Origin of the sequence: Streptomyces chryseus, assembly GCF_014650755.1 — a bacterium.
GTDB lineage: Bacteria > Actinomycetota > Actinomycetes > Streptomycetales > Streptomycetaceae > Streptomyces > Streptomyces chryseus.
On the sequence record NZ_BMVO01000010.1, the window covers coordinates 170,172 to 220,401 of the forward strand.

The 50,230-nt window shown below is 71.5% G+C and carries 43 protein-coding genes and 2 pseudogenes (1 of these 45 running past the window's edge); 30 read left to right on the top strand and 15 right to left on the bottom strand.

Going from position 1 to position 50,230, the window contains the following annotated elements; all coding sequences use genetic code 11:
• Both IE185_RS17750 and IE185_RS17755 read left to right on the top strand, forming a co-directional pair.
• A protein-coding gene (locus IE185_RS17750; protein WP_138898934.1) for an acetyl-CoA C-acetyltransferase crosses the window boundary here: on the top strand, positions 1-540 show its 3' portion. 675 nt of this gene lie to the left of the window's left edge; only the last 540 of its 1,215 coding nucleotides appear in the window; the start codon falls outside the window, past its left edge; it ends in the stop codon at positions 538-540.
• A gap of 34 nt (positions 541-574) precedes the next feature.
• Complete coding sequence (locus IE185_RS17755; RefSeq protein ID WP_189715486.1) at positions 575-2,749, top strand: 3-hydroxyacyl-CoA dehydrogenase NAD-binding domain-containing protein; 2,175 nt, start codon at positions 575-577, stop codon at positions 2,747-2,749.
• Positions 2,750-2,836: 87 nt separating this feature from the next.
• Here IE185_RS17755 and IE185_RS17760 read toward each other — a convergent pair whose 3' ends face one another.
• Entirely contained in the window at positions 2,837-3,565 is a 729-nt protein-coding gene (locus tag IE185_RS17760) for a MerR family transcriptional regulator (protein WP_138896423.1), read from the bottom strand.
• 119 nt (positions 3,566-3,684) lie between these two features.
• On the opposite strand from IE185_RS17760, the pseudogene IE185_RS17765 reads away from it, so the two are divergent.
• Positions 3,685-3,789 (top strand): annotated as a pseudogene (locus IE185_RS17765) (Appr-1-p processing protein); the annotation flags it as partial.
• Between the two features lie 26 nt (positions 3,790-3,815).
• Here IE185_RS17765 and IE185_RS33710 read toward each other — a convergent pair.
• The 4 genes from IE185_RS33710 to sph form a co-directional block, all read right to left on the bottom strand.
• Positions 3,816-3,923 carry a BBE domain-containing protein gene (locus tag IE185_RS33710; protein ID WP_268246668.1) on the bottom strand — a complete coding sequence of 36 codons (108 nt, stop codon included), beginning with the start codon at positions 3,921-3,923 and terminating at the stop codon, positions 3,816-3,818.
• A gap of 6 nt (positions 3,924-3,929) precedes the next feature.
• Complete coding sequence (locus tag IE185_RS17770; RefSeq protein WP_229843569.1) at positions 3,930-4,403, bottom strand: hypothetical protein; 474 nt, start codon at positions 4,401-4,403, stop codon at positions 3,930-3,932.
• Positions 4,400-5,443, bottom strand: a complete 1,044-nt coding sequence (locus IE185_RS17775) for a cation diffusion facilitator family transporter (protein ID WP_138896424.1) — start codon at positions 5,441-5,443, stop codon at positions 4,400-4,402. Before IE185_RS17775 ends, IE185_RS17770 begins: the two co-directional genes overlap by 4 nt.
• A 202-nt stretch (positions 5,444-5,645) precedes the next feature.
• The gene (sph, locus tag IE185_RS17780) at positions 5,646-6,659 is read right to left on the bottom strand and encodes a sphingomyelin phosphodiesterase (RefSeq protein ID WP_138896425.1); all 1,014 of its coding nucleotides are present in this window, start codon (positions 6,657-6,659) and stop codon (positions 5,646-5,648) included.
• Between the two features lie 190 nt (positions 6,660-6,849).
• Here sph and IE185_RS17785 point away from each other — a divergent pair, with 190 nt between their 5' ends.
• From IE185_RS17785 to IE185_RS17795, 3 genes are all read left to right on the top strand, one after another.
• Positions 6,850-7,314, top strand: coding sequence for a F0F1 ATP synthase subunit B family protein (locus tag IE185_RS17785; RefSeq protein WP_138896426.1), 465 nt, complete (start codon positions 6,850-6,852; stop codon positions 7,312-7,314).
• Between the two features lie 51 nt (positions 7,315-7,365).
• A complete protein-coding gene (locus IE185_RS17790) occupies positions 7,366-8,250 on the top strand; it encodes an oxygenase MpaB family protein (RefSeq protein ID WP_138896427.1) in 885 nt (294 codons plus the stop codon).
• 181 nt (positions 8,251-8,431) lie between these two features.
• On the top strand, positions 8,432-11,209 hold the full coding sequence (locus IE185_RS17795; RefSeq protein ID WP_138896428.1) for a glycosyl hydrolase: 2,778 nt from the start codon (positions 8,432-8,434) through the stop codon (positions 11,207-11,209).
• Between the two features lie 36 nt (positions 11,210-11,245).
• Here the strand turns inward: IE185_RS17795 and IE185_RS17800 are convergent, their stop codons facing one another.
• Together IE185_RS17800 and IE185_RS17805 are read right to left on the bottom strand one after the other, a co-directional pair.
• Positions 11,246-12,277, bottom strand: coding sequence for a LacI family DNA-binding transcriptional regulator (locus IE185_RS17800; RefSeq protein ID WP_189715488.1), 1,032 nt, complete (start codon positions 12,275-12,277; stop codon positions 11,246-11,248).
• A gap of 168 nt (positions 12,278-12,445) precedes the next feature.
• Entirely contained in the window at positions 12,446-13,957 is a 1,512-nt protein-coding gene (locus tag IE185_RS17805) for a M1 family metallopeptidase (protein ID WP_138897643.1), read from the bottom strand.
• Positions 13,958-14,123: 166 nt separating this feature from the next.
• Here IE185_RS17805 and IE185_RS17810 point away from each other — a divergent pair, with 166 nt between their 5' ends.
• From IE185_RS17810 to IE185_RS17830, 5 genes are all read left to right on the top strand, one after another.
• The gene (locus IE185_RS17810; protein ID WP_138897642.1) at positions 14,124-16,133 is read left to right on the top strand and encodes a Xaa-Pro dipeptidyl-peptidase; all 2,010 of its coding nucleotides are present in this window, start codon (positions 14,124-14,126) and stop codon (positions 16,131-16,133) included.
• Positions 16,133-17,416, top strand: coding sequence for a M14 family metallopeptidase (locus IE185_RS17815; RefSeq protein ID WP_138897641.1), 1,284 nt, complete (start codon positions 16,133-16,135; stop codon positions 17,414-17,416). The genes IE185_RS17810 and IE185_RS17815 overlap by 1 nt, the downstream gene beginning before the upstream one ends.
• Before the next feature lie 77 nt (positions 17,417-17,493).
• A complete protein-coding gene (locus IE185_RS17820; RefSeq protein WP_138907552.1) occupies positions 17,494-19,230 on the top strand; it encodes a BCCT family transporter in 1,737 nt (578 codons plus the stop codon).
• Positions 19,231-19,413: 183 nt separating this feature from the next.
• Positions 19,414-20,442 (top strand): oxidoreductase, encoded by a 1,029-nt coding sequence (locus IE185_RS17825; RefSeq protein ID WP_138899643.1) that lies wholly within the window; start codon positions 19,414-19,416, stop codon positions 20,440-20,442.
• Between the two features lie 153 nt (positions 20,443-20,595).
• Entirely contained in the window at positions 20,596-22,233 is a 1,638-nt protein-coding gene (locus IE185_RS17830; protein WP_189715490.1) for an ABC-F family ATP-binding cassette domain-containing protein, read from the top strand.
• 197 nt (positions 22,234-22,430) lie between these two features.
• Here the strand turns inward: IE185_RS17830 and IE185_RS17835 are convergent, their stop codons facing one another.
• The 3 genes from IE185_RS17835 to IE185_RS17840 all read right to left on the bottom strand — a co-directional run bounded on the left by IE185_RS17835 (position 22,431) and on the right by IE185_RS17840 (position 26,071).
• A complete protein-coding gene (locus IE185_RS17835; protein WP_189715492.1) occupies positions 22,431-24,866 on the bottom strand; it encodes a Tex family protein in 2,436 nt (811 codons plus the stop codon).
• A 94-nt stretch (positions 24,867-24,960) separates the two neighbouring features.
• Positions 24,961-25,107, bottom strand: a complete 147-nt coding sequence (locus IE185_RS33715; RefSeq protein WP_167367988.1) for an LPFR motif small protein — start codon at positions 25,105-25,107, stop codon at positions 24,961-24,963.
• Between the two features lie 103 nt (positions 25,108-25,210).
• Positions 25,211-26,071 (bottom strand): SCO6745 family protein, encoded by an 861-nt coding sequence (locus IE185_RS17840; RefSeq protein WP_138894307.1) that lies wholly within the window; start codon positions 26,069-26,071, stop codon positions 25,211-25,213.
• Between the two features lie 112 nt (positions 26,072-26,183).
• On the opposite strand from IE185_RS17840, the gene IE185_RS17845 reads away from it, so the two are divergent.
• Together IE185_RS17845 and IE185_RS17850 are read left to right on the top strand one after the other, a co-directional pair.
• The gene (locus tag IE185_RS17845; protein WP_138894308.1) at positions 26,184-27,194 is read left to right on the top strand and encodes a GlxA family transcriptional regulator; all 1,011 of its coding nucleotides are present in this window, start codon (positions 26,184-26,186) and stop codon (positions 27,192-27,194) included.
• A gap of 73 nt (positions 27,195-27,267) precedes the next feature.
• On the top strand, positions 27,268-27,906 hold the full coding sequence (locus tag IE185_RS17850; protein WP_138894309.1) for a DJ-1/PfpI family protein: 639 nt from the start codon (positions 27,268-27,270) through the stop codon (positions 27,904-27,906).
• Here IE185_RS17850 and IE185_RS17855 read toward each other — a convergent pair.
• Positions 27,893-28,672 carry an enoyl-CoA hydratase/isomerase family protein gene (locus IE185_RS17855; protein ID WP_138894310.1) on the bottom strand — a complete coding sequence of 260 codons (780 nt, stop codon included), beginning with the start codon at positions 28,670-28,672 and terminating at the stop codon, positions 27,893-27,895. The two genes, IE185_RS17850 and IE185_RS17855, sit on opposite strands and share 14 nt — an antisense overlap.
• Positions 28,673-28,754: 82 nt before the next feature.
• Between IE185_RS17855 and IE185_RS17860 the strand changes: the two genes are divergently transcribed.
• Positions 28,755-29,354 (top strand): HdeD family acid-resistance protein, encoded by a 600-nt coding sequence (locus tag IE185_RS17860; RefSeq protein WP_138894311.1) that lies wholly within the window; start codon positions 28,755-28,757, stop codon positions 29,352-29,354.
• A 94-nt stretch (positions 29,355-29,448) separates the two neighbouring features.
• Positions 29,449-29,928 (top strand): ATP-binding protein, encoded by a 480-nt coding sequence (locus IE185_RS17865; RefSeq protein ID WP_138894312.1) that lies wholly within the window; start codon positions 29,449-29,451, stop codon positions 29,926-29,928.
• On the opposite strand, the gene idi is transcribed toward IE185_RS17865, so the two are convergent.
• The 4 genes and pseudogenes from idi to galE all read right to left on the bottom strand — a co-directional run bounded on the left by idi (position 29,894) and on the right by galE (position 33,652).
• Entirely contained in the window at positions 29,894-30,487 is a 594-nt protein-coding gene (idi, locus tag IE185_RS17870) for an isopentenyl-diphosphate Delta-isomerase (protein WP_138894313.1), read from the bottom strand. The two genes, IE185_RS17865 and idi, sit on opposite strands and share 35 nt — an antisense overlap.
• A 140-nt stretch (positions 30,488-30,627) precedes the next feature.
• Positions 30,628-31,347 (bottom strand): annotated as a pseudogene (locus tag IE185_RS17875) (class I SAM-dependent methyltransferase); the annotation flags it as partial.
• A gap of 236 nt (positions 31,348-31,583) precedes the next feature.
• Positions 31,584-32,525: a cation diffusion facilitator family transporter gene (locus tag IE185_RS17880; RefSeq protein ID WP_138894314.1), complete on the bottom strand. Its 942-nt coding sequence runs from the start codon at positions 32,523-32,525 to the stop codon at positions 31,584-31,586.
• Positions 32,526-32,668: 143 nt separating this feature from the next.
• Positions 32,669-33,652 carry a UDP-glucose 4-epimerase GalE gene (gene galE, locus IE185_RS17885; protein WP_138894315.1) on the bottom strand — a complete coding sequence of 328 codons (984 nt, stop codon included), beginning with the start codon at positions 33,650-33,652 and terminating at the stop codon, positions 32,669-32,671.
• Positions 33,653-33,903: 251 nt separating this feature from the next.
• Between galE and IE185_RS17890 the strand changes: the two genes are divergently transcribed.
• The 15 genes from IE185_RS17890 to IE185_RS17960 form a co-directional block, all read left to right on the top strand.
• The gene (locus tag IE185_RS17890) at positions 33,904-35,673 is read left to right on the top strand and encodes a DUF5941 domain-containing protein (RefSeq protein ID WP_138894316.1); all 1,770 of its coding nucleotides are present in this window, start codon (positions 33,904-33,906) and stop codon (positions 35,671-35,673) included.
• Positions 35,670-36,407, top strand: coding sequence for a phosphocholine cytidylyltransferase family protein (locus tag IE185_RS17895; protein WP_138894317.1), 738 nt, complete (start codon positions 35,670-35,672; stop codon positions 36,405-36,407). Before IE185_RS17890 ends, IE185_RS17895 begins: the two co-directional genes overlap by 4 nt.
• Complete coding sequence (locus tag IE185_RS17900; protein ID WP_138894318.1) at positions 36,395-37,456, top strand: iron-containing alcohol dehydrogenase family protein; 1,062 nt, start codon at positions 36,395-36,397, stop codon at positions 37,454-37,456. Before IE185_RS17895 ends, IE185_RS17900 begins: the two co-directional genes overlap by 13 nt.
• Positions 37,434-38,213: a CDP-alcohol phosphatidyltransferase family protein gene (locus IE185_RS17905; RefSeq protein WP_138894319.1), complete on the top strand. Its 780-nt coding sequence runs from the start codon at positions 37,434-37,436 to the stop codon at positions 38,211-38,213. The genes IE185_RS17900 and IE185_RS17905 overlap by 23 nt, the downstream gene beginning before the upstream one ends.
• Positions 38,214-38,275: 62 nt before the next feature.
• Entirely contained in the window at positions 38,276-39,121 is an 846-nt protein-coding gene (locus IE185_RS17910) for a glycosyltransferase family 2 protein (protein WP_138894330.1), read from the top strand.
• A 94-nt stretch (positions 39,122-39,215) separates the two neighbouring features.
• Positions 39,216-40,151: an ABC transporter permease gene (locus IE185_RS17915; protein ID WP_138894320.1), complete on the top strand. Its 936-nt coding sequence runs from the start codon at positions 39,216-39,218 to the stop codon at positions 40,149-40,151.
• Positions 40,144-40,929, top strand: a complete 786-nt coding sequence (locus IE185_RS17920) for an ABC transporter ATP-binding protein (RefSeq protein WP_138894321.1) — start codon at positions 40,144-40,146, stop codon at positions 40,927-40,929. Before IE185_RS17915 ends, IE185_RS17920 begins: the two co-directional genes overlap by 8 nt.
• A 330-nt stretch (positions 40,930-41,259) precedes the next feature.
• Positions 41,260-42,162 carry a squalene synthase HpnC gene (gene hpnC, locus IE185_RS17925; protein ID WP_138894322.1) on the top strand — a complete coding sequence of 301 codons (903 nt, stop codon included), beginning with the start codon at positions 41,260-41,262 and terminating at the stop codon, positions 42,160-42,162.
• 44 nt (positions 42,163-42,206) lie between these two features.
• Entirely contained in the window at positions 42,207-43,127 is a 921-nt protein-coding gene (hpnD, locus tag IE185_RS17930) for a presqualene diphosphate synthase HpnD (RefSeq protein WP_138894323.1), read from the top strand.
• A 127-nt stretch (positions 43,128-43,254) separates the two neighbouring features.
• Positions 43,255-44,679 (top strand): hydroxysqualene dehydroxylase HpnE, encoded by a 1,425-nt coding sequence (gene hpnE, locus IE185_RS17935; RefSeq protein WP_138894324.1) that lies wholly within the window; start codon positions 43,255-43,257, stop codon positions 44,677-44,679.
• Entirely contained in the window at positions 44,676-45,770 is a 1,095-nt protein-coding gene (locus tag IE185_RS17940) for a polyprenyl synthetase family protein (RefSeq protein WP_189715496.1), read from the top strand. The genes hpnE and IE185_RS17940 overlap by 4 nt, the downstream gene beginning before the upstream one ends.
• A 121-nt stretch (positions 45,771-45,891) precedes the next feature.
• The gene (gene shc, locus IE185_RS17945) at positions 45,892-47,982 is read left to right on the top strand and encodes a squalene--hopene cyclase (protein ID WP_138894326.1); all 2,091 of its coding nucleotides are present in this window, start codon (positions 45,892-45,894) and stop codon (positions 47,980-47,982) included.
• Positions 47,982-48,659 carry a phosphorylase family protein gene (locus IE185_RS17950; RefSeq protein WP_138894327.1) on the top strand — a complete coding sequence of 226 codons (678 nt, stop codon included), beginning with the start codon at positions 47,982-47,984 and terminating at the stop codon, positions 48,657-48,659. Before shc ends, IE185_RS17950 begins: the two co-directional genes overlap by 1 nt.
• Positions 48,660-48,664: 5 nt before the next feature.
• On the top strand, positions 48,665-49,687 hold the full coding sequence (gene hpnH / locus IE185_RS17955; protein ID WP_138894328.1) for an adenosyl-hopene transferase HpnH: 1,023 nt from the start codon (positions 48,665-48,667) through the stop codon (positions 49,685-49,687).
• Positions 49,688-49,691: 4 nt separating this feature from the next.
• The coding region (locus IE185_RS17960) for a flavodoxin-dependent (E)-4-hydroxy-3-methylbut-2-enyl-diphosphate synthase (protein ID WP_189715498.1) at positions 49,692-50,230 on the top strand (539 nt) is incomplete at its 3' end.

A 50,230-nucleotide genomic window follows, 5' to 3' on the forward strand; every position in this document is an offset into this window, starting at 1 on the left:
TTCGAGATGATCGGGGAGCACGGCGGCTTCGACGCCGTGGCGCTCCAGAAGTACCACTGGGTCGAGAAGATCGACCACGTCCACCACGCGGGCAACTCCTCCGGCATCGTCGACGGCGCCGCTCTCGTCGCCATCGGCTCGCAGGCGGTCGGCGAGCGTTACGGCCTCACCCCGCGCGCCCGGATCGTCTCGGTGGCGGTCTCCGGCTCCGAACCGACGATCATGCTGACCGGCCCCGCGCCCGCGACCCGCAAGGCACTCGCCAAGGCGAACCTGACCATCGACGACATCGACCTGGTCGAGATCAACGAGGCGTTCGCGGGCGTCGTACTGCGCTTCGTCAAGGACATGGGCATCTCCCTCGACAAGGTCAACGTCAACGGCGGCGCCATCGCCATGGGCCACCCCCTGGGCGCCACCGGCGCGATGATCCTCGGCACGCTCATCGACGAGCTGGAGCGCCGCGACCAGCGGTACGGCCTGGCCACGCTGTGCGTCGGCGGCGGCATGGGCATCGCCACCGTCATCGAGCGTCTCTGACCGTCCCGTCCCACCCTCACGGAGAAGAAAACTCATGAGCGAGAGCACCACCATCCGCTGGGAACAGGACGAGACCGGTGTCGTCACCCTCGTCCTCGACGACCCCGACCAGTCCGCCAACACCATGAACCAGGCGTTCAAGGACTCCATCGCGGCCATCGCCGACCGCGCGGAGGCCGAGAAGGACTCGATCCGCGGGATCGTCTTCACCTCCGCCAAGAAGACCTTCTTCGCCGGCGGCGACCTCAAGGACATGATCAAGGTCGGTCCGGAGAACGCCCAGCAGGCCTTCGACACCGGTACGGCGATCAAGCGCTCCCTGCGCCGCATCGAGACGCTCGGCAAGCCCGTCGTCGCCGCCATCAACGGCGCGGCCCTCGGCGGCGGCTACGAGATCGCGCTCGCCTGCCACCACCGCGTCGCCCTCGACGCGCCCGGCTCCAAGATCGGCCTGCCCGAGGTCACGCTCGGCCTGCTCCCGGCGGGCGGCGGCGTCACCCGCACGGTACGCCTCATGGGCATCGCCGACGCGCTCCTCAAGGTCCTGCTCCAGGGCACCCAGTACAGCCCGCAGCGGGCCCTGGACAACGGCCTGGTGCACGAAGTCGCCGCCACGCCCGAGGAGATGCTGGCCAAGGCCCGCGCGTTCATCGACACGAACCCCGAATCGCACCAGCCCTGGGACGTCAAGGGCTACAAGATCCCCGGCGGCACCCCCGCCAGCCCCCGCTTCGCCGCGAACCTGCCCGCCTTCCCGGCCAACCTCAAGAAGCAGACGGCAGGCGCCCCCTACCCGGCCCCGCGCAACATCCTCGCGGCGGCCGTCGAGGGCTCGCAGGTCGACTTCGAGACCGCGCTGACCATCGAGGCCCGGTACTTCACCGAGCTGGTCACCGGGCAGATCGCCAAGAACATGATCCAGGCGTTCTTCTTCGACCTCCAGGCCGTCAACTCCGGTGCGAACCGCCCCCAGGGCATCGACCCCCGGCCCGTCCGCAAGGTCGCCGTCCTCGGCGCCGGGATGATGGGCGCGGGCATCGCGTACTCCTGCGCCCGCGCCGGAATCGAGGTCGTCCTGAAGGACATGACGGCCGAAGCCGCGGCCCGGGGCAAGGCGTACTCCGAGAAGCTGCTGGCGAAGGCCCTGTCGCGCGGCCGTACGACCGAGGCGAAGCGGGACGCGCTGCTCGCCCTCATCACGCCGACCGCCGACCCCGCCGACCTGGCGGGCTGCGACGCGGTGATCGAGGCGGTGTTCGAGGACACCTCGCTCAAGCACAAGGTGTTCCAGGAGATCCAGGACATCGTCGCACCGGACGCGCTGCTGTGCTCCAACACCTCCACACTGCCCATCACCGGCCTGGCCGAGGGCGTCGCGCGCCCCGTCGACTTCATCGGCCTGCACTTCTTCTCGCCGGTCGACAAAATGCCGCTGGTCGAGATCATCAAGGGTGAGCGGACCGGCGACGAGGCGCTGGCACGCGCCTTCGACCTCGTACGCCAGATCAAGAAGACCCCGATCGTCGTCAACGACTCGCGCGGCTTCTTCACCTCGCGCGTCATCGGCCAGTTCATCAACGAGGGCGTCGCCATGGTCGGCGAGGGCATCGAGCCCGCGTCCATCGAACAGGCGGCGGCTCAGGCCGGCTACCCGGCGAAGGTCCTGTCCCTGATGGACGAGCTGACGCTCACCCTCCCGCGCAAGATTCGCAACGAGACGAAGCGGGCGGTCGAGGAAGCGGGCGGCACCTGGCCGGGCCACCCGTCGGACGCGGTCATCGACCGCATGGTCGACGAGTTCGGGCGTACGGGCCGCAGCGGCGGGGCCGGCTTCTACGAGTACGGCGAGGACGGGAAGCGCACGCGCCTGTGGCCGGGCCTGCGCGAGCACTTCGCGAAGCCCGGCGCGGAGATCCCCTTCGCCGACATGAAGGAGCGGATGCTCTTCTCCGAGGCGCTGGACACCGTGCGCTGCTTCGAGGAGGGCGTGCTGACGTCGGTCGCCGACGCCAACATCGGCTCCATCATGGGCATCGGCTTCCCGGCCTGGACGGGCGGCGCGATCCAGTACATCAACGGGTACGAGGGCGGCCTGCCCGGCTTCCTGGCCCGCGCGCGCGAACTGGCCGCGACGTACGGCGAGCGCTTCACGCCGCCCGCGCTGCTGGTGGAGAAGGCCGAGCGGGGCGAGAAGTTCAGCGACGCGTAACGCGCTCCCGCTGCCGGCGCCGGGGTCCCCGCCGGGGCCCCGTGTGCCGGGCGGCGGGCCATCCGGCCCAACGAGGCGGCCGGCCTCTCACTGCGCGGTGAACGCCGCGCGCAGTTCTTCCTTCAGCGACCGCTGGAACGCTGTCACCAGGGCCTGCACCACCATCGGCTGCATATGGGCCGACAGCGACTTCATCGCCTTCACGTGCTCGGGGTCCGACTCCCGCTCGCGATAGGGCCCCCACACCTCGTCCTTGAAGAGCGTGGTGAGCGCGTGCGCCGCCGACCGCGTGTGCTCCAGCAGGACCGTGCGGGCCGCGAGGATCGTCTCGTGGGCTATCGGAACGCCGAGCAGCTGTACGCCGAGGGCCAGCAGCCCGGGGTCGACCCGGAAGGCGTCGGGGGAGTCCGCCCGTTCCAGGACGTTCATCGCGGCGAGCCGGTCGATGTCCTCCTCCGACAGTGCCCGGCCCGCCCTGCGCTCCAGCTCCGCACGTGTCGCGTCCTCCGCCGAATCCGGCGCCCAACTCGCCACCAGCCCACGGTGTATCGCCAGATCGTGCGCACTCAGATCGGCCGGCAGCTGCTCCAGGTAGCGCTCGATCGCGGCGAGCGTCATGCCGTGGTGCTGGAGCTCCTCGATGAGGGCCAGCCGCGACAGGTGGGCGGGCCCGTAGTGGCCGACCCGGCGCGGGCCGATCACCGGCGGCGGGAGCAGACCGCGCGTGCTGTAGAAGCGAACCGTGCGCACCGTGACCCCGGCCCGTGCGGCCAGCTCGTCTACCGTGAGCGTCGGCTCCTCGGTGTCCGTCGTCATGTCCGCCCCTCGCTTCCCGCCGCCGTGCTTGTCCACAGTGCAACAGTATTGCTGTCTCACCATTGTTGTGAAAGTGCCCGGCTTCTCCCGCCGTCAGTGGTGGCCCGTACGGACGTGCCATGTCCGCGACCACGTACGTACGGGGAGACGACACCGCGCCGCAGGGCACGGGCGTCAAGATCATCGCGCATGTCTGCAACGACCTGGGCGGCCGGGGCAGGGGCTCGAAGGGAGTGATGGTCCCCGGACGCTAGGGCGCCGCCAGCACGGTCACGGACTGCGCGTGGCGGAAGATGTTGTGCGGGTCCCACAGCTTCTTGGCCCGCTGCAGACGCTTGTAGCTGCCCTTGTAGTACAGCTGGTATTACGACTGGCCCGACGTGTTCAGGCGCTGGACGTCGAGGAGGTCGACGTCCGGGTAGTTGATGTAGCAACCGTCGGTGTTCGCGTTCTTCGTCGCGGGGAACGCCGGATCGGCCACGGCCGGGACCCCGCCGGTCGGCCCGTACACGTCCTGGTAGAAGTTCCTGATCCAGCGCAGATGCGGTGCGGCGATCCCGGAGTCCTTCTCGGCGTCGCGGTAGTCGAGGACCCCGTTCCTGTCGGCGTCGGTGTCCCAGGTCCAGTACGCCTGGTACTGGAGCTTCAGGACCGAGGAGCGCTGCGGCACCGCGGTGTCCTCCGCTCCCACCGTGTTGATCGCCCCACCGTAGGAGTCGACCTGGACCAGGGCGTCGGGGTTGCTGTAGTCCGGATCGGTGAGGTGGCGGTGGATCGCGTCGATCCGGTGCTCGGTGAACCCTAGAGTTACGATCTCGTTCGGGTGAATGTGCGTCACTGGACGGCGTGGTGGGCCAGCGGCTCGTGGGGGTCCGGTGCGGACGGCTGAGGGGCGTGGTCCACGTGGACCGTGGCGCCCGCCAGCCGGTGCACCGTGTGCAACAGCGCGTGCTCCGCCGCGACCGCGACCGCGTGCGCCTGCACCACCGTCAGCCCGGGGTCGACCACCACCGAGGTCTCGGCGCGCAGACTGTGCCCGATCCACCGCATCCGCACGGCGCCCACCGCCCGTACCCCCTCGACGTGCGCCAGCGCGTGCTCGGCCTCGTCCACCAGCGCCGGATCCACCGCGTCCATCAGCCGGTGCCACACCTCGCGCGCCGCGCCGCGCAGCACCAGCGTGATCGCGGCCGTGATCAGCAGCCCGATCAGCGGGTCGGCGTAACGCCAGCCGAGCGCCGAGCCGCCAGCGCCGAGGAGCACCGCGAGGGACGTGAAGCCGTCGGTGCGGGCGTGCAGCCCGTCGGCGACCAGCGCGGCGGAGCCGATCCTCCTGCCGGTGCGGATACGGGCCCGCGCCACCCACTCGTTCCCCGCGAAGCCGATCAGGCCCGCCGCGGCGACGGCCGGGAGGTGGCTGACCTCCTGCGGGTCGAGCATCCGCCGCACGGCCTCGTACCCGGCGAACACCGCGGAGGCGGCGATCACCAGCACCACGAACACCCCCGCCAGATCCTCGGCGCGCCCGAAGCCGTAGGTGTAGCGGCGCGTCGCCGCCCGCCGCCCCAGCAGGAAGGCGACGGCGAGGGGCAGCGCGGTCAGGGCGTCGGTGGCGTTGTGGACGGTGTCGCCGAGCAGCGCCACCGAACCGGACAGCGCGACGACGACGGCCTGGGCGACGGTGGTAGCCGCCAGAACGGCGAAGGAGACCCACAGGGTCCGCAGTCCGGCCGCCGACCCCTCCAGCGCGGAGTCGATCCGGTCGTGGGAGTGATGGTGGTGGTGTCCGTGTCCGTGTCCGCGGCCTCGCCGGCGTCCCTCCGCGTGGTCGTGTCCCTGACCGTGCCGGTGGCCGCTGCCCTGTCCGTGACCCGTCATGTCCACCACCGTGACACACCGACACCCCTGCGGCCACTGCCGAAGAACGGCCTGTGACCAGGTGCGAACCGCTCGCGTTTACGCCCCGCGCGCCCCCTCCGGCCCGTCCCTTCCAGCGCTCTGCCCACACCGGAGGGACGGGCCGGACCGGACGAGCCGGACACGACGACTCCTCAGCCGACGCGATGCCCCGCCCGTACGGTCAGCGGGCGCTCGCCACGACCGGGTAGTGGTCGGACAGGTTCGTGTACGTGTACTGCTTGCCCCAGCTGGAGACGGTCCAGGGCGCGCTCTGTTCCTTGATCACCTCGTTCGTCCAGCCCGCCGGCTTCACGTGCCCGGCCCGGTGCAGGACATAGTCCAGGTCCTCGCGCGGGTCGTCGGGGTAGCGCTCGGAGGCGATCGAGTTGTCGGCGGTGTCGAAGGAGTACGGGTGGCCGGTGCGCGCGTCGTCGCCGGTCAGGCCGCCGTCGGCGAGCGTCGTGGCGTACTCCGGGCTGTGCGAGTCGACGTTGAGGTCACCCGCGACGATCACCTGCTCGGAGGCGGGGATGTTCTTGCCGTCGAGGAAGGCGTCGATCGCCTTGAACTGCCGGCTGCGCGTCTGCGCGGCCTCGCCGGCGCCGCAGCCCGGGTCGGTGGACTGGGCGTGCGTGCCGACGACGTGGACCCGGGTGCCGTTCACGTCCAGTACGGCGTACACGAAGCCCTTGTTGGAGTACCAGTCGGCGCCGCACGCGTCCTTGTAGACGTACTGCTCCTTGCGGACGACCGGCCACTTGCTGAGGATCGCGACCCCGCCGTCCTCCGGAGTCGTGGCGGAGTACGAGCCGCCGGTCGCGTCCCAGCCCGTCCTGCTGCGGCCCATCACCGGCGTCTGGTGCGGGTACTGCGCGGCGGCGTTGCTCTTCAGCGCGTCGGAGGCACCGTTGTCGAAGGCCTCCTGGACCACGACGACGTCGTTGCCGCGGAAGAACGGGGCCGCCGGTATCGCCTTCGCGCGGTGGTCCTGGCCCCAGTTCGGGTAGAGGTTCTTGCTGAAGAGGAAGGTGTTGTACGACAGCACCTTCAGCGAAGGCACCGCGGCCGAGGCGGAAGCGGCGGCCGGGGCGACCGGTGCCGCGGAGACCTGCGGGGCCGTCGCGGCGAGCGCGGCGGCCGCCAGTACGGTGGCGAGGGCTGCGCCAGGGGTGCGGCGGAGCGCGGAGTGCGGCACTGGGACTCCCGTGGTGAGTGGGGGCAATGATCGGCGCGGCACATCAAATCAGCCTGAGTTACCTTCCGGTAGCCATTGGATGGCGAACGCGCGGCGCTCCGCACACGATCTCCCCAACTCCCGTTTCCCACGGGATTGGTGCACTTGTGCGACGGGGTAGATCCCGGGCATGAACACTCCGTTGATTCCTATGGACCTGGGTCCCCTCAACCCCCGCTTGTCGGAGCTCGTCGTCGCCTTCGTCACCTTCGGCGCCGTGGTGTGGGCGCTCTCCCGTGTCCTCCTGCCCCGTCTCGAACGCGTCCTGGCGCAGCGCGAGGCGATGACCGGCGGACGCGAGAAGGAGGCCGAGGAGCTGCGCGCCGAGGCCGCCCGCGTCCGCGCCCTGTACGACTCCGCCATGGCCGACGCCCGGCGCGTCGCCGCCAGGGCCCGCCAGGAGGCGCACGAGGAGGGCGCGGCCCTGATAGCCGCCGCCCGTGCGGACGGCATGCGCCTGCGCGAGCAGATCCTCGCCGACGGGGCCGTGGTCATAGCGGCCGAGCGGGCCGCGGCCGAAGCCGTACTGCGCCCGTACGCGGAGGGCCTCGCGCGAGACCTGGCCGGCCGGATCCTCGGTGAGCCCGTGCCCGCCCCGGCCGACGGCCGCCCCTGAGCCGGGGCCGGGCATCCCCGGCCGCGCCCCGCGCGAACGCATACTGGAGGCATGAAGATCAGCGAGCGGGACCCCGCGCCGCCTCCCCCCGGCGGTGTCCTGTGGTCCGTCGCCGGTGACGTGCGCGCGCTGCTCATGCTGCCCGCCGCGCTGACCCTTCAGGTCGCGCGCCCGGCCGTCGGCGCGGGCGTCGACCAGCACTCGGTCTTCCGAACGGACCCGTGGGGGCGCGGCGAGCGGTCCCTGCGCTCCCTCCAGTTGTGGGTGTACGGGGGAGAGGCGGGCGCCGAGGAGGGCCGCCGGCTCCGGCGGCTGCACCGGACGATCCAGGGCTCCGACGCGCACGGCCGCCCGTACCACGCGCTCGACCCGGCCCACTACTCCTGGGTCCACGCCACCGGGTTCCCCTGCTACCGGCACGCGCTGCGCCATCTCTGGCGGCCGCTCACCGAGGCGCAGGAGCGGCAGCTGTACGCCGAGTGGCTCCAGGTCGGCCGGATCCTCGGGATCAGCGACCGGGACATGCCGCAGACCGTCGAGGAGTTCTGGCCGTACTACCGCAGGATGCTGGCCGAGGAGGTGGAGGCGACCGTCGTCGTGCGCGAACTGATCGCCACCGACGCCCCGGTGCCCGCCCCCGACCGGGGACCGCTGCCGGTGCGCCTGGTCCTGCGGGCCCTGTGGCCGGTGCTGCTGCCGCCGCTGGCCCGCTTCCGGGCGTTCGTCGCCGTCGGCTACCTGCCGCCGGACGCGCGCGAGGCGCTGGGCTTGGAGTGGAGCGACGCGCGGGAGCGCAGGCTGCGCCGCTTCAGCCGCGTCGTACGCACCCTGGTGCCGCTGCTGCCGGAGCGGCTGCGCTACCTGGCCCTGGCGCGCGAAGCCAGGGCGCGGCGCCGGAACGAGGCCGCCCGCCTCGACCGAGAGCGCTCTCAGTAATCCACTCGGAGCATGCTCCCGCACCCGCCGATCCGTCAACACTTGAACAGGCGATGGCTCAGCGCGTCGGCAACTCCCGTCTGTGTCACATGTATTGACACTTCTGTTTCAGGAGTTTTACGTTCCTGACATCTGAGAGCGCTCTCGGACGCCCTTCCCCCACCACCCAGAGGTGCCGTCCATGCCAGCTCCGCCCTTCAGATCCGCGTCCGCGCTGATCCTCGTGTCCGCCCTGACCGCCCTCGGCCTCGGCTCCACCGCCACGCCCGCGGCCGCCGCCACCATCCCCGTAGGCTCGGGCAGTTACTCCGACGTACGCCCCGCCGGAACCTCCGGCCCCACCACCAACACCGGCACGCCCGTGACCCCCAAGCTCACCGCCGCCGCGAAGGACAAGCCGCTTCCCACCAACGACTGGTGGTCCTCCCTCGCCTTCCAGCGGTACGGCGACAATCCGCACTCCACACCCATGTACGGGCACCCGCTCACCTACCAGGCCACCGCCGCCGGCCTGGAGGTCGGCTACCCGACGACTCCCGCCGTCGTCGGGGACGGCCGCCAGTACGAGTACGCCCACAAGCGCGACCTCACGCTCGGCCTGACCGGTCTGAACTCACCCGACACCAAGGCCGACGACTGGTCCGACTGGACCGTCACGCCCTACTGGTCCGACGGCGCCCGCACCCTGCGCACCACCATCGGCCACGGCATGCCCTTCGTATACGCCAAGGGCTCGGGGGCCGGCGCCCAGATCACCACCGCCGCGGCCCCCACCGTCTTCGCCGACCAGGGCAACGTCGTCGGCATCACCGTCGCCGGCCACCACTACGCCCTCTTCGCACCGACCGGCAGCGACTGGACCATCGCCGGCTCCACCCTCACCGCCGGCCTCGGCGCCAAGGACTACTTCTCGCTCGCCGTACTGCCCTCCACCGACGCCCTCGCGACGTACAAGAAGTACGCGTACAGCTTCGTCACCGGATCGAAGGCGACCTGGAGCTCCACCGGCGGCACCGTGAAGGCGACGTACACCCTCACCACCGAGGCGAAGGAGGGCAGCGAGACGGGCACGCTCCAGGCCCTCTACCGCCACCAGTGGTTGCACACCTCCGACCCGCTCACCCCGTACACGTACGTCTCGCCGCGCGGCACGATGAAGGTCCGCGAGAGCGCCTCCTTCACCACGAGCCAGCGGGCCTCCGGCGTGCTGCCCGCGCTGCCGCAGTCGAGCGGCGTCGACAAGGCCAGGCTCCGGGGCTACCTCAACGAGGTCGCGAACGCCGCCGACCCCTTCTCCGGCGCCACCGACACCTACTGGAGCGGCAAGGCGCTGGGCCGCCTCGCCCAGCTCGTGCCCGTCGCCGACCAGATCGGGGAGAGCGCTGTACGCGACAAGCTCCTCGGCCTGATGAAGGGCCGTCTCCAGGACTGGTTCACGGCCGGCGGAGCCAACGAGTTCTCGTACGACAGGATTTGGAAGACCCTGACCGGCTACCCGGCGTCGTACGGCAGCGACACCGAGCTCAACGACCACCACTTCCACTACAGCTACTACGTCTACGCCGCCGCGATCGTCGCCCAGTACGACCAGGCCTGGGCCGCCGACTCCGCCTGGGGCGGCATGGTCAAGACCCTCGTACGGGACGCCGCCAACCCCAGCCGCACCGACACCGCCTTCCCCTTCCTGCGCGGCTTCGACGTGTACGCGGGCCACAGCTGGGCCTCCGGCCACCAGGGCTTCGCCGCGGGCAACAACCAGGAGTCGTCGTCGGAGTCCACCAACCTCAGCGCCGGGCTCGTCCTGTGGGGCGCGGCGACCGGTGACACGGCCCTGCGCGACCTCGGCACGTACCTCCTGACCACCGAGTCGGAGGCGATCGCGCAGTACTGGTTCGACGCCGACGAGCAGGTCTTCCCGTCCCCCTTCGGCCACGACACGGTCGGCATGGTGTGGGGGAGCGGCGGGGCGTACGCCACCTGGTGGACGGCCAACCCGGAGGAGATCCACGGCATCAACGTCCTCCCGGTGACCGGCGGTTCCCTGCACCTCGGCGGTGAGAAGGCCGCCATCCGGCGCAACCTCGCCGAGATGGAACGCGAGAACGGGGGACCGGCCGTCGAATGGCGCGACATCCTCTGGGAGTTCCAGTCGCTGGCCGACCCGGGCGCCGCCAAGGCCAAGTGGGACGCGGGCCACGCCGGCTACACCCCCGAGCAGGGCGAGTCGAAGGCGCACACCTACCACTGGATCAGCACCCTCGACACGCTCGGCGCCCCCGACGCGACGATCAGCGGCGACATCCCGACGTCCGCCGTCTTCACCAAGGGCACGGTACGGACGTACGCCGCCCACAACCACACCTCCACCGCCCGCACCGTGACCTTCTCGGACGGCGGGAAGCTCACCGTCCCCGCCCGCTCGACCGCGACCGGCACCGGCACCGGAGGCACCGACCCGGGCCCGGACCCCGAACCGCCCACCGGCAACACCTTCCAGCTGCGCACCGGCGGCGCCCTGACCACCGCGACGGGCACCACCTCGGTGTCCGACACCCTCGCGTCGGCGGGCGGCGCCAACCACGACGGCACCCCGCACCAGCCGCTGACGTACACCGCCAAGGGGGTAAACGGCACGCTCAAGTCCGGTACGCCGACGGCCTTCCGCCTCCAGGTCGACGCCGGCACGGCGGTCGGGCTCGGCCAGCAGGCGCGCGTCAGCTACGACCTGACGGGCGACGGCACGTACGACCGGACGGAGACCTACCAGTACTTCGCCACCGATCCGGTGACGGGCTGGGAGGACTACACGCAGGCGCGCGGCCTCAGGTCGGCGACCGGCACGCTCGGCGACCTCAAGGGCGGCACCGTACGCCTCGAAGTGTGGAGCGCCATCGGCAACAACACGGCGAGACTCCGTACCGGAACGGGCGACTCGGTGCTGGTGATCCCCTTCCAGTGACCGGGGCGCACCCCCCCACGCGGCGGGCCCCGGCCGTCAGGCCGAGGCCCGCCGCACCAGCTCGGTCGGCATGATCACCGAGGCCGGCGCCCCCGGCCCCCGGTCGCCGCCGTCGTTCAGGACCCGCATCAGCAGCCTGACCATCAGCCGGCCCATGCCCTCGACGTCCTGGCGGACCGTGGTCAGCGGGGGATCGGCGGCGGCCGCCACCGTCACCATGTCGTCGAACCCGACGACCGCCACGTCCTGGGGCACCCGCCGCCCTCGCTCCCGCAGGACCCGCAGGGCGCCGGCGGCCATCAGGTCGTTCGCCGCGAACACGGCGTCCAGGTCCGGCGCGCGCTCCAGCAGTTGTGCCATCGCGCGCGCACCGCTGTCCACCGTGAAGTCGCCCCGCGCGGTGAGGGCGGGATCGGCGTCGAACAGGACGTCGTGGTAGCCGTCGGCGCGGTCGATGGCGGAGGTCTGGTCGCGGGGGCCCGCGATGTGCGCGACGCGTTCGCGGCCCAGGCCCACGAGATGGCGCACGGCGGTACGGGCCCCGCCCCGGTTGTCGCAGTCGACGTACGGAACCGCCGCCGCCCCGGCGCCGGGACGGCCGCCGTAGACGGTCGGCACCTTGGAGCGGTGGACGAGCGCGGGCAGCCCGTCGTCGTCGTGCAGCGAGAAGGCGAGCGCTCCGTCGACGTGGCCGCCCCCGAGGTAGCGGGCGATCCGCTCGTAGTCACCGGGCCCCTCCACCCACAGCAGCACCAACTGCGAGTCGTGCGCCGTCAGTTCCCGGCTGATGCCGCGCACCTGCTGCTCGAAGAAGGGGTCCGAGAAGATCCTGAACTCGGGCTCCGCGATGATCACGGCGACCGCGCCGCTCTGCCGCGTGACGAGGGACCTGGCCGCGTGATTCGGTACGTACCCCAGCTCCTCCACGGCTTCCCGCACCTTGTCGGCCAGCGGCCGCCGCACGCCCGCACCGCCGTTGACGACCCGTGAGGCGGTGGCCCTGGAGACTCCGGCACGGGCCGCGACGGCTTCCAGGGTGGGGCGGGAACCAGCGGGCTGCTCGGGCAAGGCGGGTGCTCCTCGGCGGTGCGGGGCGGGGCTGCTGGGCACCGAGGATATCCGTGGCCGGTACGCCGTGAGAGCGCTTCCACCCACTCCCGCCGCGACGCCGCCGCCCCCGCGCGCCGAGACGCCGCCGCCCCCTCGCGCGGGGCGGCGGCGTCGGCGTACCGCCGGTCAGTGGTGGTCGTGCGCGTGGATCGTGTTCGTCGCGGCGATCTTCTTCCACGACGCGGGCTGCGCGGGCTTCGCCCGCTCACCGGCGTACGAGCGCGCGATCCGGGACTCGGCCGCCTCCGGGGCTCCGGGCTTCGACGGCTGGTACAGCCAGGTGTCGAAGAGCTCGGCGAGCGGCTTGCCCGACACCTTCTCGGCGTACTTCACGAAGTCCGCCACGCTCGCGTTGCCGTGCGCGAACTTCGTCGGCCACCCCTTCAGGATGGTGAAGAAGTCCACGTCCCCGACCTCGTTGCGGAGCGCCTGGACGGCCAGCGCGCCCCGGTCGTACACGGCGATGTGGAACTGGTTGTCGGGCCCCGGGTCGCCCGGCTCCACCGTCCAGAACGGGTCGTCGGCGGCGCGCGTCGCGTAGACGTAGTCGGCGAGCTCCTGCGCCGTGCCCTCGCCCTCCTTCTCGGACCACAGCCACTGGCTGTACCGGGCGAACCCCTCGTTGATCCAGATGTCCTTCCAGCCCTTCACAGCGACGCTGTCGCCGTACCACTGGTGGGCCAGCTCGTGGACGACGACCGAGACGTTCGCACCGTTCGCGAACTGGCGGGGGCTGTAGAACGGCCGGGTCTGCGTCTCCAGGGCGTACCCGCTGGTGACGTTCGGGACGTAACCGCCGAGCGCGTTGAAGGGGTACGGGCCGAAGACCTCGGTCAGGTACTCCGCCACCTCGGTGGTCCGCTCGACGCTGGCGCGCGCGGCCCCGGCGTTGTCACCGAGGTCCTTGCTGTAGGCGTTCAGCACGGGCAGCCCGTTCGCGGTCCGGTCCGTGGTGATGTCGAACCTGCCGACCGCGAGGGTGGCGAGATAGCTGGCCTGGGGCTTGTTCGAGCGCCAGTTGTAGCGGGTCCAGCCGAGCTTAGAGCTCTGCGACTGGAGCACGCCGTTACTGATGGCCTGCGTGCCGTCCGGAACCGACACCGATACGTCGTACGTCGCCTTGTCCAGCGGGTGGTCGTTGCTCGGGAACCACCAGACGGCGGAGTCCGGCTCCTGGGCGGCGACGCCGCCGTCGGGGGTGCGGTGCCAGGCGGTGTAGCCGCCGATCTTGAGCTCGGAGGGCTTCCCGGCGTACCGGACGACGACCGGGACGGCCCGGCCCTTCTCCAGCGGGGCGGCGGGGGTGACGACGAGTTCCTGGTCCCCCTCCTTGACGAACTTCGCCTTCTTCCCGTTCACCCGCACCTCACTCACCCCCAGACCGAAGTCGAGGTTGAAGCGCGACAGGTTCTGCGTGGCGGTGGCGAGGATCGTCGCCGTGCCCTCCAGCAGGTCCGTCCTGGGCTGGTACTTCAGCCGCAGGTCGTAGTGGGAGACGTCGTATCCGCCGTTGCCGCTCGCCGGGTAGTAGGTGTCGCCGATACCCGGAGCGCCGGGGGTGAAATCTGCGGCCGATGCCGGGATCGCCAGCACAAGAGAGGCCGCCAGGGCGCCCGGGGCGATGAGTCTGCGGTGCACGGATGCTCCAAGTGGTCAGTTGGAAGAATCTGTTCGCACCATATTCAGCTCACACGCCACCAGTCATGTCCATGGTCGCTCCTGTCACACGACTGCCATCCGGCCGACACGAGTCCCCCTCCTGCCCTCTTTTGCACGGCAGTTGACCGGAGTAACTTCCAGGCCCATGCCGATACCTGCGTGGGGATCCCGCTCGAAATGGCGAAGGCTCGTCCCGGCGGCCACCGCCGCCCTGATGGCGGTCATGCTGACCCCGGCGAGCGCCCAGGGCGCCGCGCCCGAGGAGAGCAGACCGGTCTACTCCTACGACGACGCGATCCGCGAAGCCGTATGGGTCGACACGCGCATGGACGGTGACGCGGACGGGAAGTCCGACCGGGTCGCCGTCGACATCGTCCGTCCCCGGGAACCGGCCGAACGTGGCCGGAAGATCCCCGTCATCATGGACGCCAGCCCGTACTACTCCTGCTGCGGGCGCGGCAACGAGAGCCAGAAGAAGACGTACGACGCGCACGGGAACCCGGTCCAGTTCCCCCTCTACTACGACAACTACTTCGTGCCCCGCGGCTATGCCTTCGTCGCCGTCGACCTCGCCGGAACCAACCGCTCCGACGGCTGTGTGGACGTCGGCGGACACTCCGACATCCAGTCCGCCAAAGCGGTCGTCGACTGGCTGAACGGCCGGGGCAAGGCGTACACCAGCCGCACCGGCGGCGAGCGCGCCCGGGCCGGCTGGTCGACCGGGAACACCGGAATGATCGGCAAGAGTTACGACGGCACCATCGCCAACGGAGTCGCGGCGACCGGCGTCGAGGGCCTGAAGACCATCGTCCCGATCGGCGCCATCTCCTCCTGGTACGACTACTACTTCGCCCAGGGCGCCCCCCTCTACGACAGCGGCCCCGAGTGGCTCTCCGATTACGTCGAGAGCCCCGCGGCCCGCGCCCGCTGCCAGGCGGTGCAGCAGCGCCTGGTCGACGAGGCCCCGCGCAACGGCGACTTCACGCCGCTGTGGGGGGAGCGCGACTACGTACCGGACGCGGAGAACGTCGACGCCAGCGTCTTCGTCGTCCACGGCATGCAGGACCTCAACGTCCGCGCCAAGCACTTCGGCCAGTGGTGGGACGCCCTCGCCGACGCGGGCGTCGACCGCAAGATCTGGCTGTCACAGACCGGCCACGTCGACCCGTTCGACTTCCGCCGCTCCAATGGGGTCTCCCCTGCTCGAGCGGAGCCGAGAGCTGGGGGATGGGTGAGGACGCTGCACCGCTGGTTCGACCACGAACTCCTCGGCTACGACAACGGCATCGACCGCGAGCCGATGGCCGACATCGAGCGCGCCCCCGACCAGTGGTCCACCGACAAGGTCTGGCCGCCGCGCGCCACGGACGCCACCACCCTGCGCCCCGGCAAGGGCGCGGCGCCCGGCGTCGGCACCCTGTCGCTGAAGCGCGCCGCGTACGGCGCCACGGAGACCTTCACCGACGACCCGAAGCTCTCCGAGAGCGACTGGGCGGCCGCGATCGACACCTCCACCCCCTCCAAGGCGGGCTTCACCACCAAGCCGCTCACCCGCGATCTCCGGCTGTCCGGCTCCTCGCGGGTGACCGTCACGGCGACGCCCTCCACCTCCACCGCGCACCTGTCCGCCGTCCTCGTCGACCTCGGGCCGGACACGATCCGCGACTACACCGCCCCGGGTGAAGGCATCACCACCCTGCCCGGGCGCACCTGCTGGGGTCCGAGCACCACGGGTGACAGCTCCTGCTTCAAGGAGACGAAGGCCCGTACCGCCGACGTCGACCACACGGTGTTCAGCCGGGGCTGGGCCGACCTCGGCACCCACGCCGACCCCGCCGAGGGCCGCCCGCTCACCCCGGGCAAGCGGTACACGATCACCCTCGACCTCCACGCGAGCGACCACGTCGTGCCCGCCGGACACCGTCTCGCCCTGATCGTCGGCGGCACCGACGCCGGCCTCATCGACCCTCCGTCGACGACTCCGACGCTCGAAGTGGCGCTCTCCCGCACGGCCGCGGACCTGCCCGTCGTGGGCGGCGCCAAGGCGTTCGCCCGCGCCACCGCAGGCTCACACTTCTCCGCACCGTCGGCAGCCCGCCTCGACGGCGTGACCGCACCCCGCGCCCAGCGCCCGATCCCGGGAGCCACCCGCTGATGCACCCCCGTGTCCGCGCCCTCGTCGTCGCCGCCACGGCGACGGCCCTGGCCGCACCCCTGACCACCACCACGGCCCAGGCGTCCGCGCCCCCGCCCCGCACCGGTTTCGAACGGACCGACGGCGCGAGCTGGACCACCCAGCCCGACGAGCAGACCTTCCTGCGCGCCGTCGACCGCGCCAGTACCCGGGTCACGCTGTCCACGATCGGCACGACCGGCCGCCAGCGCCCGCTCAACCTCGTACGCATCGCGGCTCAGCGGCACACCTCGGCCACCGTGCTGCTGATCTGCTCCCAGCACGGTGACGAACCGTCCGGGCGCGAAGCCTGCCTGACCACCATCAGGGACCTCGCGTACGCCAAGGACAGGAAGACTCTCGACTTCCTCGCCCGCACCACGGTCCTCGTCATCCCCACCGCGAACCCCGACGGCCGCGCGGCGAACACCCGCACCAACGCCGACGGCATCGACATCAACCGCGACCACATCGCCCTCAAGACGGCCGAGGCCCGGGCGATGGCCGCCGTGACGCGCGACCACAAACCCGACCTCGTCCATGACCTGCACGAGTACGGCGCCACCCCGCCGTACTACGACAAGGACCTGCTGGCCCTCTGGCCCCGCAACCCCAACACGGACCACCGGGTGCACGCGGAGGCCCACACCCTCTCCGAGTCCTATGTGCGCCCGCACGCCCGGGAGGCCGGATTCACCAGCGGCATCTACGGCATCTGGACGGACCCGGTCACCGGCGAGCCGGTCAAACAGGTGGCGGGCGACGGCCAGGAGCGCATCCTGCGCAACACGGCAGGCATCAAGCACGCGGTGGGCCTCCTGGTGGAGACCCGGGTGGACCCGCTGACCGAGGCCGAGAAGAACAGCCCCGCCCTGAACAACAGGCGCCGGGTGAACACCCAACTGGCCGCCCTGACCGGAGCCTTCGCCTTCGTGGACGAGCGACGCGCCCGCATCGGGGCCGCCACGGCCCGCGCCCGCCTCGAAGGCTTCGCGGACCGGGGCCCGATCCACCTGGGCGGCGCCGACAACGACCCGCCCGACCCCGCCGAGACCATCCAGGATCCCCCCTGCGGCTACCACCTTTCGCCGGCCCAGTACGCGCAGGTGAAGGACGAACTGGCCCTGCACGGGGTCACCTCCCGCCCCCGGGGCGAGGGCGCGTACGTACCCCTGCGTCAATCGCGCCGGGCCCTCGCGGCGCTCCTGCTCGACGACCGCGCGGCCTACCCCCTCACAGCAGGGAGGCCCGACACCGCCTGTTAGGCACTTGTGATGTGCGACACATGTGGTAGGGGGTACGGGAGCGAGATCAGCTCAGTGCTTCCCGAAAGGTGCCGCTTGTGTCGCACGAACAGAAACCGGCTCAACGGCTTCGGCTGCCGGTGAGGGCGGCTCTCCCGGGCCGCCACCCGCACGAGGACGAGACGCCCCGGACCGACCGGGTGGTGTTCGGCGTGACGGCCGTTCTCACCCTGGCCTTCGTGCTCTGGGGCTCCGTCTTCACGGACACGCTGGAGAGCGTCTCCGACTCGATGCTGAGCGGCCTGATGCACAACGGCGGCTGGGCCTTCGTCCTGGCCGCCTCCGGCTTCGTGGTCTTCGCCCTCTGGCTGGCCGTCAGCCGTTACGGCAGGATCCCCCTCGGCCAGGAGCACGAGGGCCCGGAGTTCCGGACCGTCTCCTGGGTCGCGATGATGTTCAGCGCCGGCATGGGCATCGGCCTGATGTTCTACGGCGTCAGCGAGCCGCTCGCGCACTACACCACCCCGCCACCGGGGACCGACCCCGCCGACTCGGCGGACGCCATGCAGACGGCCCTGGCCACCACCCTCTTCCACTGGACACTCCACCCGTGGGCGATCTACGCGGTGGTGGGCCTCGCCATCGCGTACAGCACCTTCCGGCGCCGCAGGCGGCAGACCATCAGCGCCGTCTTCGTCCCGCTGATCGGCAAGAAGCGCGCTGACGGCACCCCCGGCCGGGTGATCGACATCCTCGCGATCTTCGCCACCCTCTTCGGCTCCGCCACCTCTCTCGGCCTCGGCGCCCTGCAGATCGGCAGCGGCTTCCGCGAGCTGGGCTGGATGGAGAAAGCGGGCACCGGACTCCTGATCTCCATCATCGGAGTCCTCACCGCCGCGTTCGTCTTCTCGGCCGTCTCCGGCGTCGAGAAGGGCATCCAATGGCTGTCCAACACCAACATGGTCCTGGCCGTGATCCTCGCGGTCTTCGTCTTCATCGCCGGCCCGACCATCCTGATCCTCGACCTCCTCCCCACCTCCCTCGCGGCGTACATCGACCAGATCCCGCAACTGGCAGGCCGTACCGAGGCGGCGACCGGTGGCGGCGAGGTCTCCGAATGGCTGAGCAGCTGGACGGTCTTCTACTGGGCGTGGTGGATCTCCTGGACGCCGTTCGTCGGCATGTTCATCGCCCGCATCAGCCGCGGCCGTACGATCCGTCAGTTCGTGGGCGGCGTCATCCTCGTCCCCAGCACCGTCAGCCTGGTCTGGTTCGCCGTCTTCGGCGGTACGGCGATGAAGCTCCAGGAGCGTCGGCAGCTCGGTGAGGAGTCGACACCGGAGGGCCAGCTCTTCAGCGTGCTCCAGGAGTTCCCCATCTCAGGCGTGATGAGCCTCCTGGTCATGATCCTGGTCGGCATCTTCTTCATCTCGGGTGCCGACGCCGCGTCGATCGTGATGGGCACCCTCTCCCAGCGGGGCACCTTCGAACCGGCGCGGTTCGTCGTCATCTTCTGGGGCGTGGTGACCGGCGCCGTGGCGGCGGTGATGCTGCTGGTGGGAGACGGCAAGGGGGACGCCCTGGCCGGCCTGCAGAACCTCACGATCCTGGTCGCGGCGCCCTTCGTACTCGTCATGATCGGCATGTGCCTGGCCCTGATGCGCGACCTGCGCCTGGACCCGCTGATCGTCCGCGGCGAGATCGCGGAGGAGGCCGTGGAGAGCGCGGTGATCGCGGGCCACGAGAAGTACGCCGGCGAGTTCGAGATCCGCATCGGCCCCGGCACCCCGGAAACCGACACCACGTCACCCCCCGACGACAAGAAGAACCCCTGACCCACATCACCGCCTCCCGGCGCCGAGGTGCCGGGAGGAGACGCCCCGGCGCGGCACCCCCCCGCAGCCAGGGCCACCCGCACCCCCGACGCCGCGCACGACCACCGCGCCGTCCCCGTCCGGACGCCAACGGAATCCGCGATGCCGTGCTCACATCACGTCATAGCTGGGGATACTCAGGACATGTCTGCCGACTACGCGACTTTCGGGCTGGCTCCGGCAATCCGGGCCGGCGGTGTCCTCGTCAACGGGGACTACCAAGTGCACCGCGACTTCATGGACTTCGTCGTCGACGGCCGTCCGCTGCTTTACCAGCTGTCGGGCCTCGACGCGGTGTCCCCACTGGCCGCCGACGTACCACCTGCCATCTTCACCGCGCAGGTCCGCAGCCTGCTCCTCGAAGCGCAAGCACCGCTGCCCGAGGGCCGGTACGTCATCTACGGCTGTCCCGAGTGCGAGAGCTTGGAGTGCGGCGCGGTGACCGCCGTGATCGAGCGGGCCGGGGACGACTTCGTCTGGCGGGACTTCGCCTGGCAGACCACCGCGACCGCGGACCTGGACCTGAACGGCTATCACGGGATAGGCCCGTTCCGCTTCCGCGGCCGGGAGTACCGCGCGGCGCTGGAGCAACTGCTCGCGGCCGGCGACGAGGAGCCCCCGCCCCGCCGCCGCGTGCTGCTGATCGGCGCGCGCGTCGACGTACTGGCCAAGCTGGCCGCGGCGCTGCGGACGATCAACATCGGCGCGGACATCACCGCCGACGCGGCGGACGTACCGCCCGACGAGCTGCGGGCGTACGGAGCGGTGGCCTTCGGCAGGGCGGTGGACGAGCGGGTGCGGGCCGGCACCCGGGCGGCGTTCGAGCGGGCGGGCGCCGACGTCGCCTACGTGGACGGCCTGGCGCCGATCGTCCCGCTGCTGGTGGCCCAGATCGAGGCCGCCCTGGACCGCAGCCCCCTGGAGCAGCGCCGCCTGACGCGGCTCGTGGCGGCGGAGGGCGAGGCGGGAGTGGAGGTGACGTCCACCTGCCACGTGCAGCTGATCGCGTACCGCCTGGACCGGTTGCACCGGACGCACGCCCATGAGGTCTTCGACGACGTGCTGGAACCGGGGAAGCACCGGATCGCGCTGGACGGCCGGGCGACGAAGGGACGGTCGTACGTCGTGGCCCGCACGACGGGAGCGGTCCTGGTGGCCCCCATGATCCGCTGACCACCCCTCGGCCGCACTCCGCCACCCTTCCGGCACCCACCCCACCGGCACCCCCTCCTCGACCGGACCCTCCACCCCCGGCACCCGCTCCCTCCACCCCCTCCCACGGCTGCCCGCCGTCCCGCCCCGTCCCCTCGGTAGGATCGTGGCCTCATGACTGCAACTCTCGTCGCCAAAGATCTCGCCGCCGGCCACGGCGACCGCTCCCTGTTCTCCGGTCTCGACCTGGTGGTCGCCCCCGGCGACGTGATCGGCCTCGTCGGCGTGAACGGCGCGGGCAAGTCCACGCTGCTGCGCCTGCTCGCCGGGCTGGACACCCCCGAGGCGGGCGAGCTGCGCCTCTCGCCCCCCACCGCCACCGTCGGGCACCTCCCGCAGGAGCCGGAGCGCCGGGAGGGCGAGACGGTACGGGCCTTCCTGGCCCGGCGTACCGGAGTGGCCGCGGCCCAGAACGCCCTCGACGAGGCCACCCAGGCACTCGTCGACGAGACCCCGGGTGCGGACGACGCGTACTCCGACAGCCTCGACCGCTGGCTCGACCTGGGCGGCGCGGACCTCGACGAGCGCGCCGAGGAGGTCGCCGCGAGCCTCGGCCTGACGGTCGGCCTCGACCAGCCGATGACGGCCCTGTCCGGCGGCCAGGCCGCCCGCGCGGGCCTGGCCTCGCTGCTGCTGTCCCGGTACGACGTATTCCTCCTGGACGAACCCACGAACGACCTGGACCTGGACGGCCTGGAGCGCCTGGAACGCTTCGTCTCGGGTCTGCGGGCCGGCACGGTCGTCATCAGCCACGACCGGGAGTTCCTCACCCGCACCGTCACCAAGGTCCTGGAGCTCGACCTCGCCCAGCAGCAGATCAAGCTGTACGGCGGCGGTTACGAGGCGTACCTGGAGGAGCGCGAGACCGCCCGCCGGCACGCCCGCGAGGAATTCGACGAGTACGCCGACAAGAAGTCCGCGCTCGAAGGCCGGGCCCAGATGCAGCGCGGCTGGATGGACAAGGGCGTCAGGAACGCCCGCCGCAAGGCCACCGACAGCGACAAGCTGGGGCGCAACCTCCGCAGCGAGGCGAGCGAGAAGCAGGCCGCCAAGGCGCGCCAGACGCAGCGCATGATCGAACGTCTCGACGTCGTCGAGGAGCCCCGCAAGGAGTGGGAGCTGCGCATGGAGATCGCGGCGGCCCCGCGCTCGGGCGCGGTGGTGGCCACGCTGCGCGACGCGACTGTCCGGCGCGGCGACTTCTCGTTCGGCCCCGCGTCACTGCAGATCGACTGGGCCGACCGCGTGGCGATCACCGGGGCCAACGGTGCGGGCAAGTCCACGCTGCTGGCCGCCCTGCTCGGCCGCCTGCTGCTGGACGGGGGCCACGCGTCACTCGGCCCCGGCGTGGTCGTCGGCGAGGTCGACCAGGCGCGCGGCCTGTTCTACGGCTCCGAGTCGCTTCTGGACGCCTTCTGCGCCGCGGTGCCCGACACGGAACCGGCGGAAGTACGGACCCTGCTGGCCAAGTTCGGCCTGCGCGCCGCCCACGTACTGCGCCCCGCCACCACGCTCTCGCCGGGGGAGCGGACCCGCGCCGCGCTCGCACTGCTCCAGGGCCGGGGCGTGAACCTGCTCGTCCTCGACGAGCCGACGAACCACCTGGACCTGACGGCGATCGAGCAGCTGGAGTCCGCGCTCGACACGTACGAGGGCACACTCCTGCTGGTGACCCACGACCGCCGCATGCTGGACGCGGTCCGTACGACCCGCCGCATCGAGGTGGCGGCAGGCAAGGTGACCGAACTCTGACGCCGGCGCGGCCCGACCGGGGGCCGCGAGCCACCGGGCACCCCGAGGAGCGGCGACCTGCGGCGTACGGTCGGGCCGCCGCTCCGGACGGACTCGGCCCGTCGGTGTCTCTGGGCACCGGAGCCCCGGGGCCGCACGGGCCGGTGGGGGAGAGCCCCGCGCAGCGGAACCCGGCCCCCACCCACCGGACCGCCCCGTCAGCCCCGCTTCGGGTCCGTGAGCCCCGCCCGCCGCAACGCGTCGGCCATCGCACTGTTGGCCGGCGCGGGCGCCTGCCGGGCAGCGCCACCCCCGCGCCCAGCAGCGCCCGTACCGCCACCACCGCGCCCAGCGGCCTGCGCACCGCCGCCACCGCGCCGCTCCCGGCCGCCCTGCCGCTGCGCCGGAGGACGGCCGCCCGAGCCGCCGCCCCGCTCCCGCCTGCCCTCGCCGGAGGAGCCCGCCCCGGCCTCGTCCTCCAGCCGCAGCGTCAACGAGATCCGCTTGCGCGGGATGTCGACGTCCATGACCTTGACCCGCACCACGTCGCCCGGCTTCACCACGTCCCGCGGATCCTTGACGAACGTCTTGGACAGCGCCGACACGTGCACGAGCCCGTCCTGGTGGACCCCCACGTCCACGAACGCCCCGAAGGCGGCGACGTTCGTCACCACGCCCTCCAGGATCATCCCGGCCGCCAGATCACCGATCTTCTCGACGCCTTCCTTGAAGGTCGCCGTCCTGAAGGCCGGCCGCGGGTCGCGCCCCGGCTTCTCCAGCTCCTTCAGGATGTCGGAGACGGTCGGCAGCCCGAACTTCTCGTTCACGAAGTCACCGGCCCGCAGCGACCGCAGCACCGCCGTGTTCCCGATGAGCGTCCCGACCCCGCTGCCCGCCGTCTTCACCATCGCCCGCACCACCGGATACGCCTCCGGGTGCACGCTGGACGCGTCCAGTGGGTCCTCGCCGCCCTGGATGCGCAGGAAGCCCGCGCACTGCTCGTACGCCTTCGGGCCGAGCCGCGCCACCTCCTTGAGCCCCTTGCGCGACCGGAACGGGCCGTTCGCGTCACGGTGCGCCACGATGTTCTCGGCGAGCCCGGAGCTGATGCCGGAGACACGCGAAAGCAGCGGCGCGGAAGCGGTGTTGACGTCGACGCCCACGCCGTTGACGCAGTCCTCGACCACCGCGTCGAGCGAGCGCGAGAGCTTCACCTCGGACAGGTCGTGCTGGTACTGCCCGACCCCGATCGACTTCGGGTCGATCTTCACCAGCTCGGCGAGCGGGTCCTGCAGCCGCCGTGCGATGGACACGGCGCCGCGCAGCGACACGTCCATGTCCGGGAGTTCCTGCGAGGCGAAGGCGGACGCCGAGTACACGGACGCGCCCGCCTCCGAGACCATCACCTTCGTCAGCTTCAGCTCGGGGTGCTTGGCGCACAGTTCCCCGGCGAGCTTGTCGGTCTCGCGGGACGCCGTTCCGTTGCCGATGGCGACGAGTTCGACGTCGTGCTCCTTGGCGAGCCGCGCCAGGGTCGCCAGCGACTCGTCCCACTTGTTGCGCGGCACGTGCGGGTAGATCACGTCGGTCGCCAGGACCTTGCCGGTGCCGTCCACCACGGCGACCTTCACGCCCGTACGGAAACCGGGGTCGAGCCCGAGCGTGGCCCGCGTCCCGGCCGGCGCCGCCAGCAGCAGGTCCCGCAGGTTGGCCGCGAAGACACGCACCGCCTCGTCCTCCGCCGCGGTGCGCAGCCGCAGCCGCAGGTCGATCCCGAGGTGCACGAGCACCCGGGTGCGCCAGGCCCAGCGCACGGTGTCGGCGAGCCACTTGTCGCCGGGGCGGCCCTGGTGGGAGATCCCGAAGCGCCGGGCGATCATGTTCTCGTACGCGGACGGCACGGCCGCATCCGACGACGACGCGGAAGGCTCCTCGGGCTCCAGCACCAGATCGAGTACGTCCTCCTTCTCGCCCCGCAGCATGGCGAGCACCCGGTGCGACGGCAGCGCGGTGAAGGGCTCCGAGAAGTCGAAGTAGTCGGCGAACTTCGCGCCGGCCTCCTCCTTCCCTTCCCGCACCTTCGCGACCAGCCGCCCGCGGGACCACATGCGCTCACGCAGCTCACCGATCAGGTCGGCGTCCTCGGAGAAGTTCTCGGTGAGGATCGAACGGGCCCCGTCGAGCGCGGCCTGCGCGTCGGCGACGCCCTTGTCCGCGTCCACGAACGCGGCGGCGGCCGCGAGCGGTTCCACCGAGGGGTCGGCCAGCAGCCCCTGGGCCAGCGGTTCGAGCCCCGCCTCGCGCGCGATCTGCGCCTTCGTACGGCGCTTGGGCTTGAACGGCAGGTAGATGTCTTCCAGCCGGGCCTTGGTGTCGGCGGCCCGGATCCGCGCTTCGAGCGCCTCGTCGAGCTTGCCCTGCTCCCGTACGGACTCCAGGACGGCGGTACGCCGTTCCTCCAGCTCCCGCAGATACCGGAGCCGCTCCTCGAGCGTGCGCAGCTGCGCGTCGTCGAGCATCTCGGTCGCTTCCTTGCGGTAACGAGCGATGAACGGCACGGTCGAGCCGCCGTCGAGCAAATCGACGGCGGCTCGGACCTGCCGCTCATGTACGCCGAGTTCCTCGGCGATCCTGCCTTCGATGGACGTCGTCACGATGTTCCCGACTCGCCTTCTCCTGCGGGCTGTGCTTGAGCCTGCATTGTGCAGGGTCGTCGGGTCCCGTGTCGCGCGCGCCCCGGCCGGGCCGTCAGGCGCGGCGCGCTCGTCCGCCACCCCGGGACGCGGTGCTGGACGCGCCTCCGAAGAGCTTGGCGACCAGCCGGAAGGGCAAGGTCACTACCGTCGCGATGGCCGAGCCGATCATCCGGAGTCCATCTGCAATCGCACGCAACACGTTGTACCTCCTGCTGTCTCGGTGCCCGACACGCATTTCGTTGTCCGGCACAGCACGGGTGTCCGTCATCGCGCGGCGCAAACGCCCCGGGGCGGGGGCGATGTCACTTGCCGGTGAGATCCGCAGGGAACGCGCCGTTCCCCAGCGCGGCCCCCAGGAAGCCCCGCCCGAGTTCCGTGAGCCGTTCGGTGCCCGCCGCGCCCAGGTGCTCGTACGGCGCCGCGTCGAGCCGGTCCGTGGTCTCCTCCAGGTCGGCGCGCAGGGCCGTGCCCGCCTCGGTCAACTCGCCGTCGGCGTCCAGGAGCCCGCGCTCCCGCAGCCGCGCCGAGGCCGCCTCCCAGTCCGTACGGTTCCAGCCCCGCGTCGCCAGGGTCCAGCGCGGCGACATGCCCTTGCCGGTCGCCGTGTGGCTGACCAGCGCCTCCAGCGGGTCGAGCCCGGCGGCGAGCAGCGCGGCGAGGTGGCCGTCGCCCCGGTGCTCGCGCAGCAGCGTCGCGGCGTGCCAGTAGGCGAGGTGGGGCTGCTCGGGCACGGGCAGGTCGGCGTGGGCGGCGTACAGGGGGCGCGCGTGCCGGGTGCACGCCTCGGCGGCGCGCAGGGCGAGCCCGGCGGCCTCGGCCATCTCGGCGGAGGCGAGGGCCTCCTCGCCGAGCAGCCGGCGCAACGTGGTGTCGACCGCGCGCAGCCGCGCCTCCAGTACGACCTCGGGGGACGCCGTACGCCACACCTCGGGGACGTGGCGGGCGACGAGAGCGTGGTTGAAGTTGTAGAACGCGGCGGTGATCACACCGGGACCGACCGCGCCCATGGCGGCGCCCCGGCCCGCGAAGTAGGCGGCGTTGCTGTCCGTGACGCCCACCTCCGCCAGCTCCTTGGTGAAGTCGGGGGAGAAGTACACGGTCGAGTGCAGCGGATTGAGGGCGTTGTGGCAGCGGCGGCCGGCGCGCGCGGGCAGAGAGGTCATGGCCACAACGCTACCGACTGGTCAGTACGCCGGGAAGTGCCGGGGCCCCCGTGGCAGGAAAGGTGGGGTCCTCGTCATTGCGGACATCCGTGGGCCGCCGAAGGATGGACCCATGACCCAGCGATCCGTACGCAGCGTGCTCGTCGTCCTCTTCGACGGCGTCCAGAGCCTGGACGTGACCGGCCCCGTCGAGGTCTTCGCGGGCGCCGCGCTGCAAGCCGGTCACGCCGAGGGCCGCCCCGACGGCGGACGCGGGGACGCGGACGCCGCCTACCGCATCCGCACCGCCTCCCTCGACGGCGGCGCGGTCCGCACGTCCAGCGGCCTGACACTCGTCCCCGACGCCGCCCTCGCCGACGAGCCCGCGCCGCACACCCTCCTCGTCCCCGGCGGTCCCGGCACCCGCGACCCTGACCCGCGCCTGACCGACTGGCTCCGCGAGACCGCCCCGCACGCCGAGCGCCTGGTCAGCGTCTGTACGGGAGCGCTGCTGCTCGCCGGCGCCGGACTGCTCGACGGCCGCAGGGCCACCACGCACTGGGGGGTGAGCGACCACCTGGCCCGCCTCTATCCGGCCGTCGACGTCGACCCGGACCCCATCTACGTACGCGACGGCAACGTGGCGACCTCGGCCGGCGTCACCGCGGGCATCGACCTGGCGCTGGCGCTCGTCGAGGAGGACCTGGGCCGGGACATCGCGCTCACCGTCGCCCGCCACCTCGTCGTCTTCCTGCGCCGCCCCGGCAACCAGGCGCAGTTCAGCGCCCAGCTCGCCGCCCAGACCGCCCGGCGCGATCCGCTCCGGGAGGTCCAGCAGTGGATCACGGAGCACCCGGCGGACGACCTGTCGGTCGAGGCGCTGGCCGGGCGCGCCCGCCTCTCGCCGCGCCACTTCGCCCGCGCCTTCCAGTCCGAGACGGGCACGACCCCGGGCAAGTACGTCGAACGCGTACGCCTCGAACACGCGCGGCGGCTCCTGGAGGACTCGGCAGAAGGCGTCGAGGAGATCTCCCGGGCCTGCGGCTACGGCACTCCCGAGGCGATGCGCCGCGCCTTCGTGAAGAGCCTGGGCACCGCGCCCGCCGAGTACCGCCGCCGCTTCCGGCCCCACACCGCCGGCTGAGCACCGTCCACAAACCACCACTCCGCACGCGATGGCCCACGATCACACCCGCCCACGAAAGGGACACCACGCCATGACGCAGATCGCCATAGCGCTCTTCGACCGCTTCACCGCACTCGACGCGGTCGGCCCCTACGAGATGCTCTGCCGCCTGCCGGACGCCGAGACCGTCTTCGTCGCCGAGCGCACCGGACCCGTGCGCAACGACCGGGGCGAGCTCGCGCTGGTCGCCGACAGGACGTTCGCCGACGTCACGAGCCCCGACATCGTGCTCGTGCCGGGCGGCCCCGGTCAGTCCGGCCAGATGGAGAACGAGGCGCTGCTCGGCTGGCTCCGTACCGTCGAGGCCACCACCGCCTGGACCACGTCCGTCTGCACCGGCTCGCTCCTCCTCGCCGCCGCCGGGCTCCTCGAAGGCCGCCGGGCCACCTCGCACTGGTTGGCTCTGGACCATCTGGAGACCTTCGGCGCCCAGCCCACCGGAGAGCGCGTGGTCACCGACGGCAAGTACGTCACGGCCGCCGGCGTCTCGTCCGGCATCGACATGGGGCTCACCCTGATCGGCAGGATCGCGGGCGACGAGCACGCGCGGGCCGTGCAGTTGCTGACGGAGTACGACCCCCAGCCGCCGTACGACGCCGGATCTCCGCAGAAGGCGCCTGCCGCGCTCGTCGAGGAGTTCCGCGGCAAGAGCCGGTTCATCCTCCAGTAGGCCCGGGCGTCCACGTGAAGCGGGGCGTACGGCGCTCCAGGAAGGCGGCGACCCCCTCGGCGGTGTCGCCGCTGCCGCGTGCCTGCGCCGCCCAGTGCGCGTCCCGGTCGTCCCGGCCGTCGGCGAACTCCTTCGCCGCGGCCTGCGTCAGCTGCGAGCGCGACACCAGCACGCGCGTGAACTCGGCCACCCGCTTGTCCAGTTCACCGCGCGGCAGCACCTCGTCCACGAGACCGGTGCGCAGCGCCCGCTCCGCGTCGATCAACTCGCCGGAGAACAGCAGGTACTTGGCCGTCGAAGGCCCCACCAGGGAGACCAGCCGCCGGGTCGACGACGCGGGGTAGACGATGCCGAGCTTCGCGGGCGTGATCCCGAAGGACGCGCCTTCCTCCGCGAACCGCAGGTCGCAGGCGCCGGCCAGCTGACCGCCCCCGCCCACGCAGTAGCCGCGTACGGCGGCCAGCGTCGGCTTGGGAAAGGCCGCCAGCGCGTCCTCGGCCCGCACGGCCAGTCCCTGCGGCGCGTCACCCGGCTCGCCGTCCCGCTCGCCCCGCTCGCGCAGCGAGGAGATGTCCGCCCCCGCGCAGAACGTGTCGCCCGCGCCGGTCAGCACGAGCGCCCGCACCTCCCGGTCCCCGGCCAGCCGCTCCAGCAGCCCGGGCAGCGCCGCCCACATCCCGGCGGTCATGGCGTTGCGCTTGGCCGGATTGCTGATGACGACGGTGGCGACCCCGTCCGCGACGGTGTGGTCGAGCTGCGGCTCCATGCGCCGGATGCTATCCGGACGGTGCGAACCTATGATCGGGAAGGGGCCGACAAGCGGACACCGTCGTGGTGAGGAGTCGCTCATGGCCGGACGTACGGGCACGCCTGAGGGCAGGAAACTCAGCCGCCGCTTCGGCTGGCTGACGGTCCTGGGCGCGATTCTCGTGCTCGGCGGAATCGTCGGCCTCGTCTACACGGGCCTGGCCACCCTCACGTCGATGATCCTCTTCGGCTGGCTGCTGCTCGTCGGCGGTCTCGTGGGGCTGCTCCAGGCGGTGCAGTCGCGCGGATCGAACTTCTTCTGGCTGGGCGTGGTGGTCGCGGCGCTGAACCTGGCGGCCGGGATCGTCGTCCTGCGCCACCCGGAAGGCACCGCCGAGGCGCTGACGATGTTCGCCGCGCTGCTCTTCCTGACCGGCGGCGTCTTCCGGCTGGCCGGCAGTGTGGTGGTGCGCGGCCCGCAGTTCGGCTGGACGCTGGTGCAGGGCGCCTTCGGCGTACTGCTCGGCCTGCTCGTGCTCTTCGACTGGCCGCACAGCAGCCTGTACGTACTCGGCTGCTTCTTCTCCCTCGCCCTGCTCTTCGACGGCCTCGGCCTGATCGCGATCGGGACGGGCGGTCGTCAGATGGTCAGTATGGTCGCGGCAGCGACACCGGAGGATCAGGAAGAGACGCGCGACTGACACAGGCATAGCCGCAACGGTCGGAAGCGGTCGAATTCGGCTGACTTCTGTTCAGAAGCCCGGTCCGGACCAGCCCGTTCCCAACACTCGACGCGTGGTGACGAGAGAAGACGCACCGGCAGGGTACGAGGGAGTATGGCGCTTCACCGCCCCGGCGGCGGACGCCTCCGTACCGGAAGCCAGGCACGCCGTCCGTGATCTGCTCGACCGGCAGGGCGTACCGGTCCACGACGACGTGGCGCAGGGACTCCTGCTGATCGTCTCCGAGCTGGTCACCAACGCCGTACGGCACGCCGCGCTGCTCTCGCCGCAGCTGGCCGTCGAGGTGGCCATCGGCGCCGAGTGGATCAAGGTGTCCGTCGAGGACAACCATCCCTACCGGCCCAAGGCGCTGGAACGGGACTACGCGCAGACCGGCGGCCGCGGCCTGCTGCTCGTGCGGGAGATCACCGCCGAGGCCGGAGGGATGTGCGACGTCGAGCACACCGCGGGCGGCGGCAAGGTCATCTGGGTCGCCCTGCCGCTGGCCGGGGCGGCCGTCACCAGCCCGCGGCCGGGCCCGTCAGCTCTCTGATCGCCGGACGCGCCGCGTCCAGCACGGTCATGAACCACGCCGAGAACGGGGCCCGCGCGTGCCGCTCGGCCAGCTCGTCCGGCGTCACGAACGACGTCTCGCCGACCTCCCCGGGGTCCGGCCGCGGCGCGCTCTGCGCCAGCCCGACGAAGAGGTGGTTGTACTCCTGCTCCACCAGACCGGAATCGGGGTCCGGGTGGTTGTAGCGGACCGTGCCGGCCTCGGCGAGCAGCGACGGGGAGATGCCGAGCTCCTCGTGCGTACGACGCGCCGCCGCGGCGAACGGCGACTCGCCGGGGTAGGGGTGTCCGCAGCAGGTGTTGGACCAGACGCCGGGGGAGTGGTACTTGCCGAGCGCCCGGCGCTGGAGCAGCAGCCGCCCGGTCTCGTCGAAGAGGAAGACCGAGAAGGCGCGGTGCAGGCGGCCGGGAGCCTGATGCGCGGAGAGCTTCTCCGCGGTGCCGATGGTGTTGCCGTCCTCGTCGACCAGCTCAAGCAGGATCTCTTGCGCTGTGCCGTTCGACGAGCTGTTCGCCGCGGTGACTGGTGTGCTCGGCATGACCATCCTTCGCATCGGTTCCCGGCGTCCAAGTCTGCCGTACAAAAGCGTCTTGTCCGTACTTCGCGGACCCCACCGCATGTCCGCCCCCGCCGCGCACGGCGCCGGGGGCGGACGGTCCGTCAGCTCAGGACGGCGGTCGGCCGCAGTACATAGCCGGTGTAGCCGTACTCCGTCCCGTGCTCCGCGCGCACCGCGATCTCCTCACGGGTCGCGGCGAGCGCCTGCTCCATTCCGGGCGTGGCGGGGTCGGCGGCGTCGGCGCGGGCGGCGAGCGGGCCGTAGTACTCGTCCCAGTCGCTCGCCGGCTGCTCGTACACCCCGAGGACCGCGTAGCCGGCCGAGACCGCCGCGGCGGTGTTCTCGGCCCGGCCGCGCAGCGCGTAGTGCCGGTCCCAGAACGCGCGTCCGCCGAGTGACGGCTCCTCGGTCGTCCACTCGCACTCGGTGACGACGAGCGCGCCGCCGGGTGCGAGGAGACGGCGCCACCTGTCCAGCGCGGTGTCGAAACCGATGCTGTAGGCGGAGCTCTCCGCCCAGACCAGGTCGAACGACCCGTCGGGGAAGGGGAGTTCGCCCATGTCGCCCTCGACGGTACGGATCGAACCGTCGAGCCCGCGCGCCCCGGCGGCGCTGCGCAGCTCGGCCAGGAACGGCTCGTACAGGTCGACGGCCGTCACCTGCGCGCCGCACTCGGCCGCCAGCAGCAGCGAGGCCCGGCCGGGGCCGCAGCCCAGGTCGAGCACGCGCGGACGGCGCGGCAGAGGTCCGGCGAGGGAGAGGAGGTGGCGGGTGGTGGCGTCCGAGCCGGGGCCCTGGCGGGGCAGCCCGCGGTGCAGGGTCATGAATGCTTCGAACATGGCGTTGTCGGTCAACGTGGGAACCCTTTGATGTGAGGGCTCCGGCCGAGGCGCGCGAAGTGACGTGCGCACACGTGCGCACGGTCGCGACGAAGGGTCAGCCGAGAGCCCGGGAGTCGAGGATGAACCGGACACTGCTCGCAGCAGCATCGACCGTGACGGTCATCAACCTCAGCTCCCCTCGTCGTGTCCCCGGGACCCGCATGTCCCGGGAAAACCCTAACAGCTCATCCGCGTCAGTGGCAGAGCCGCGCCTCGTGCTCCGCGTGACCGCTCGGTTCCAGCTGGAACGTGCAGTGCTCGACGTCGAAGTGGTCGCCGAGGCAGCCCTGCAGGGCGTGCAGCATCTTCTCGTGTCCGACCGAGTCGAGGAAGTCCTGACTGACCACGACGTGCGCGGACAGGACCGGCATGCCCGAGGTGATCGTCCAGGCGTGCAGGTCGTGTACGTCGTCGACGCCCGGCAGATCGAGTATGTGCTCCCGCACCTCGGTCATGTCCACGCCCTTGGGCGCGATCTCCAACAGCACGCTCAGGGTCTCCCGCAGCAGCTTCCAGGTGCGCGGCACGATCATGAGCCCGATCACGAGCGAGGCGATGGGGTCGGCGGCCTGCCAGCCGGTCGCCATGATGACGCCGGCCGAGACCAGCACGGTGACCGAGCCCAACGTGTCCGCGACCACCTCCAGGAAGGCGCCCCGCACATTGAGGCTGTCCTTCTGGCCCCTCATCAGCAGCGACAGCGAGATCATGTTCGCGACGAGACCGACCAGCGCGAAGACGATCGCCGTCCCGCTCTTGGTCTCGGCCGGGGTGATGAAGCGGTCGACGGCCTCGAAGAGCAGGAAGCCGCCGACGCCGAGCAGCAGCAGGCAGTTGGCGAGGGCGGCGAGGATCTCCGCCCTGGCGTAACCGAAGGTGGCCTTGGTGGTGGCCGGGCGGTTGGCGAAGTGGATCGCCAGGAGCGCCATCGCGAGGCCGAGCGCGTCCGTCGCCATGTGCGCCGCGTCGGCGATCAGCGCCAGCGAGTTGGCGAGCAGACCACCGACGATCTCGGCCGTCATGACGGTCAGCGTGATACCGAGCGCGATGCGCAGCCGCCCCTTGTACGCGGCGGCGGCCGTACCGGTGGGTGGCGGCCCGCCGTGCGTATGCCCGTGATCGTGCCCAGCCCCCATGAAAGACGCCTCCCCGATGGTGCGAATGATCGGTCCGAGGTGCCAGTGAACTACGGGCGGGGGGTATGTGCAACACGGGGCTGAACACCGTTGTCATATGCTCTGACCTGCGGAAATGACCGCAGGTCAGAGCGGCGGCCAGATCAGTTCCCGGCGGCCTCGGGGTGCCGCAGGAGCCAGCCCTCCCACGCCGAGGCGACCATCTCCCGTACGCCGCGGCCGGCCGTCCAGCCCAGCTCCTTGGCGATCAGATCGGACGAGGCGACCGCCTTCGCCGCGTCGCCGGGGCGGCGCGGCTCGATCACCGGGGCAAGGGCGGAACCGGTGATCTCGCCCACCAGGTCGGCCAGCTCGCGCACCGAGACGCCCTCGCCGCGGCCGATGTTGTACGTCAGGTCCGTCTGCTCGTCGCGGGCGGTGAGGGCCCGTGCGACGGACAGGTGCGCTTCGGCGAGATCCGCGACGTGAATGTAGTCACGGACGCAGGTGCCGTCGGGCGTCGGGTAGTCCGCCCCGAAGATCCGGGGGGCCTCGCCGCGCGTGATCCGGTCGAAGAACATCGGGATGATGTTGAACACCCCGGTGTCGGCCAGCTCCGGCCGCGCCGCACCCGCCACGTTGAAGTAGCGCAGGGACGCCGTCGAGAAGCCGTGCGCCCGGCCCGCGGCCCGCACCAGCCACTCGCCGGCCAGCTTGGTCTCGCCGTACGGATTGATCGGCGCGCAGGGGGTGTCCTCGGGGATCAGCTCCGCCGTGGGCATGCCGTACACGGCGGCGGAGGAGGAGAAGAGGAACCGCCGCACCCCGGCCGCCGCGACGGCCTCCAGGAGCACTGTGAGTCCGTACACGTTCTCCCGGTAGTAGAGCAGCGGCTTCTCGACCGACTCCCCGACCTGCTTGCGCGCCGCGAGATGCACCACACCGGTGACGTCGTGCTCGGCGAGCGTGCGGTCGAGCAGCTCCCGGTCCAGCACGGAGCCGCGTACCAGCGCGATGTCCGCGGGCAGCCGGTGCGGGATCCCGGACGAGACGTCGTCCAGGACGGCCACCCGTTCACCCGCCGCCGCCATGGTCAGCGCCACATGCGCACCGATGTAACCCGCCCCACCCGTGATCAGCCATGTCATAACGGCCACCCTAGGGCGTCCCGGGACCCCCCGGTGCCCGCGGTTTGTGGGGCGGGGCACTGATCCACCAAGATGATCTCGGTGGGCCGCCCGCTGTCCCGGACCGGTCTTATCGGGGCGTGAACGGGCCGTGAACTCCTGCTTCCGTACATCCGATAGCCTCTGCCGACATGCCTCCGCGCCCGTGCCGGGCCGGAATGCCGCATGCCACGCAAGGCCAGCCCCTGCCCAGCGCCAAGGAGTGAGTTCGTCTGTCGACCGCCATCCTCACCGGTCCGCCGGTACCCGGATCGTCGCTCGAGGGCGATCTGCGGTCGCTGGGATTCGACGTACGGTCCGCCGGTGCCGCCGGGACCGCCGAGCTCCTCGACGCCGTGCCCGCCGGTGAGCGGGTCGCCCTCGTCGACCCGCGCTTCGTCGGCCACGTCCACGCGCTGCGCCTCGCGCTGACCGACCCCCGCTTCCCGGCCGCCGCGGCCCCCGGCGCGCTCACCGCGCAGCCCGAGGCCCGTGCCGCGCTGGTGCGCGCCGTGCGCGGCGCCCCCGGCGGGCCCGACGCCGTCGCGGCGGCGCTCGACGCGGACGGCACCGCCGTGCGGCGGCCGGAGCTCGGCTCGCTGGTCGCGGTCGTCGCCACCGGCGAGGCGGAGCGCGAGCAGGCCCGCGCCGCCGTCGCCGCCGTGGACGAGGAGGCCGTACGGCTGCGTACGGCCGTGAAGTCCCGCGACGGCTTCTTCACCACCTTCTGCGTCAGCCCGTACTCCCGCTACCTCGCGCGCTGGTGCGCCCGCCGGGGCCTCACCCCGAACCAGGTCACCACCGCCTCGCTGATCACCGCGCTGATCGCGGCCGGCTGCGCGGCGACCGGCACCCGCGGCGGCTACGTCGCGGCCGGCGTGCTGCTGCTCCTGTCCTTCGTCCTGGACTGCACCGACGGGCAGCTCGCCCGCTACTCGCTCCAGTACTCGACGATGGGCGCCTGGCTCGACGCGACCTTCGACCGCGCCAAGGAGTACGCGTACTACGCGGGCCTCGCGCTCGGCGCCGCCCGGGGCGGCGACGACGTATGGGCGCTGGCGCTCGGCGCGATGGTGCTCCAGACCTGCCGCCACGTCGTGGACTTCTCCTTCAACGAGGCGAACCACGACGCGGAGTCCAACACCAGCCCCACCGCCGCGCTCTCCGACCGGCTGGACAGCGCCGGCTGGACGGTCTGGGTGCGCCGGATGATCGTCCTGCCGATCGGCGAACGCTGGGCGATGATCGCGGTCCTGACCGCCGTCACCACCCCGCGGATCGTCTTCTACGCCCTGCTCGTCGGCTGCGCGCTCGCCGCCCTCTACACCACGGCCGGCCGCGTCCTGCGCTCGCTGACCCGCAGGGCGCGGCGTACCGACCGGGCCGCGCAGGCGCTCGCCGACCTCGCGGACAGCGGACCCGTCGCCCAGTTCGTGGCCGCCCGAGGCCCCCGGCTCGGCGGCGCCTGGACCGCCCCGGTCGTCGCCGCCGTCGGCGCGGTCGCCCTGGTGGTCGCGGCGCTCACCCAGCCCGTCGGCAGCCGCCAGGTGATCGTCGCGGCGGTCTTCTACGCCGTGCTCTCCGGCATCGCGGTCGCCCGTCCCCTCAAGGGCGCGCTCGACTGGCTGGTCCCGCCCGTCTTCCGGGCGGCCGAGTACGGAACGATCCTGATCATCGCCGCCCGCTGCGAGGTGAACGGGGCATTGCCTGCCGCCTTCGGGCTGGTGTCGGCGGTCGCCTACCATCACTACGACACGGTGTACCGCATCCGGGGCGGCACGGGCGCGCCGCCCCAGTGGCTGGTGCGGACGATCGGCGGGCACGAAGGCCGGACGCTTGCGGTGGTGATCCTCGCCACCCTCCTGGCTACGCGAAACACAGACCTCACCTTGGCGCTCACGGCACTCGCTGTGACCGTGGCGCTCGTGGTGCTCACGGAGTCCATCCGCTTCTGGGTGTCCTCCGGAGCACCCGCAGTACATGACGAAGGAGAACCCGCATGATCGGCCTCGTACTGGCTGCCGGCGCCGGCCGGCGTCTGCGTCCCTACACGGACACCCTCCCGAAGGCCCTGGTGCCCGTGGACGGTGAGACGACCGTCCTCGACCTGACCCTGGGCAACTTCGCCGAGGTCGGCCTGACCGAGGTCGCCATCGTCGTCGGCTACCGCAAGGAGGCCGTCTACGCGCGCAAGGAGGCTCTTGAGGCGAAGTACGGCCTCAAGATCACCCTGGTCGACAACGACAAGGCCGAGGAGTGGAACAACGCCTACTCCCTGTGGTGCGCCCGTGACGTCCTCAAGCAGGGCGTGATCCTCGCCAACGGCGACACCGTCCACCCGGTCTCCGTCGAGAAGACGCTGCTCGCCGCCCGCGGCAAGGGCCAGAAGATAATCCTCGCCCTCGACACGGTGAAGAACCTCGCCGACGAGGAGATGAAGGTCATCACGCAGGACGGCAAGGGCGTCCAGCGGATCACCAAGCTGATGGACCCGGCCACCGCCACCGGCGAGTACATCGGTGTCACGCTCATCGAGCCGGAGGCCGCCGAAGAGCTGGCCGACGCGCTGAAGACGACGTTCGAGCGCGACCCCGACCTCTACTACGAGGACGGCTACCAGGAGCTGGTCAACCGCGGCTTCACCGTCGACGTGGCTCCCATCGGGGAAGTGACGTGGGTCGAGATCGACAACCACGACGACCTCGCGAAGGGCCGTGAGATCGCGTGCCAGTACTGACCCGGCTCATCCCGTCCCCGGTCGTCGTCGACATCAGTTGCGGCGCCATGGACGACCTGGCCGGCCTCCTGGCCGACCAGCGGATCTCCGCCTCGGGCAAGCTGGCGATCGCGACCAGCCCCGGCTCCGGGCTGGCCCTGCGCGACAAGCTCGCGCCGGTGCTGCCCGGCGCCGACTGGTACGCGGTCGCCGACGGCACGATCGACTCCGCCGTGAAGCTCGCCGACGACATCAAGGGCAAGCGGTACGACGCCGTGGTCGGCCTCGGCGGCGGCAAGATCATCGACGTCACGAAGTACGCGGCGGCGCGGGTCGGCCTGCCGATGGTCGCCGTGGCGACGAACCTGTCGCACGACGGTCTGTGCTCGCCGGTGTCCATCCTGGACAACGACAACGGCCGCGGTTCCTACGGCGTCCCGACCCCCATCGCCATGGTCATCGACCTCGATGTGATCCGGGACGCCCCGGTCCGCTTCATCCGGTCCGGCATCGGCGACGCGATCTCCAACATCTCGGCGATCGCGGACTGGGAGCTGTCCCACCGGGTCAACGGCGAGCCGGTCGACGGACTGGCCGCCGCCATGGCCCGTACGGCGGGAGAAGCGGTACTGCGCCACCCCGGCGGGGTCGGCACCGACGAGTTCCTCACGGTCCTCGCCGAGTCCCTGGTGCTCTCCGGCATCGCCATGTCGATCAGCGGTGACAGCCGCCCGTCGTCCGGCGCCTGCCACGAGATCAGCCACGCCTTCGACCTGCTGTACCCCAAGCGGGCCGCCAGCCACGGCGAGCAGGTCGGCATCGGCGCCGCCTTCGCCATGCACCTGCGGGGCGCGACCGAGCAGTCCGGGCTCTTCGCCGAGGTACTGCACCGGCACGGCCTGCCGGTGCTGCCACAGGAGATCGGCTTCAGCGTCGACGAGTTCGTCAAGGCCGTCGAATACGCCCCCCAGACCCGCCCGGGACGCTTCACGATCCTGGAGCACCTCGACCTGTCCGCAGACCAGATCAAGGACGCTTACGCCGACTATGTCAAGGCCATCAGTAGCTGAACTCCGTCCGGTCGTTCACCCCGAGGGTGTGAAGGACCGGCGCAGCGGTGAACACTGGGCCGGGCGCATGTACATGCGGGAGATCTCGCTGCACATCGACCCGTACCTGGTGAACACCAAGATCACGCCGAACCAGCTCACGTACCTCATGGTCGTCGTGGGCGTCCTCGGCGGCGCGGCCCTGCTGATCCCCGGGCTGACCGGTGCGATCCTCGCGGTGGTGCTGTTCCAGATCTATCTGCTGCTCGACTGCGTCGACGGCGAGGTGGCCCGCTGGCGCAAGCAGACCTCGATCACCGGCGTCTACCTGGACCGCATCGGCCACTACCTCTGCGAGGCGGCCCTGCTGGTGGGCTTCGGCCTGCGCGGCGCGGACCTGTTCGGCGCCGGCCGGCCGGAGTGGCTGTGGGCGTTCCTGGGAACACTGGCCGCGCTCGGCGCGATCCTGATCAAGGCCGAGACCGACCTGGTCGACGTGGCCCGTACCCGCAGCGGACTGCCCGCGGTGAAGGACGAGGCCTCCGTGCCGCGCTCCTCCGGCCTGGCGCTGGCGCGCCGGCTGGCCGCCGCGCTGAAGTTCCACCGGCTGGTCGGCGGGATCGAGGCGAGCCTGTTCATCCTGGTCGTCGCGATCGCCGACCTCGTCCAGGGCGACCTGTTCTTCAGCCGCCTGGGGATCGCCGTACTGGCCGGAATCGCGATCCTGCAGACCTTCCTGCACCTCGTGTCCATCCTCGCTTCGAGCAGGCTGAAGTGACGGGCGCGGACAAGGGCGCGGGCCCGGGCGCGGACCTGAAGGTCGGGGCGGTCGTCATCACGATGGGCAACCGCCCGGACGAGCTGCGCGCACTCCTCGACTCGGTCGCCAAGCAGGACGGCGACCGCGTCGAGGTGGTCGTCGTCGGCAACGGCTCCCCGGTCACCGGTGTCCCCGAGGGCGTACGGACCGTCGAGCTGCCGGAGAACCTCGGCATCCCCGGCGGCCGCAACGCCGGTATCGAGGCGTTCGGCCCCAGCGGCGCCGAGATGGACATCCTGCTCTTCCTCGACGACGACGGCCTGCTGGCACAGCACGACACGGCCGAGCTGTGCCGCCGGGCCTTCGCCGCCGACCCGAAGCTCGGCATCATCAGCTTCCGGATCGCGGACCCCGACACGGGAGAGACCGCGCGCCGCCACGTCCCGCGGCTGCGCGCGGCCGACCCGATGCGCTCCTCGCGCGTGACGACCTTCCTCGGCGGCGCGAACGCCGTACGGACCAAGGTCTTCGCCGAGGTCGGCGGGCTGCCCGACGAGTTCTTCTACGCCCACGAGGAGACCGATCTGGCCTGGCGGGCCCTCGACGCCGGCTGGATGATCGACTACCGCTCGGACATGGTCCTGTACCACCCGACGACCGCTCCCTCCCGGCACGCCGTCTACCACCGCATGGTCGCCAGGAACCGGGTCTGGCTGGCCCGGCGCAATCTGCCGGCCCCGCTGGTGCCCGTCTACCTCGGCGTGTGGCTGCTGCTCACGCTGGCGCGGCGGCCCTCCGTACCGGCTCTCAAGGCGTGGTTCGGCGGCTTCAAGGAGGGGTGGACAACCTCGCCGGGACCGCGCCGTCCGATGAGATGGCGTACCGTCTGGCGCCTGACCCGGCTCGGCCGACCTCCTGTCGTCTGACAAGCTCGGGTCTGAAAGCATCGGGTGCACGCGGGACCTGGAGCCCGATCCTGCGCCTAACGCCTGCGCATCTTGAACACGAAAGTTTCAACTTGTGAGTGACACAACCCATGACGGTGCGGTCGCGACGAGCGCCCCGCCATCTCCCGACGACGGACTTACCCCGGCGGAGCTCGCCGCCAAGTACGGCCTGTCGGTGAGCGGTGCCCGGCCGGGGCTGATCGAGTATGTCCGGCAGCTGTGGGGCCGACGCCACTTCATCCTCGCGTTCTCCCAGGCGAAGCTCACCGCCCAGTACAGCCAGGCCAAGCTCGGCCAGCTGTGGCAGGTGGCGACTCCGCTGCTGAACGCCCTCGTGTACTTCCTGATCTTCGGTCTGATCCTGGAGGCCGACCGGGGCATGGCACGGGAGGTCTACGTCCCCTTCCTGGTCACGGGTGTGTTCGTCTTCACCTTCACCCAGAGCTCCGTGATGGCCGGCGTCCGGTCGATCTCGGGCAACCTCGGCCTGGTCAGAGCGCTGCACTTCCCGCGCGCCTCGCTGCCGATCTCCTTCGCGCTCCAGCAGCTCCAGCAGCTGCTGTTCTCGATGATCGTGCTCTTGGTCGTCGCGGTCGCCTTCGGCAGCTACCCCTCGCTGTCCTGGCTGCTGGTCCTGCCCGCGCTGGCGCTCCAGTTCGTCTTCAACATCGGCCTGGCGCTGATCATGGCCAGGCTCGGCAGCAAGACCCCCGACCTCGCGCAGCTGATGCCCTTCGTGATGCGTACGTGGATGTACGCCTCCGGAGTGATGTTCAGCATCCCGGCGATGCTCGCCGACAAGGACCTGCCCGGCTGGGTCACGGACGTGCTCCAGTGGAACCCGGCGGCGGTCTACATGGACCTCATCCGGTTCGGTCTGATCGACGGGTACGGCTCCGGGAACCTGCCCCCGCACGTCTGGGCCGTCGGCCTGGGCTGGGCGCTGCTGGTGGGCGCCGCGGGCTTCGTGTACTTCTGGAAGGCTGAGGAGCGGTACGGCCGTGGCTGACGACAACACGCAGGGGCGTATCCCCACGGTCATCGCCGACGACGTGCACATCGTCTACCGCGTCAACGGCGGCGCGGGCGGGCGCGGCAGCGCCACCGCGGCCCTGAGCCGCATCATGAAGCGCGGCAAGGGCGACGCGCCCGGCGTACGCAAGGTGCACGCGGTGCGCGGGGTGTCCTTCACGTCGTACCGGGGCGAGGCGATCGGCCTGATCGGTACGAACGGGTCGGGCAAGTCGACCCTGCTGCGCGCCATCGCGGGCCTCCTGCCGACCGAGCAGGGCAAGGTCTACACGGACGGCCAGCCCTCGCTCCTCGGCGTGAACGCCGCGCTGATGAACGACCTGACCGGCGAGCGCAACGTCATCCTCGGCGGTCTCGCCATGGGCATGACGCGCGAGCAGATCCGCGACCGCTACCAGTCGATCGTCGACTTCTCGGGCATCAACGAGAAGGGCGACTTCATCACGCTGCCGATGCGCACGTACTCCTCCGGCATGGCCGCGCGCCTGCGCTTCTCGATCGCCGCCGCCAAGGACCACGACGTCTTGATGATCGACGAGGCGCTGGCCACCGGTGACCGGAAGTTCCAGATCCGCTCCGAGCAGCGCATCCGCGAGCTCCGCAAGGAAGCCGGCACCGTCTTCCTCGTCAGCCACAGCAACAAGTCGATCAGGGACACCTGCGACCGCGTCCTGTGGCTGGAGAAGGGCGAGCTGCTGATGGACGGGCCCACGGACGAGGTCCTCAAGGCGTACGAGAAGGAGACCGGGCGCTAGGTCCCGGTTCGGTGCCCCCGCCGGTCGAACCAACCCGGCGGGGGTTCCGCGTGTCCGCGCCGTGCGAGCGGTCCGGCGCGCCGTACCATGCCGGAATCGTCAACTCCCGTCGCGTTCGGGAAGGTTGAGGCATTTCGCAGCCTTGTTGTGATGCGCCCGGCACCCCGGCGCGGTGTCGGGCGTTGTACAACGTAAGCTGTAGCGGCGGGCGGCGTGTCCGAAATAGGATGTATTAGGTCGACAGTGTAGAACGGGAGATGTGACGGCAATGGCTATGGAACCTCTCCAGTTCGAAGACGCTTGCGCCGTCCCCGCACCGGGCAGCCCGCGATGACCCGGACCCGGCAGGTGCGCACCGGCGCACCCACGCGCTCGACCCTGGACAAGGCCGCCGACGAGAACTTCCCGGTGGCTCCCTTCTTTCTGCCGCGCGCCTGGCGCGACGACCTGATGGCCGTCTACGGATACGCCCGCCTCGTCGACGACATCGGCGACGGCGACCTCGCCCCCGGCGGCGCCGACGCCCGCCTGCTCGGCCTCGACCCCGCCCTGGCCGACGACCGTCTGGTGATGCTGGACGCCTTCGAGGCCGACCTGCGCCGGGTCTTCGCCGCCACGGGCGACGGCCCCCGCCACCCGCTCCTGCGCGCCCTCGCGGCGACCGTGCGCCGCCGCTCGCTCACCCCGCAGCCGTTCCTCGGGCTCATCGAGGCCAACCGGCAGGACCAGCTCGTACGCCGCTACAGGACGTACGACGAGCTCCTCGCGTACTGCGAGCTGTCGGCGAACCCCGTGGGGCGGCTGGTCCTCGGCATCACCGGCACCGCGAGCCCCGAGCGGATCCGCCGCTCCGACGCGGTCTGCACCGCCCTGCAGATCGTCGAACACCTCCAGGACGTCGCCGAGGACCTCGGCCGCGACCGGATCTACCTGCCCGCCGACTCCATGGCGCGCTTCCACGTCGACGAGACCGACCTCGCCGCCCCGTCCGCGAACGCGTCGGTGCGCTCCCTGATCGCGTACGAAGCCGAACGCGCCGGGCTCCTGCTCGACGACGGCAAGGCCCTCGTGGCCAGTGTCGACGGCAGGCTCAAGCTGCTGCTCGCCGGTTTCGTCGGCGGCGGGCGCGCCGCTCTCGCCGCGATCGCGGCCGCGGGCTACGACGTGCTCCCCGGACCGCCCAAGCCCACCAAGCTCAGCCTGCTGCGCGCAGCGGGAGCTGTCTTGCGATGAGACCGAAGAGAGGGGTGAGCCGGCCCGTGGAAGGACTCGTACAGATGTCCGCACCGGTACTCGCCGCGTACAGCTACTGCGAGGCGGTGACCGGACAGCAGGCGCGCAACTTCGCGTACGGCATCAGGCTGCTGCCGACCGACAAGCGCAACGCCATGTCCGCGCTCTACGCGTTCTCGCGACGCGTGGACGACATCGGCGACGGCATGCTGGACCCCGGCGTCAAGCAGGCGCGGCTCGAAGAGACCCGCGCGCTGCTCGACCGCGTCCGGGCCGGCACCGTCGACGACGACGACACCGACCCGGTCGCCGTGGCGCTCTCCGACACCGCGCGCCGCTTCCCGATCCCGCTGGAGGGGCTCGACGAGCTCATCGACGGCGTCCTCATGGACGTACGTGGCGAGACCTACGAAACCTGGGACGACCTGAAGGTGTACTGCCGGTGCGTCGCGGGCGCCATCGGACGGCTCTCGCTGGGCGTGTTCGGCACCCAGGCGGGCGCGCGCTCCACCGAACGCGCCGGTGACTACGCCGATACGCTCGGTCTCGCGCTCCAGCTCACCAACATCCTCCGTGACGTCCGCGAGGACGCCGCGAACGGGCGGACGTACCTGCCCTCCGACGACCTCGCCAAGTTCGGCTGCTCGGCCGGCTTCCGGGGCGCGACGCCCCCCGAAGGGTCCGACTTCACCGGCCTCGTCCACTTCGAAGTGCGCCGCGCCCGCGCCCTGTTCGCCGAGGGCTACCGGCTGCTGCCGCTGCTCGACCGGCGTTCCGGCGCCTGTGTCGCCGCCATGGCCGGCATCTACCGGCGGCTCCTCGACCGCATCGAGCGCGACCCCCTGGCCGTGCTGCGCGGCCGGGTCTCGCTGCCCGGACACGAGAAGGCGTACGTCGCCGTGCGCGGCCTCTCGGGTCTCGACGCCCGCACCATCTCCCGCACGCAGCTCAGGAGGCGGATCTGATGGGGCCCGCCACGGCCGGCAGGACGCCCACGCACACCAGCGGGGCAACCCTCCGGCGGCGCGACGCGTCCCCGACTCCGACGGCCCGCCGTCCGTACACCGCCGGTGAGGCCCGAGGGGAGGGCGTATGACACGCGGCACCACAGACGCACGGCCGGGCGTGCCGCGGCCCGCGGGCCACGCGGCAGGTCACGCGGTCGTCGTCGGCGGCGGACTGGCCGGTGTCACGTCCGCCCTCCAGCTGGCCGACGCCGGAATGCGGGTCACGCTGCTCGAAGGGCGCCCGCGCCTGGGCGGCCTCGCCTTCTCCTTCCGCCGCGGCGACCTCACCGTCGACAACGGCCAGCACGTCTACCTGCGGTGCTGCACCGCCTACCGGTGGTTCCTCGACCGGGTGCGGGGCTCCGCGCTCGCACCGCTGCAGAGCCGGCTCGACGTCCCCGTGCTCGACGCCGGCCGGCCCGCGGGGCCCCGGCTCGGCCGGCTGCGCCGCACGGAGCTGCCCGTACCGCTGCACCTGGCCGCGAGCCTGGCGACGTATCCGCACCTGTCCCTCGCCGAACGCGCGAGCGTGGGGCGCGCCGCGCTCGCCCTCAAGAAGCTGGACCCGGCCGATCCCGCCCTGGACGGCGTGGACTTCGCGACCTGGCTCGGCCGCCACGGGCAGTCGCCGCGCACCATCGAGGCGCTGTGGGACCTCGTCGGCGTCGCGACCCTCAACGCGACCGCGCCCCACGCCTCCCTCGGCCTCGCCGCGATGGTCTTCAAGACGGGCCTGCTGTCCGAGCCCGGCGCCGCCGACATCGGCTGGGCCCACGTACCGCTCGGCGAACTGCACGACACGCGCGCCCGCGAGGCGCTGGACGCGGCGGGCGTACGCACGGAACTGCGGACCCGGGCCGCCTCCGTCTTCCGTGCCGCGAACGGCGGCTGGGAGGTCACGACGCCGGGCGAGTTGATCGCGGCCGACGCCGTCGTGCTCGCCGTACCCCAGGGCGAGACGCACGCGCTGCTGCCCGAAGGCGTCATCGACGACGCCGACCGGCTCCTGGACATCGGCACCGCACCGATCCTCAACGTCCACGTCGTGTACGACCGCAAGGTGCTGCGCCGCCCCTTCTTCGCCGCACTCGGCAGCCCCGTCCAGTGGGTCTTCGACCGTACGGAGTCCTCCGGACTGCGGGGCGGCGGCCAGTACCTCGCCGTCTCGCAGTCGGCGGCCCACGACGAGATCGACACGCCCGTGGCCGAGCTGCGCGAGCGCTATCTGCCCGAGCTGGAGCGCCTGTTGCCCGCCGCGCGCGGCGCGGGCGTGCGCGACTTCTTCGTCACCCGGGAGCGGACAGCGACGTTCGCCCCCACCCCCGGCGTCGGACGGCTGCGCCCCGGCGCCCGTACGCACGCACCCGGCCTGTACCTGGCCGGCGCGTGGACCGCCACCGGATGGCCCGCGACCATGGAGGGAGCTGTGCGCAGCGGCATCACCGCCGCCGACGCGGCACTCTCCGAACTCGGCCGCGCCCACGAACATCCGTTGCAGGAGGCGGTATGAGCACTGGCATGGAAACAAGAGGAGAGCCTGTGACCCCGGCGAACACGGTCGACGACACCACGGTGGACATCGCCGCCCTTCTGGAGCGCGGCCGCACCCTGTCCACTCCGGTGCTGAAGGCCGCCGTGGAACGGCTCGCGCCGCCCATGGACACCGTCGCGGCGTACCACTTCGGGTGGATCGACGCCCAGGGGCGGCCCGCCGACGGCGACGGCGGCAAGGCCGTGCGGCCGGCGCTCGCCCTGCTGTCGGCCGAGGCGGCCGGCGCGGCGCCCGAGGTCGGCGTGCCCGGCGCCGTCGCCGTCGAACTCGTACACAACTTCTCCCTGCTCCACGACGACCTGATGGACGGCGACGAGCAGCGCAGGCACCGCGACACCGTGTGGAAGGTGCACGGGCCGGCCCAGGCGATCCTCGTCGGCGACGCGCTGTTCGCGCTGGCCAACGAACTCCTGCTGGAGATCGGCACCGTCGAGGCGGGACGCGCCACGCGCCGCCTCACCACCGCGACGCGCAAACTGATCGACGGCCAGGCGCAGGACATCTCCTTCGAGCACCGCGAGCGGGTCACCGTCGACGAGTGCCTGGAGATGGAGGGCAACAAGACGGGCGCGCTGCTCGCCTGCGCCGTGTCCATCGGCGCGGTGCTCGGCGGCGCGGACGACCGTACGGCCGACACACTGGAGGCGTACGGCTACCACCTCGGTCTCGCCTTCCAGGCCGTCGACGACCTGCTCGGCATCTGGGGCGACCCGGACGCCACCGGCAAGCAGACCTGGAGCGACCTGCGCCAGCGCAAGAAGTCCCTGCCCGTCGTCGCGGCGCTGGCGGCCGGCGGACCGGCGTCGGAGCGGCTCGCCGAGCTGCTCGCCGCCGACGCCAAGAGCAACGACTTCGACAGCTTCTCCGAGCAGGAGTTCGCCGCCAGGGCGGCTCTCATCGAGGAGGCGGGCGGCCGCGACTGGACGGCGCAGGAAGCCCGCAGGCAGCACGCCGTCGCCATCGAGGCGCTGGACGGCGTCGACATGCCCCCGCAGGTCCGAGCGCAGCTCACCGCGCTCGCGGACTTCGTCGTCGTACGAAAGAGATGATCAGCATCCGCCTCATATAACTCGCATGTCGCCGTCCGGTGCCGGGACCCGCCGTAAACCCCGCACCGGACGACGTCGGACCCCAGCACAGCAGATGACCAACTGCCACGAAGGGGAAACCATGACAGCGACGACCGACGGGAGCCCCGGGGCCATGAAGCCCCGCGCCGCCGCGGCCAGCGAATTTACCGACACCCATACCCGCCTGCACTCCCCCACCGACCAGCACACCGGCGGCAGAGCGGGGAGTGCCGACAGCGCTCCGGTCACCGCCGACGTACCCGCCGATGTCACCGCCGACGTCATGGGCGCGGCGCGACGGGCCACGGACCGCGCGGTCGCGTACCTGCTCGCACGGCAGGACGAACAGGGCTGGTGGAAGGGCGACCTCGAGACCAATGTGACCATGGACGCCGAGGACCTGCTGCTCCGTCAGTTCCTCGGTCTCCAGGACGAGAAGACCTTCACGGCCGCCGCCCTCCACATCCGCGGGGAGCAGCGCGGCGACGGCACCTGGGCCACCTTCCACGGCGGCCCCGGCGACCTCTCCACCACCATCGAGGCGTACGTCGCCCTGCGGCTTGCCGGGGACCGTCCGGACGATCCGCACATGGAACGCGCCGCGGCCTGGATCAGGGCGCGCGGCGGCATCGCCGCGAGCCGCGTCTTCACCCGGATCTGGCTGGCGCTGTTCGGCTGGTGGAAGTGGGACGACCTGCCCGAGCTGCCGCCCGAGCTGATCTTCCTGCCGTCCTGGTTCCCGCTCAACATCTACGCGTTCGGCTGCTGGGCCCGGCAGACCATCGTGCCGTTGACCGTGGTCTCGGCGAAGCGGCCCGTGCGCCCGGCGCCGTTCGCGCTCGACGAGCTGCACACCAGCCCCCGTCTGCCGAACCCGCGGTCCCGCCGTGCGACGCCGATTGGCTGGGAGGGCGCCTTCGAGTTGGTCGACAAGGCCCTGCACGTCTACCGCAAGGTCGCGCCGGCCAGGCTGCGGGGCGCGGCGATGAGGAGCGCGGCCCGCTGGATCGTGGAGCGGCAGGAGAACGACGGCTGCTGGGGCGGCATCCAGCCCCCGGCCGTGTACTCCCTGATCGCGCTGCACCTGCTCGGATACGACCTGGACCACCCGGTGATGCGCGCCGGCCTGGAGTCGCTCGACCGGTTCGCGGTGTGGCGCGACGACGGCGCCCGCATGATCGAGGCGTGTCAGTCGCCGGTCTGGGACACCTGCCTCGCCACCGTGGCGCTCGCCGACGCGGGGGTACGGCCCGACGACCCGGCGCTGGTCAAGGCCGCCGACTGGATGATGAGCGAGCAGATCGTACGGCCCGGAGACTGGTCCGTACGCCGTCCCGGACTGGAGCCGGGCGGCTGGGCGTTCGAGTTCCACAACGACAACTACCCGGACATCGACGACACCGCCGAGGTCGTCCTGGCCCTGCGGCGCGTCGCGCACCCGGACCGGGCCCGGACGAAGGCCACCGTCGACCGTGCCGTCCGCTGGACCCTGGGCATGCAGTCGAAGGACGGCGGCTGGGCGGCCTTCGACGCCGACAACACCAGCGCCTTCCCCAACCGGCTGCCCTTCTGTGACTTCGGCGAGGTCATCGACCCGCCGTCCGCCGACGTCACCGCCCACGTGGTGGAGATGCTGGCCGTCGAAGGCATGGCGCACCACCCGCGTGCCCGGCGCGGCATCGAGTGGCTGCTGGCCGGACAGGAGCCCAACGGCTCCTGGTTCGGGCGTTGGGGCGTCAACTACGTGTACGGGACGGGGGCGGTTGTACCGGCGCTGACGGCGGCCGGGCTGCCCACCTCCCATCCCGCCGTCCGCAGTGCCGTGACGTGGCTGGAATCCGTCCAGAACGACGACGGGGGCTGGGGCGAGGACCTGCGTTCGTACCGTGAGGCCGGCTGGGCCGGGCGCGGGGTCTCGACCGCTTCGCAGACCGCTTGGGCGCTGCTCGCCCTGCTCGCGGCCGGGGAACGGGACGCCAGGTCCGTCGAGCGCGCGGTCACCTGGCTGGCGGCGACCCAGCGGGAGGACGGCTCCTGGGACGAGCCGCAGTTCACGGGCACCGGGTTCCCGTGGGACTTCTCCATCAACTACCACCTCTACCGGCAGGTCTTCCCCCTCACCGCGCTCGGGCGGTACGTCCACGGGGAGCCCGTCTTCCCCGACCTGGGCGCCACCCGGGAAGAGACCTGATGGGCCCGCCGGATCCGACGGATGCCGCCACCGGGCCGCCGTCGGCGCGGCCCGCACCGCTGCTGATCGCCTGCGCGCTCGGCATCGAGCAGTTCGCGCTGCGCAGCGGGCACGGCAAGGACGCGCCGGAGTCCGTGACCGTACTGCGTACGGGCATGGGGCCCAAGGCGGCGGCCGCTGCCGTCAGGGGGGCGCTCGGCGAGGGAAGTCCCATCCCGGACGCGGCCGTCATCGCGTCCGGATTCTGCGCGGGGCTCGTCCCCGGGATGCACCCCGGGGACCTGATCGTCGCCGACGAGACACGCGGGCCGCACGGCAGTTCGGCCTGTACGAGCGTGGAGCTGCTCGCGAAGGCGCTGAGCAGGGCCGCGCCGGGGCGCACCGTCCACACCGGCACCCTGCTGGGCTCCGACCACGTCGTACGCGGCCCCGAGCGGGCCGAGCTGCGGACCACCGGGGCGATCGCGGTGGACATGGAGTCCGCCGCGACGCTCGGCAGTGCACTGCGGGTGGGACCGCGTCCCGTTGCGGCCGTACGGGTGGTAGTGGACGCTCCGGAGCACGAGCTGGTCCGTATCGGGACGCTTCGCGGGGGAATATCGGCCTTTCGTGTTCTCCGTGCCGTCCTACCGGCACTTTTTGAATGGCACCGTTCTTTGCTGCTCCCCAGGAGGTGAGCCAGATGGCCATGCCGCTCCGCCAGACCATCAGGGTCGGGACGTATCTCTTCGAACAGAAGCTCCGCAAGCGTGAGAAGTTCCCGCTCATCGTCGAGCTGGAACCGCTCTACGCCTGCAACCTCGCGTGCGAGGGCTGCGGCAAGATCCAGCACCCGGCGGGAGTCCTGAAGCAGCGCATGCCCGTGGCGCAGGCCGTGGGCGCGGTCATGGAGTCCGGCGCCCCGATGGTCTCCATCGCCGGCGGCGAGCCCCTGATGCATCCTCAGATCGATGAGATCGTCCGGCAGTTGGTGGCGAAGAGAAAGTACGTGTTCCTCTGCACCAACGCCATGCTGTTGCGCAAGAAGATCGAGAAGTTCACGCCGTCGCGGTACTTCGCCTTCGCCGTGCACATCGACGGGCTGCGGGAGCGGCACGACGAGTCGGTGGCGAAGGAAGGCGTCTTCGACGAGGCGGTGGAGGCGATCAAGGAGGCCAAGAAGCGCGGCTTCCGGGTCACCACCAATTCCACGTTCTTCAACACCGACACCCCCCAGAAGATCATCGAGGTGCTCAACTACCTCAATGACGACCTGGAGGTGGACGAGATGATGATCTCGCCCGCCTACGCGTACGAGAAGGCTCCCGACCAGGAGCACTTCCTCGGCGTCGAACAGACCCGCGAGCTGTTCAAGAAGGCCTTCTCGGGCGGCAACCGGCGACGCTGGCGGCTGAACCACTCGCCGCTCTTCCTGGACTTCCTGGAGGGCAAGGCGGACTTCCCGTGCACGGCGTGGGCGATCCCCAACTACTCGCTCTTCGGCTGGCAGCGCCCCTGCTACCTGATGAGCGACGGGTACGTCCCGACGTACCGGGAGCTCATCGAGGACACCGACTGGAGCAAGTACGGCCGGGGCAAGGACCCGAGGTGCGCCAACTGCATGGCGCACTGCGGCTACGAGCCGACGGCCGTCCTCGCGACCATGGGCTCGCTCAAGGAGTCCCTGCGCGCGGTCCGCGAGACGGTCTCGGGAAACCACGGGTGACGTCATGAGTGGTGGTGAGCCGGTGGCACTGGGTCTTCCCGGGCTGTCGGCCCGGCCGTTGGCGGTACGTCGCCTCTCGCGGCGTATCCAGGTCGGGTCGGTGGCGGTCGGCGGGGACGCGCCTGTCTCGGTGCAGTCGATGACGACCACGAGGACGTCCGACGTCGGCGCGACGCTCCAGCAGATCGCGGAGCTGACGGCCTCGGGCTGTCAGATCGTCCGGGTGGCCTGTCCGACCCAGGACGACGCGGACGCGCTGGCGACAATCGCGCGCAAGTCGCAGATCCCGGTGATCGCGGACATCCACTTCCAGCCGAAGTACGTCTTCGCGGCGATCGACGCCGGCTGCGCGGCGGTGCGGGTCAACCCGGGCAACATCAAGCAGTTCGACGACAAGGTGAAGGAGATCGCGAAAGCGGCCTCCGACGCAGGGGTCCCGATCCGGATCGGTGTGAACGCCGGGTCCCTGGACCGGCGACTCCTGGAGAAGTACGGGAAGGCGACGCCGGAGGCGCTCGTCGAGTCCGCGCTGTGGGAGGCGTC

Coding starts and splice junctions, on each gene's coding strand:
- IE185_RS17755 (WP_189715486.1), top strand. CDS start 575: ATGAGCGAGAGCACCACCATCCGCTGGGAACAGGACGAGACCGGTGTC.
- IE185_RS17760 (WP_138896423.1), bottom strand. CDS start 3,565: ATGACGACGGACACCGAGGAGCCGACGCTCACGGTAGACGAGCTGGCC.
- IE185_RS17775 (WP_138896424.1), bottom strand. CDS start 5,443: ATGACGGGTCACGGACAGGGCAGCGGCCACCGGCACGGTCAGGGACAC.
- IE185_RS17785 (WP_138896426.1), top strand. CDS start 6,850: ATGGACCTGGGTCCCCTCAACCCCCGCTTGTCGGAGCTCGTCGTCGCC.
- IE185_RS17790 (WP_138896427.1), top strand. CDS start 7,366: ATGAAGATCAGCGAGCGGGACCCCGCGCCGCCTCCCCCCGGCGGTGTC.
- IE185_RS17795 (WP_138896428.1), top strand. CDS start 8,432: ATGCCAGCTCCGCCCTTCAGATCCGCGTCCGCGCTGATCCTCGTGTCC.
- IE185_RS17810 (WP_138897642.1), top strand. CDS start 14,124: ATGCCGATACCTGCGTGGGGATCCCGCTCGAAATGGCGAAGGCTCGTC.
- IE185_RS17815 (WP_138897641.1), top strand. CDS start 16,133: ATGCACCCCCGTGTCCGCGCCCTCGTCGTCGCCGCCACGGCGACGGCC.
- IE185_RS17825 (WP_138899643.1), top strand. CDS start 19,414: ATGTCTGCCGACTACGCGACTTTCGGGCTGGCTCCGGCAATCCGGGCC.
- IE185_RS17830 (WP_189715490.1), top strand. CDS start 20,596: ATGACTGCAACTCTCGTCGCCAAAGATCTCGCCGCCGGCCACGGCGAC.
- IE185_RS17840 (WP_138894307.1), bottom strand. CDS start 26,071: ATGACCTCTCTGCCCGCGCGCGCCGGCCGCCGCTGCCACAACGCCCTC.
- IE185_RS17845 (WP_138894308.1), top strand. CDS start 26,184: ATGACCCAGCGATCCGTACGCAGCGTGCTCGTCGTCCTCTTCGACGGC.
- IE185_RS17850 (WP_138894309.1), top strand. CDS start 27,268: ATGACGCAGATCGCCATAGCGCTCTTCGACCGCTTCACCGCACTCGAC.
- IE185_RS17855 (WP_138894310.1), bottom strand. CDS start 28,672: ATGGAGCCGCAGCTCGACCACACCGTCGCGGACGGGGTCGCCACCGTC.
- IE185_RS17860 (WP_138894311.1), top strand. CDS start 28,755: ATGGCCGGACGTACGGGCACGCCTGAGGGCAGGAAACTCAGCCGCCGC.
- idi (WP_138894313.1), bottom strand. CDS start 30,487: ATGCCGAGCACACCAGTCACCGCGGCGAACAGCTCGTCGAACGGCACA.
- IE185_RS17880 (WP_138894314.1), bottom strand. CDS start 32,525: ATGGGGGCTGGGCACGATCACGGGCATACGCACGGCGGGCCGCCACCC.
- galE (WP_138894315.1), bottom strand. CDS start 33,652: ATGACATGGCTGATCACGGGTGGGGCGGGTTACATCGGTGCGCATGTG.
- IE185_RS17895 (WP_138894317.1), top strand. CDS start 35,670: ATGATCGGCCTCGTACTGGCTGCCGGCGCCGGCCGGCGTCTGCGTCCC.
- IE185_RS17905 (WP_138894319.1), top strand. CDS start 37,434: ATGTCAAGGCCATCAGTAGCTGAACTCCGTCCGGTCGTTCACCCCGAG.
- IE185_RS17910 (WP_138894330.1), top strand. CDS start 38,276: ATGGGCAACCGCCCGGACGAGCTGCGCGCACTCCTCGACTCGGTCGCC.
- hpnC (WP_138894322.1), top strand. CDS start 41,260: ATGACCCGGACCCGGCAGGTGCGCACCGGCGCACCCACGCGCTCGACC.
- hpnD (WP_138894323.1), top strand. CDS start 42,207: ATGTCCGCACCGGTACTCGCCGCGTACAGCTACTGCGAGGCGGTGACC.
- hpnE (WP_138894324.1), top strand. CDS start 43,255: ATGACACGCGGCACCACAGACGCACGGCCGGGCGTGCCGCGGCCCGCG.
- IE185_RS17940 (WP_189715496.1), top strand. CDS start 44,676: ATGAGCACTGGCATGGAAACAAGAGGAGAGCCTGTGACCCCGGCGAAC.
- shc (WP_138894326.1), top strand. CDS start 45,892: ATGACAGCGACGACCGACGGGAGCCCCGGGGCCATGAAGCCCCGCGCC.
- IE185_RS17950 (WP_138894327.1), top strand. CDS start 47,982: ATGGGCCCGCCGGATCCGACGGATGCCGCCACCGGGCCGCCGTCGGCG.
- hpnH (WP_138894328.1), top strand. CDS start 48,665: ATGGCCATGCCGCTCCGCCAGACCATCAGGGTCGGGACGTATCTCTTC.